A 53,576-nucleotide genomic window follows, 5' to 3' on the forward strand; every position below is an offset into this window, starting at 1 on the left:
GGCCCACCGCCGACCCGTACCGGATGCCCGGCACCACCGCCTCCACCAAGCCGCTCGCCGACAACGGGGGCGGCGCACGCGGCGGCGAGCCGGGCGAGGTCGGCGACGCCGAGCGAGGGGTCGGCCAGCAGCGGGAGGGCGGTGTCGCGGGCGGCCCAGCCTTTGATCATCGCGTGCCAGCGGGTGCGTTCGGCCGGGCTCGCGCTGCCGGCGAGGAGGGCGACGGCGGCGATGAGGGCGTGGCCGCGCTGGTGGTCGCTCTGCTGCCGGCCGGGGTCGGCGCTCTGCAGGCCGCGGCTGACGGCGCGGCCGGAGACGCTGTCCATGACGAGCCCGTCGTGCACCAGCGGCGCGTACGCCTTCTCGACGCTGTCGTAGACCGTCTGCCGGGCCGGGTCGGTGATCTCCCAGGGGGAGCCGCGGAGGAGGGCGAGGAGCCGGCCGAGTCCGTCGAGCAGCACCTGGCCGTAGGTGCCGGAGTAGGCGACGCGGGTGTGCTGGACGAAGGAGCCGTCGGCGTAGAGGCCGTCGCCGCGGGTCACGTAGGCGAAGACGGGCGAGAGGGCGTCGCGGGCGAGGGCGGTCTTGGCGGCGGAGGCACCCAGGATGCCGCGGAGGGCGACGACGCGGCACAGGTCGACGCGGTTGGCGCCGGTGCTGGTGCCGGTGTAGTCGCCGAGCATCGCGTCGGGGACGAAGTGGTCGACGGCGGCGAGGAAGGCGGTGCGCCGTGCGGCGCCGGCCTCGTCGTGGAGGAGGGTGAGGCCGTCGAGGAGGAGCCGGGGGCTGCCGATCTGCCACTCCCACCAGTTGCCGTAGCGGGTGGTGCCGGGGTGGTAGACGCGGGCGTGGACGTGGTCGAGCCCGGCGAGGGTGTCGGCGGCCAAGGCGGCGTCGCCGGTCAGCCCCGTGCCGGGCTGGGCGTAGGCCTGGGCCATGGTGTGCAGGCGGGCGTAGCTGCGGGTGATGCCGGAGGGCGGGTCGAAGGGGGCGTCGGGCCAGAGCGAGCCGGGTGCCGGGGCGAGGGCGGCCCGGTGGGTGCGGGCGAGTTCTCCGGTGCGGCGGAGCGCGGCGGCGTAGGGCTCGGCGGCGGGGTCGAAGCCGGTGCCGAGCACGAGGCCGCGCCAGCGGGCGCGGAGGGCGGCGAAGGCGGCCTCGTCGCCGGCGCGGGCGGGGACGGCGGTGAGGCCGAGGCCGCCGGCGACGGAGGCGGCGAGGAATCCCCTGCGGCTCCAGGCGGGCGGCAGGGGTGCGGCGGAACCGGACAGCACGGCGGGTCCTCCCCGGGGCGCGTGGTGCGGGACGGTGCGGACGGTGCCGGAGGCACCGTGGCACGGGGCGGGGGGCGTGGCAATGCCCCACGGGCGGCGCCGGCCGGAATTCACCCTCCCCGGGAGGCCCACGGAGTTAGATGTTGAATATTCAACCAGAGCGCGCTACGGTGTTTCCCGAGTCAAGTTGAACATTCAACAACATTCCTCACAGGAGCACACCATGGGCCTCTTCAGCCGCAAGCAGAGCACCGCCGCCCCCGCCGCCCCCGCCCCGCGCGCCGTCGATCCCGCGCTGGCCGCCCTGACCGGCGACTACACCATCGACCCCGCCCACAGCAGCATCGGCTTCACCGTCCGCCACGCCATGGTCACCAACGTCAAGGGCGCCTTCACCGACCACGAGGGCACCCTGAGCCTCGACGGCACCGACCCCTCCCGGTCCACGGCCACCCTCGACGTGCGGATCGCGAGCATCGACACCGGCATGAAGGACCGCGACGCGCACCTGCGCGGCGACGACTTCTTCGACGCCGAGCGCTTCCCGGTGATGCGCTTCCGCTCCACCGCCGCCGAGCAGCTCGGCGGCGACCGCTACCGCATCACCGGCGACCTCACCATCAAGGACGTCACCCGCCCGCTCGCCATCGACCTGGAATTCAACGGCTCGGCCACCGACGTCTACGGCAACGAGCGCGTCGGCTTCGAGGGCGGCGCCGAGATCCTGCGCTCCGACTGGGGCCTGACCTGGAACGCCGCCCTGGAGACCGGCGGGGTGATGGTCAGCGACAAGGTGAAGCTGACCTTCGACATCTCCGCGGTCAAGGCCGCCCCGCAGGCCTGACCCCGTGCGGTGTCACCGGCCGAGGCGCAGCAGACGGTCGACGACCTCGGCGCCTCGGTCCGCACCCGCGCTCAGCGCGATGTGGTTGTCGGGCCGTACGAGCACGAGCCCGTCGCCTTCGACCCCGTACGCACGGCGGGCGTGTCCGGCGGGGTCGTCCCCGTCCTCGACGAGGTGCGCGCGCAGCAGGCCCGCGCACTTCTCCTCCGCCTCCGCGAGGGCCGCCGCGCTCCCCCGGCCGAAGCCGAGCAGGGTGAAGTGCGGTCCGGCGAAGACGTCGAAGAGCCGGCCGTTGCGGCAGGGCGCATCGGGCGCCCGCCCGCCGGCGTTCGCCCCGCCCCATGCCAGCGAGCTCCAGCCGTAGCCGACGCCCAGGGTGGTGACGTCGTCCGTGATCACGGCCTCCGTGCCGACGCCCGCCTCCTTCACGCCCTCGACCACGGCGCGCAGCCGCTCGTCGGTGAGGTTCAGCGTCCAGGCGGCGACGGGCATCCGCTCCTCCTCGTACGTGTCCAGCAGACCCGGCGCGGCGCGGCCGAGCACCACGTGCGCGAGCTTCCAGCCGAGGTTGAAGGCGTCCTGGATGCCGGTGTTCATGCCCAGGCCGCCCGCGATGGAGTGGACGTGGGCCGCGTCCCCGGCGAGGAAGACCCGGCCGGCGCGGAAGCGGTCGGCCATCCGGACGTTGATGCGGTAGGTGGAGAACCAGGTGGGGTCGGACAGCCGGATGCCGGCGTCCCGGGAGCAGCGGTCGACGAGCCGCTGGAACGACTCCAGCGTGGGCGCGGCCAGCCGCCCGTCGGCATCGCGCTCGGAGATGCCCTGCAGCTGCCAGTGCGGGCTGCCGGGGAACGGGCAGAGCATGACCGCCGCGTCCTCGTCGAACCACTGGTGCCAGTAGGCGGGGTCGAGCCCGTCGACGCGGACGTCGCCGACCACCATGCACTCCTCGGCGTCGGTCGCGCCCTCGAAGCCCACGCCCAGCGCCTTGCGCACGGGGCTGTGGCCGCCGTCGCAGCCCACGAGGTAGGCGGCCTCAATGCGCCGCCCGTCGGCGAGCGTCGCGACGACGCCGTCCGCGCCCTGGGTGAACCGGGCCAGTTCGCAGCCTCGTTCCGGCACCACGCCGTATTCCGCCAGCTTGTCGCGCAGGATCTCCTCGGTGCGCCACTGGGGCATCAGCAGGCCGCTGGCGTACGGCATGGCGGGCGTGGGGGTGCGGTCCGCGAACGTGACGGTGTCGGCGATCGCGACGCCGTCGCGGTACTTGCGCAGGGTGATGTGCTCGGTGCCCGAGGCGGCCGCCTCGGCTTCCACGCCGAGGTCGTGGAAGAGCTCGCGGCTGCGCTGGTTGAGGCCCTTGCCGCGCGAGGCGCGGTGGAACTCCCGGGACTTGTCGATGATCCGCACCGCCGCTCCGGCACGGGCGAGGGTGCAGGCGAGGGTGAGTCCGGTGGGCCCGGCGCCCACGATCAGGACGTCGGTGGCCGTGGTCGTGGCAGGGGTCGTCGCGTCGGCGGCGCTGGTCGTCGTCATGTCTTCATGAAAGACCGCCGGAACAGAAAACGCAACCGAGTAACAAAAGATTCTTGGTAACGACTGTTCTGCTAGGGTGGCACCGTGACCGAGGAGACCGGGCTGCGGGAGCGCAAGAAGCAGCGCACGCGCCAGACACTGTCCGAGACCGCCATCGCGCTCTTCCTGGAGCGCGGCTTCGACCGCGTGTCGGTGGCCGAGGTGGCGGCGGCCGCGGAGGTGTCGAAACCGACGCTGTTCCGCTACTTCCCCGCCAAGGAGGACCTGGCCCTCCACCGCATCGCCGACCACCAGGGAGAGGCGGCGCGCGTCGTGCGCGACCGCGAGCCGGGGACGGCGCCGCTGGCGGCCCTGCGCGCCCACTTCCACGCGCGGCTCGACGACCGCGACCCCGTCACGGGGCTGTGCGACGTCCCCGCCGTGCTCGCCTTCCGGGACATGCTCTACTCGACGCAGAGCCTGCAGGCCCGCCTCGTGCACTACGTGGCCGAGGACGAACGGGCGCTGGCCGAGGCCCTGGCGGAGGCGGGGGCGGACGAGGTGACGGCGCGGCTGGCGGCGACGCAGGTGATCGCCGTCCACCACGTCCTCGCGCGGGACAACTGGGCGCGCCTTGCGGCCGGGAGCATCACCGATGCCGTGCTGGCCGCGGCCCACGCCGACGCCGAGCGGGCGTACGACCTGCTCGGCGCCGGGCTGGCACCTCAGGGGCTGTGACGCCCGTGGCGCCTGTGCGGCCTCGGCGGCCTTCTTCGACGGCTGCGGCGCGCCCCGGCTGCGCTCCGGGGCGCGCCGCCCGGCTCACTCCAGCGGCTCCACGCCCGCCCGCAGCAGCCCGTACGCGTAGGCGTCGTCGAGCGCCTGCCACGAGGCGGCGATGACGTTCTCCGCGACGCCCACCGTCGACCACTCGCCGCGCTCGTCGCTCGTGGAGACCAGGACGCGCGTGATCGACCCCGTGCCGCGGCCGCCCTCCAGGATGCGCACCTTGTAGTCGGTCAGCTTGAGCGCGGCCAGCTGCGGATAGATGCGCTCCAGCCCGACGCGCAGCGCACGGTCCAGGGCGTCGACCGGGCCGTTGCCCTCGGCCGTGGCGACGATGCGCTCGCCCTTGGCCCACAGCTTCACGGTGGCCTCGTTGGCGTGGATGCCGTCCGGCCGGTCCTCGACGATGGCCCGCCAGGACTCCACCCGGTAGTAGCGCCGGGCGCGCCCCTCGGCCTCCTCGCGCAGCAGCAGCTCGAACGAGGCGTCGGCCGCCTCGTAGGTGTAGCCCGCCAGCTCGCGCTCCTTGACGCGCTCCACGACGCGGCCGATCAGCTCCCGGTCGCCGCCGAGGTCGACCCCGAGCTCCTTGCCCTTGAGCTCGATGGAGGCGCGGCCGGCCATGTCGGACACCAGCATGCGCATGGTGTTGCCGACCCGCTCGGGGTCGATGTGCTGGTACAGGTCCGGGTCGACCTTGATCGCGGAGGCGTGCAGCCCCGCCTTGTGCGCGAACGCCGAGACGCCCACGTAGGGCTGGTGCGTGGACGGCGTGAGGTTGACGACCTCGGCGACGGCGTGCGAGATGCGCGTCATCTCGGCGAGGGCCCCGGCGGGCAGGACCCGGCGGCCGTACTTGAGCTCCAGGGCGGCGACGACGGGGAAGAGGTTGGCGTTGCCGACGCGCTCGCCGTAACCGTTGGCGGTGCACTGCACGTGCGTGGCGCCGGCGTCCACGGCGGCGAGGGTGTTGGCGACCGCGCAGCCGGTGTCGTCCTGCGCGTGGATGCCGAGGCGCGCCCCGGTCGCCTCGATGACCTCCCGCACGGTCGCGCCGATCTGGGCGGGGAGCATTCCGCCGTTGGTGTCGCACAGCACCACGACGTCGGCGCCCGCCTCGTGCGCGGCGCGGACGACCTGGAGGGCGTACGGGGCGTTGGCCCGGTGGCCGTCGAAGAAGTGCTCGCAGTCGACGAAGACGCGCCGGCCGTGCCCGCGCAGGTAGGAGACGGTGTCGCGCACCATGGCGAGGTTCTCGTCGAGCGTGGTGCGCAGGGCGAGTTCGACGTGGCGGTCGTGGGACTTGGCGACCAGGGTGATCACCGGGGCGCCGGAGTCGAGCAGGGCGGCGACCTGCGGGTCGTCCTCGGCCCGCACGCCGGCCTTGCGCGTCGCGCCGAAGGCGACGAGCTGCGCGTGACGGAAGGCGATCTCCTCCCGGGCGCGCTGGAAGAACTCGGTGTCCCGGGGGTTGGCGCCCGGCCAGCCGCCCTCGATGAAGCCGACGCCGAAGTCGTCCAGGTGCCGGGCGATGGTCAGCTTGTCCGCGACGGTGAGGTTGATGCCCTCGCGCTGCGCGCCGTCGCGCAGGGTGGTGTCGAAGACGTGAAAGCGATCGTCGGGGCCGTCGGTTGCGTCCGTCATGCTGCTCTGACTCCTGTGAGGATGTCGGTCTACCGGAATTACCCGTTCCACCGTCCCCATGCTTCACCCTCGCCCTGCGTCCTCCGGCGTGGGGTGGTCCGGAAAACGCAAAAACCTCTCGCGGGTGCGAGAGGTCTGCGCGCGGGTCTGGGACGACGGTGTCCGCTCCGTACGGGGTGGTACGGGGCGGTCACTGCGGACCGGCGCGCCTGCTGCCAATAATCATGGCGAACGGGAGCATAGGTGCATCCTGGCACACGCCGGGTCCGCGGTGCGGGCGGGTCTCAGGATGCGGGCACCTTGGCCGCCTCCGGCTCGCCCTGGGGCGCGCCGGCCCCCACCCGCTTGAGGTCGATGTCGCGCGTCTCGCGCATCGTCAGATAGACGACCAGCGACACCGCGGCGCAGCCCGCCACGTACCAGGAGAAGCCCGATTCGATGCCGCCCTTCTTGAACCACAGGGCCACGTACTCGGCCGTGCCGCCGAAGAGCGCGTTGGCGACGGCGTACGGCAGGGCGACGCCCAGCGACCGGATGCCCGTCGGGAACAGCTCGGCCTTCACGCACGCGTTGATCGAGGTGTAGCCGGTGACGACGACGAGGGCGAGCAGCGACAGGCCGAGGGCCGGCCAGAACGAGCCGGCGTGCTTGAGCATCGTCATGATCGGCACGGTGAGGAGGGTCGAGCCCACCGCGAAGGTGATCAGCAGGGGGCGGCGGCCGATGCGGTCGGAGAGGGCGCCCGCGAGGGGCTGCAGGCAGGCGAAGACGATCAGCGCGCAGAAGCTGACCAGGGTCGCGGTCTGCTTGGGCAGGCCCGCGCTGTTGGACAGGTACTTCGTCAGGTAGGTGGTGTACGTGTAGTACGCGACGGTGCCGCCCATGGTGAGGGCGATGACGAGGAAGGCCTCGCGCTTGTGCCGCATGAGGGCCCGCACAGTGCCGCGCTCGGCGGCCTGCTCGGGGCTCTCCCCGCCGCCCTCCGCCGTGGCCTCCGTGTACGCCTCCGTCTCCAGCATGTTGCGCCGCAGGTAGAAGATGACGGCCGCCCCGAGCGCGCCCACGACGAAGGGGATGCGCCAGCCCCAGCTGTGCAGCTCGCCGCTGGAGAGGGTGTGCTGCAGCACGATCTGCAGCCCCAGGCCGAGGATCTGCCCCGCCGTCATGGAGACGTACTGGAAGCTGGAGGCGAAGCCGCGGCGGCCCGGCGCGGAGGCCTCCGTCAGGTACGTGGCGCTCGCCGCGTACTCCCCTCCCACCGACAGGCCCTGCAGCAGCCGGGCGACGAGGAGGACGGCGACGCCTCCGTAGCCCGCGACCGCGTAGGTGGGGGCGACGGCGATCAGCACGGCGGAGGCGGACATCAGGCTGACGGTCAGGGTGAGCGCGGCCTTGCGGCCCTTGCGGTCACCGACCCGGCCGAGCAGCCAGCCGCCCACGGGGCGCATGAAGAAGCCGACGGCGAAGATGCCGGCGGTGTTCATCAGCTTCGCGGTGTCGTTGCCCGCGGGGAAGAAGGCGCCCGCGAAGTACGTCGCGAACGACGCGTAGACGAACCAGTCGAACCACTCGACCATGTTGCCGGCCGAGCCGACCCAGATCTTCTTCCAGTGCTGTCCCATGGTCGATCACGGTGGCGGAACGCACGGGGCCGGACAAGGGTCCGGGCGGCAACGATCATGCCTACTTGCGTGCGTTGCGTTCACGGCGGAGAGCCGGGCGGCGCGACCCGGCCCCGTGCGGACGTCCGTACGGGGCCGGGTCGGGGGCACGCGCGCGTGCGGTCGGCCTCAGCCCAGGCGGTGCATCCAGCCGTGGGTGTCCTCGGCGGCGCCGGTCTGGATGTCGAGGAGCGCCTTGCGGAGCTTCATCGTGACCTCGCCGGGCCGGCCGTCGGCGACCGTCCAGCCGTCACGGGCCGACTTCACGGTGCCGACCGGGGTGATGACGGCGGCGGTGCCGCAGGCAAAGACCTCGGTGAGGGTGCCGTCGGCGCAGCCGTTCTTCCAGTCGTCCACGGAGATGCGGCCCTCGGAGACCTCGTAGCCGAGGTCGGCGGCGATCGTCATCAGCGAGGCGCGGGTGATGCCGGGGAGGAGCGAGCCGGTGAGCTCGGGGGTGAGGATCTTGTCGCCGTACACGAAGTACAGGTTCATGCCGCCCATTTCCTCGATCCAGCGGCGCTCGATGGCGTCCAGCCAGACGACCTGGTCGCAGCCGTGCTCCATGGCCTGGGCCTGGGCGACGAGGGAGGCCGCGTAGTTGCCGCCGGCCTTGGCGGCGCCGGTGCCGCCGGGGCACGCGCGCACGTACTCCTCGCTCAGCCAGACCGAGACCGGCTTCACGCCGCCGGGGAAGTAGGCGCCGGCGGGGGAGGCGATGACCACGAACATGTACTCGTTGGCCGGGCGGACGCCCAGGCCCACCTCGGTCGCGAACATGAACGGGCGCAGGTACAGCGAGGCCTCGCCGGAGCCGGGCACCCACGCGTTGTCCTGCTTCACCAGGGCGTCGCACGCCTCGATGAAGGTCTCGACGGGCAGTTCGGGCATCGCCAGGCGGCGTGCGGAGGCCTGCAGGCGCTTGGCGTTCTCCTCGGGCCGGAAGATGGCCACGGAACCGTCGGGCTGGCGGTACGCCTTGGCGCCCTCGAAGATCGTCTGCGCGTAGTGCAGCGTCATGTTCGCCGGGTCGATCGACAGCGGCGCGTACGGAACGAGCTGGCCGTCGTGCCAGCCCCGGCCTTCCGTCCACTTGATCGTCACCATGTGGTCGGTGAAGTGGCGGCCGAAGCCGGGGTTGGCCAGGATCTGCTCCCGCTCCGCGTCCGACAGCGGGTGCGAAGAGGGCTTGAGCTCGATCGTGGGCGTCGTCATGAGTGCGTGTCCTTCACCTTTGTGTGTGGCGGACCGCGAGCTCGCCCCGTCCCTGACGGTGTCAGGGCATCCGAGCTTCCCCTCATGCCGCGGCCCCACGTTCGATTATCGCTCGTGGGGCCGTGGACGGAAAACGTGCGCGCGGCCCGGGTCGATGGTCGCACCCCACCGCGCGCTGAGTCAGCGGCTGGGGGCTAGCCGGCTACGCGCCGGGCGAGGGCGTCTCCGGTCTCGTCCGTCGAGCGCGGCGCGGAGCCGGCACGCTCGGCGAGGTCGTCGGCGACCGCCGCCTCGATGCGGGCGGCCTCGGCGTCGTACCCGAGGTGGCGCAGCAGCAGGGCGACGGAGAGCACGGTGGCCGTCGGATCGGCCTTGCCGGTGCCCGCGATGTCGGGCGCGGAGCCGTGCACGGGCTCGAACATGGACGGGAACGCGCCGTCGGGGTTGATGTTGCCCGAGGCGGCGAGGCCGATACCGCCGGTCACGGCCGCGGCGAGGTCGGTGAGGATGTCACCGAAGAGGTTGTCGGTGACGATCACGTCGAACTGCTCGGGGCGGGTGACCATGAAGATGGTCGCCGCGTCCACGTGCAGGTAGTCGGTGGTGACCTCGGGGTACTCCCGGCCGACCCGGTCGAAGGTGCTCTTCCACAGCTGTCCGGCGTAGACGAGGACGTTGTTCTTGTGGACGAGCGTCAGCTTCTTGCGGGGGCGGGACTGCGCCCGCTCGTAGGCGTCGCGTACGACGCGCTCCACGCCCAGGGCGGTGTTGACGCTGACCTCGGTGGCGACCTCGGCGGGGGTGCCGGTGCGCAGGGAGCCGCCGTTGCCGGTGTACGGGCCCTCGGTGCCCTCGCGGACGACCACGAAGTCGATGTCGGGGCGGCCGGCCAGCGGGGTGGCCGTGTGGGGGAAGAGCTTCGAGGGCCGCAGGTTGACGTAGTGGTCGAAGGCGAACCGCAGCTTGAGCAGCAGGCCGCGCTCCAGGACGCCGGCGGGCACGGAGGGGTCGCCGATCGCCCCGAGCAGGATCGCGTCGTGGCCCTTGAGGGAGTCGAGCACGGCGTCGGGCAGGATCTCGCCGGTCGCGTGGTAGCGCCGGGCACCGAGGTCGTACTCCTCGGTCTCCAGCTTCACGTCGGAGGGGAGGACCGCCGAGAGCACCTTGAGGCCCTGGGCCACGACTTCCCGGCCGATTCCGTCACCGGGGATCACTGCGAGGCGAATGCTGCGAGACATACCGGGACCGTACTCCCCCGTCCCGCTGGATGACACACTCCGTCCAGGATGCGGACAGATTGCGCTCCAGTCAGGTCACGTTCAACCAAAGCCCGCAACGAAGCCGGCGCTTCCTGGCACGTTGTCCGTCATGGACACACCACGCGTAGGCATCCCCGAGCACCTCGCGGACCGCATGACGATGGCCGAGCAGCACGCGTACCTGCGGGCCCGGCTGTCCCGGCCCCTCACCCGGCGCGGCGTCCTGCGCGCCGGCGCGGTCACGGCCGGGGCCGCGGCGGGCACGGGCGTCCTGGGCGGCGGCGTGCGGGCGTACGCCGGTCCGTCCCCCTCCCCGGCCCTGCTGGACTCCCCCGCCACCGCGCGGGTCGACGGCAGACACGTCGCGCCCTTCGGCCGGCACCTGGCGTTCGGCGCCGACCCGCGGACGCAGATGCGGATCTCATGGCAGGTTCCGTTCGCGGTGAAGCGGCCCTACGTGCGGGTGGGGCACGCGCCGTGGGACCTCGGCGTCAAGCTGCAGGCCGAGGTGCGCACCCTGCACACCCCGCCGCTGTCGAAGAAGCTCCCCGCCGTCGACCAGGTGTACCTGCACGCGGCGCTCGACAACCTGCGCCCCGGGCGGACGTACTACTACGGCGTCGGCCACGACGGCCACGACCCCGCCGACCCGCGCCACCTCGCCCGCATCGGCACCTTCCGCACCGCACCGGAGCGGCCCGAGAAGGGCGGCAAGGCGGAGAAGTTCACCTTCACCGCCTTCGGCGACCAGGGCGTCGGCTACCAGGCCCTCGCCAACGACCAGCTGATCCTCGGCCAGAACCCCGCCTTCCACCTGCATGCGGGCGACATCTGTTACGCCGACGACAGCGGGGCGGGCAAGCCCAGCGACGTCTACGACGCGCGCGTGTGGGACCAGTTCCTCGCCCAGACGGAGCCGGTGGCCGCGTCCGTGCCCTGGATGGTGACCACCGGCAACCACGACATGGAGGCCTGGTACTCCCCGAACGGCTACGGCGGCCAGAGCGCCCGCTGGTCCCTGCCGCGCAACGGCTTCGACCCCGCGCACGCCCCGGGCGTCTACTCCTTCCTCTACGGCAACGTGGGCGTCGTCGCCCTGGACGCCAACGACATCTCCTACGAGATCACCGCCAACACCGGCTACAGCGACGGCCGGCAGACCGCTTGGCTGGACCGCCGGCTGGGCGAACTGCGCCGCACGCGCGGCCTGGACTTCCTCGTCGTCTTCTTCCACCACTGCGCCTTCTCCACGACCAAGGCGCACGCCTCGGACGGCGCGGTGCGGGAGGCGTGGCTGCCGCTCTTCGAGAAGCACGGGGTCGACCTCGTCATCAACGGCCACAACCACGTCTACGAGCGCACCGACGCGCTCCGCGGCACGCGCGTGGGGCGGGAGGTCCCCATCGGCGGGACCGCCGACTCCACGCGCGACGGCATCGTCTACGTGACCGCCGGGGGCGCCGGGAAGGCGCTCTACGACTTCCCGGTGCCCGACAGCTACGAGGGCCACGTGCGGGACCTGGAGAGCGTGGAGAGCTACTTCTGGGAGGAGGGGCGGGTCAAGCACCCGGAGACGGTGGAGTGGTCGCGCGTGCGCTACACCGGCTTCTCGTTCCTCGCGGTCGAGGCCGAGCCGGCCGCACGGGGCCGCCGCCCGCGGCTGCGGGTGACCGCGCTGGCGGAGAACGGCGCGCGCATCGACCACTTCGACGTCGTCCGCCCCGCGCGGCTGCGCTGAGAGCGCGCCTGCCGGCCCCTCGGGAGCCGCGCGGGCCCTCAGTGGCCGGTCACGCCGCCGTTGTCCCGGCGGTCCAGCGCCCGCTGGAGTGCGGCGGCGGCGTTCATCCGGTCGATCGTGCGGTCGGTGCGGTCGGCCGTACGGGCGATGCGGCGGGTCCTGCGGACGGCGGTTCCGGCCATGGGAGTCACGTCTCCTCTGCTGCGTCTGCGGGAAAGGGGCACCGGCTGCGGGGCCCCGGGAACGGTGGGAAGAGCGCCGGAGGAAGGGGCGGGGGCCGGGGTGCCGCAGGGATCGCCTGCGCTCGCGCACGGGGCCGCAACCGCTTGTCGCTCGATGGAGCGCACGTTCGGCTTCTTCCACGCTAGGACAGCTGTACCGCGCTGTCTGCACCATTACTCGGGCTTCCTACTATCTGAGACGGCGGCGTGCACGGGGCGCCCCGGCAGCCACGCCCGTCGCGCCCGGCAGGGGCTGAGCAGAGGCTGAGCAGGGGTTCGCGTACCCCGCCTGTCCGGGGCCCCTCCCCGTGCGGCGAAAGTGGGGCCCATGAACACGCTGTACACGAGCGACGTCCTGCCCCGCGTCATACCCGTGGTCTCCGGGGTGCTCGCCGCGGGCGGCCTGGTGGTCGCCTGCCTCCCCGCGCGCGTGGCGATGCGCCGCGAGTTGCGGCGCCGCTGGCTGACCTGCGCCGTGGGAGGCTCCCTCTTCCTCGGGGCGATGTTCCTGCACGAGCTGGGGGCGACGGTCCTGGTCTGGCTGGCCGGGCTGGTCGCGGTCGGCGAGTACGCGCGGACGGCCCGCCTGGGGCGGGGCGAGCGGGCGGTGCTGCGCACGGCGGTGGTCCTCGTGCCGCTGGCGGCCCTGCTGGAGCGCTGGCGCCTCGCGGACTCCCTCGGCCTGCCGGCCTTCGCCCTGCTGACCGTCGCCGGCGTACTGCCCGCGGTGCTGTCGGACGACACCGCACGGGGCGGCGAACGCGCGGCCCGTACGGTCTTCGGCCTCCTGTGGATTCCCGTCGCCCTGACCGGACTTGTGGTCCTGGACGGCACGGCGGTCGCGGTCGCCGTGGCGGTGGCCTTCGGCGACGTGGGCGCGTGGTGCGCCGGCAAGCTCCTGCGGCCCCTCGGCGGCGCCCTCGCCCGCCCGCTGTCGCCCCACTCTCCCGCCAGGACGTGGGCGGGCGTGCTCGGCGCGGGCATGGCCGTGGCCGCGGGGCTGGAGGCCGCGGGGGCCTTCACCGTCACGCTGTGGGCCGCGGTCCTGGCCGGCGGCGTCCTCGGCGGCCTGCTCGGATCCCTGCTCAAGCGCGAGGCGGGCGTCGAGGAGACCGGCACCTGGCTGCTGCCGGGCTCCGGCGGCCTCCTCGACCGCATCGGCTCGCTGCTTGCGGCCCTGCTCCTGGCAATGGTGGTGACGCTGTGACAACGCACCCTGCCCCCGGCCGGCCGAGAGGCCGTCCGGGGGCAGGGTGCGGTGCGGGAACCGTCAGCCCATGTGCGGGTAGCGGTAGTCGGTCGGGGCGACCAGGGTCTCCTTGATGGAGCGGGTCGAGACCCAGCGCGTCAGGTTGGACGCGGCACCGGCCTTGTCGTTGGTGCCGGAGGCGCGGCCGCCGCCGAAGGGCTGCTGGCCGACCACGGCGCCGGTCGACTTGTCGTTGATGTAGAAGTTGCCGGCGGCGAAGCGCAGCTTGGCCATGGCGTCGGCGGCCGCGGCGCGGTCGTTGGCGATGACGGCGCCGGTCAGCGCGTAGGCCGAGACGGACTCCATCTGGGCGAGCATCGCGTCGAACTCGGCGTCCTCGTAGACGTGGACGGCCAGGATCGGGCCGAAGTACTCGGTCGTGAAGACCTCGTTCTCCGGGTCGGTGCACTCGATGACGGTCGGGCGGACGAAGTAGCCCACCGAGTCGTCGTAGGTGCCGCCGGCGACGATCGTGCAGGACGGGTCGGCCTTGGCGCGGTCGATCGCGGCCTTGTTCTTGGCGAAGGCGCGGTCGTCGATGACGGCGCCGATGAAGTTCGACAGGTCGGTGACGTCACCCATGGTGATGCCGTCGACCTCGGCCGCGAACTCCTCCTTGAAGCCGTCCTCCCAGATGGAGCGGGGGATGTAGGCCCGGGAGGAGGCCGAGCACTTCTGGCCCTGGAACTCGAAGGAGCCGCGGGTCAGGGCGGTCTTGAGGACGGCGCGGTCGGCGCTCGGGTGGGCGACGACGAAGTCCTTGCCGCCGGTCTCGCCGACCAGGCGCGGGTAGGACTTGTAGTTCTCGATGTTGTTGCCGACCGTCTTCCACAGGTGCTGGAAGGTCTTGGTCGAGCCGGTGAAGTGGATGCCCGCGAGCTCCGGGTGGTTCAGGGCCACCTCGGAGACGGCGATGCCGTCGCCGGTCACCAGGTTGATGACGCCCTTGGGCAGGCCGGCCTCCTCCAGGAGCTGCATGAGCAGCACGGCGGAGTGGGTCTGCGTCGGGGACGGCTTCCAGACGACGACGTTGCCCATGAGGGCGGGGGCGGTCGGCAGGTTGCCGGCGATGGCCGTGAAGTTGAACGGCGTGATCGCGTAGACGAAGCCCTCGAGCGGGCGGTGGTCGCTGCGGTTCCACACGCCGGTGGAGTTGGCGACCGGCTGCTCGGCGAGGATCTGGCGCGCGAAGTGCACGTTGAAGCGCCAGAAGTCGACGAGCTCGCAGGGGGTGTCGATCTCGGCCTGCTGGGCGGTCTTGGACTGGCCCAGCATGGTGGAGGCGGCCAGCGTCTCGCGCCAGGGGCCGGAGAGCAGCTCGGCGGCGCGCAGGATGATCGCGGCGCGGTCGTCGAAGGACATCGCGCGCCAGGCCGGGGCGGCGGCGAGGGCGGCGTCGATGGCGTCCTGCGCGTCGTCCTGAGTGGCGTTGTTGAAGGTGCCGAGGACGGCGGCGTGGTTGTGCGGCTGGACGACCTTGAACGGCTCGCCGCCGCCCATGCGCTTCTCGCCGCCGATGGTCATCGGCAGGTCGATCGGGTTGGCCGCCAGCTCCTTGAGCTTGGCCTCGAGGCGGGCGCGCTCGGGGCTGCCGGGGGCGTAGCCGTGGACCGGCTCGTTGACCGGGGCGGGGACCTGGGTCACAGCGTCCATGGGTTCCGTTTCTCCTTCGGGGCTCTGCGGGGGATGTCGGGGGTCAGCCCTTGGTGAGGATGGACCGGGCGAAGAACAGCAGGTTCGCGGGCTTCTCGGCGAGCCGGCGCATGAAGTAGCCGTACCAGTCGGTGCCGTACGCGGTGTACACGCGCATCCGGTGGCCCTCGGCGGCCAGGCGCACGTGCTCCTCGCTGCGGATTCCGTACAGCATCTGGAACTCGTACTCGTCGAGCTTGCGGCCCGCCTGCCGGGCCAGCTCCTGTGTGATGGCGATCAGACGCGGGTCGTGCGAGCCGATCATCGGATAGCCCTCGCCCGCCATGAGGATCTTGATGATCCGGACGAACGCCTTGTCGATCTCTGCCTTGTCCTGGTACGCGACGGAGGCGGGCTCCTTGTACGCACCCTTCACGATACGCACCCGGCTGCCGGCGGCGGCCAGGCGGCGGGCGTCGTCCTCGGTGCGGAAGAGGTACGCCTGGATGACGCAGCCGGTCTGCGGGAAGTCCTTCCGCAGCTCCTCGTGGATGGCGAACATCGAGTCGAGGGTCGTGTGGTCCTCCGCGTCCAGCGTAACCGTGGTGCCGATGGCGGCGGCGGCCTCGACGACGGGGCGGACGTTGGCGAGGGCGAGCTCATGGCCGCCCTCCAGGGCTTGGCCGAACATGGAGAGCTTGACCGACATCTCGGCCCTGGCGCCCAGGCCGAGCTCCTCGAGCCGGCCGATCAGCTGCAGGTAGGCGTCGCGGGCGGCGTGGGACTGCTCGACGGTGGTGATGTCCTCGCCCACGACGTCCAGGGTGACCTCGAGGCCCTTGGCCGCGGCGTCCTTGACGATCGGGATGACCTGGTCGACGGTCTCGCCCGCGATGAAGCGGTCGACGACCTGCTTGGTGCCCGGGGCAGCCGACACGAAACGGCGCATCTTGTCGCTGCGCGACGCAGCGAGGATCACGGGACCCAGCACGGGCACCTCCACGATGACGGCCGTCCCCACCTGGGGGGACGGCATAAGGAACTCATCGTGAAAACTAGAGATCACCCCGATCCTGGACCATCGACAGCTGTCACGCATCCGTGGCCCGGATCTCAGACAGATGGATGACAATGGTGACCTGTACATAGAACCTTGGGTCGAATTCGGGCCAAAATGACTCGCCGGCGGTGGGCCGGGCGGGCCGCACGAAGCGGGGGAAGGAGCGTGGCGGAGCCATGCGCGGCGACTATCAGCACCTCGTCGACGAGATATCGGCGGCGCTCGGCGCGCCCGCGACGCTCGAGGACCGCGACTTCGTCCTGATCGCCTTCGGCGCCCACGGCGGCGAGGACGACCTCGACGTGATGATGGACCCGGTGCGCACCCGCTCGATCCTGCAGCGGCGCTCCACGGCGGCCGTCCGGGCGTGGTTCGAGGCGTTCGGCATCGCGCGGGCCCAGGCGCCCCTGCGGATCCCGCCGGACCCGGCGGCGGGGGTCTTCAAGGGACGCATCTGCCTGCCGGTGCGCCACCGCGGGGTGGTGCACGGCTACGTGTGGCTGCTGGACGACGAGCACCTGGCCGGCCTGGACCTGAGCGTCCCCCACGCCGATCCGCGGCTCGCGCAGGCCATGGAGACGGCCGCCAGGATCGGCGAGCTGCTGGCTGCCGAGGCACGGGCCGGCGCGGAGCTGGGCGAGCTGCTGCGCGAGGTCCTCGCGGGGCGGCCCGCGGGGCGCGACGCGGCGGCCGCGGCGCTGCGCGAGGCGATGGGCCAGGCGGCCGACGGGCCGTTGGGGCTGGTCGCGGTGGCGCCCTGGGCGCTCGGCGAGGGCGAGCACGGCGAGGGCGAGGCGTCCGCGCCCGACGGCGTGGGGTCGGCGCTGGCGGGGCAGTCGGGGGTGGCCGCCCTGTGCACCGTGCCGGATCCGCTGCCCGACGGTTCGGCTGCGCTGGCCGCCCTGGTGCGGCTGCGCACCACGACGGCGATCGCCCCGGCCCGCCAGGCCGCCGAGCGGCTGCTGCGCTCCCCGCGCGCGGGGGCGGGCGCCGCCCGGCGCGGCACGGCCGGCCTGGGCGCCCCGCGCCGCGGTCTCGCTGAGCTGCCGGAGGCCTGGCGCGAGGCGCTGGCGGCGGCCCGGGCGGCGGCCGCGGAGCCGCGCCTGGGGCCGGTGGCGGAGTGGGGCGAGATCGGCCCGTACCGCGTGCTGGCCGCCCTGCCGGCCGGGGCCGCCGAGGACACCTCGGTCCGCCCCCTGCTGGCCCCCGCCCACGCGGAACTGGCCCGCACCGCCGAGGTCTTCCTCGACTGCGCGGGCCAGGCGGGCCGCACGGCCGCGGCCCTGGGCATCCACCGCCAGACGCTCTACTACCGCCTGGCGCGCGTGGAGCAGCTCACCGGCCTCGACCTGGACGAGGGCGAGGGGCGGCTGCTGCTCCACATGGCGCTGAAGGCCTCCCGCCTGTAGCGCCCGCCCCCGCGCACGTGCGGGCCCGCTAGTCCTCCTCCACGGTGATGGCCTGGACGGGACAGGCGCGCGCCGCCTCCTTGACGAGCGGGTCGCCCCCGCCGTCCTCGCGGCCCGTGCGGACGAGGCCGAAGCCGTCGTCGTCCTGGTCGAAGACGCTCGGTGCGGTCAGCACGCACTGGCCCGCGCCGATGCAGACGTCGGAGTCGATGGAGACGCGAAGAGAACTCATGGCGGATTCCGTTTCGACGGGCTCACCAGGCGACCGGGAGAGCGAAGAGACCTTGCAGGGTGTCGCCGGGCTTGACGGGCACCTCGCCGGGAGCAACGGCGAGGTGCAGGCCCGGGATACGGGTGAAGAGCGCGGACAGGGCGATCTCCATCTCGGCGCGGGCCAGGTTCTGCCCCAGACACTGGTGCACGCCGTAGCCGAACGCGACGTGGTGACGGGCCGAACGGCGTACGTCCAGGGCGTCGGGGTCGGCGTAGGCGCCGGCGTCGCGGTTGACCACGGACGTGCCGATCATGATGCCGTCGCCGGTGCGCACGGTCCGCCCGCCGATCTCGATGTCCTGCGTGGCGACCCGTATCAAGCCGTCGGCGATGGAGAGGAAGCGCAGCAGCTCCTCCACGGCGGCGGGCATCAGTTCGGGTTCGGCACGCAGGGCGGCGAGCTCGTCAGGGTGTTCGAGGAGGGTGTACACGCCGAGGGAGATCATGTTGGACGTGGTCTCGTGGCCGGCCACCAAAAGGAGCAGCGCCATCATGACCAGTTCGTCGCGGTCGAGCTGGCCGTCGGCGAGGCGGTCGGCAATGAGCTCGTCGAGGAGGCCGTCCCCGGGCGCGGACTTCTTGCGGTCGATGAGCCGGTGGAGGTAATCGCGCAGGTCGTCGCGTGCGGCGGTGGCCTCCTCGGCGGTCGGCGCCGCCAGCATCCGCCGGGAGCACGCCTCGAAGAAGTCGTGGTCGTCGTAGGGGACGCCGAGCAGGGTGCAGATCACCATGGACGGCACGGGCAGGGCGTACGCGGAGACGAGCTCCGCGCTGTTGCCCTTGGCGAGCATGGTGTCGATGAGGCCGTCGACGATGGTGCGGATGCGGGGCCGCATCGCGGCGGCCCGCTTGAGGCTGAAGCGGGGGATCAGCATGCGGCGCTGCCGGGCGTGCTCGGGGTCGTCCACACCGAGGAGCGGGATCACCACCGACGCCTGGTTCTCGGCCCGCGGGGCGAGCACGGGAAAGGCCGGATTCTGACGGTTGGACGAGACGCGGGGGTCCGTGAGCAGGGCGCGGGCCTCGGTGTGGCCCGTCACCAGCCACACCACGCGTCCGTCGTACAGGGTGACGCGCGTCAGCGGCCCGCGGGCGGCCAGGTCCTGGTGGCTCGCGGGCGGCTGATAGGGGCAGGTGCGGTCGCTGGGGAAGGAGGGTGCCGATGAGGTGGTGGGCTGGATCCCGGTGTCGGTCATGTGCTTCCTTCCAGGCGTTCGGACTGTTGTCCTCTACATCCGGTTCATCCAGTCCAAGCCTCTTTCGGGGAAGGGGCTACGAGCAATCCGGCCATATTGCGCACAACGTCTCACAAGCCCCCGCATTCGGGCCGTGGCCACACCTTTGCCGCCTTCGGGCCGCACGGCCCGCCCCGTGCGGCCCACCTCGCTCAGGCGGCCCCGAAGACTTCCAGCAGACGGGTGAAACCGCCGCGCCCGCGCTCCACGCCCCGCCGTGAGCCTTCCCGGACCGCCGGCGGCTTCCGTCAGCCTTCCGCTTCCTGCGGCGCGTCCAGGACCGTGCCCGCGAGCGCCCGGCGGGCGCCCTCGATGACCTCCCTGCCGCTCGGCGCCGCGGCGGGGTCGATCATCCACTGCATCCACAGCCCCACGAACAGGGCGTAGTAGAAGGCGCCCGCCGTGCGGGTCGCCTCCGGGCCGACCTCGCTGTCGTCGACGCCTTCGAAGAGCGCCACCATGCCCTCGCGCCCCGCGGGCTGCACGGCGGCGAACTTGGCCCTGAGTTCGGGGTTCTTCACCAGCTGACCGACCACTTCCAGCTGTGCCGACCAGAACTCGCGGTCCGTCGCGAAGCCCGCGATCACCCCGTCCAGCGTGGCGGCGAGGCGCTCCTCGCGCGGCGCCCCGGGGTCCGCCGCGGAGGCGATGCCGGGCGCCGCCCGGTCGACCCACTCCGCGGTCAGCTGCAGGAACGCCTCCGTCATCAGCGCGTCTTTCGACCCGTAGTGGTAGCCGATGGAGGCGAGGTTGGCCCCCGACGCGGCCACGATGTCGCGCGCGGTGGTGCGCGTCCAGCCCTTCTCGAGCAGACAGCGCTTGGCGCCTTCGAGCAGATCTTCCCGATGTCCCATGTCAGCAGCGTAGCCCGGCCTATACGGACGTCCCAGACGGACGTACCAGACGCTCGTCTTATACAAGCGTCATAGACAAGCGTTTAAGACGTGCGTATATTCGCTGCCCATGACGACCCCACCGGCGACTGCACCCGCCCGCCCTCTCGCGGGGCGCAAGGAATGGACGGCTTTCGTCGTCCTCCTGCTGCCCCTCCTCCTGGTCTCGATGGACGTCTCCGTCCTCTTCTTCGCCATGCCGGCCATCGGCCGGGAGCTGGAGCCGACCGGCACCCAGCAGCTGTGGATCTTCGACAGTTACGCCTTCGCGCTCGCCGGGCTGCTGATCACCATGGGTGCGCTCGGGGACCGGATCGGCCGGCGCAGGCTGCTGCTGGCCGGAGCGTGCGCCTTCGGCGGCGCGTCGGTCCTCGCCGCGTACGCGCAGAGCGCGGAGACGCTGATAGCCGCGCGCGCCGTGCTGGGGGTGGGCGGTGCGACCCTGATGCCCTCGACCATGGCGCTGGTGCGCAACATGTTCCACGACGACAGGCAGCGCAGTAAGGCGATCGGCATCTGGTCGGGCGCCATGGCGGGCGGCATCGCGCTCGGTTCGGTGCTCGGCGGGCTGCTGCTGGAGCACTTCTGGTGGGGTTCGGCGTTCCTCGTCAACGTCCCCGCGATGGTGCTGCTGCTGGTGCTCGCGCCGCTGCTCGTGCCCGAGTCCAAGGACCCCCGCCCCGGCCGGTTCGACCTGCTCAGCGTGCCGCTGTCGATCGGCGCCGTGATCCCCGTGATCTACGGGATCAAGGAGCTCGCCGCGGAGGGCTTCGCCGCGGCCCCCGCGGCGTGCGTGGTGGCGGGCCTGGCCGTGGGCGCCGTGTTCGTACGGCGCCAGCGCGGCCGCGACGACGCGTTGATCAGCAGGGAGCTGTTCCGTCACCGCGCCTTCGGGGCGGGCGTCGGGATCAACACGCTGGCCACGTTCGGCCTGATGGGCTCCGCCTACTTCACCACGCAGTACCTGCAGTCCGTGCTCGGCAAGGGCCCACTGGAGGCGGCCCTGTGGGGCGCCATCCCCTCCGTCGTGGTCGGCTGCGTCGCCCCGCTCGCGGCCGCGGCCGGACAACGGGCGCCCAAGTCCTCCGTCATGGCGGCCGGTTTCACCGTCGCGGCCGGGGGCTACGGGCTGCTCACGGGCGTGGGCACGGACTCCCTGGCCCTGACACTGGCCGGGTCGGCGGTCATCGCCGCCGGCATCGTCGTGGTCATGTCCCTGGTCAACGACATAGCGCTCGGCAGCGCCCCGCCGGAGAAGGCGGGCAGCGCGGCCTCCCTCCTGGAGACCGGCCAGGAACTGGGCGGGGCGCTGGGCATGGCGATCTTCGGCAGCGTGGGCGTGGCGGTCTACCGCCGCGACATGGCCGGCGAACTGTCCGCGGGCCTGCCGCACGGGGCGCCGGCTGCGGCCCGCGAGACGCTCGGCGGGGCGGCGGAGGTCGCGTCACACCTCCCGGGGCGGGCCGGCGAGACGGTTCTGGCCGCCTCGCGCGAGGCCTTCACCCACGGCATGAACGTGGCCGCGGTCGGCGGCACGGCCGTCCTGCTCGTGTCCGCGGCGATCACGGTGGCCGCGCTGCGGGGCGTACGGGCCTGACGCGGCGGCACGCGTGGGGCGCGCGCCCGGGCCGGTGCCCGGTCAGGGCGCATGGGCCGGGCGCCCCTCAGCATGCGAAGCAACTCCCCTTAGCGAACCGCCGTGTTTCACACCTCTGCGTCACGAACCGCCCCGCCGCTGTTCGACGTACACGCCCAGGCCGTCCAGCAGGCGGGCCAGGCCGAACTCGAACATCGCGTCCAGGTCGGCGTCGGCACCGCTTCGCGCCCGGCGGGCGGCGGCGCCGTCCTCCAGGTTCACGGCCACGCCGCGCACGTAGCCCGCGACCGTGACCCCGATGCGGGAGACCGCGCCGGCCTCCAGGCCCGGGCCGGGAGGCGGGGCCATCGCCCGTTCCATGAGGCCGGTGGCGCAGGCGGGGAGCCGGGGCCGGGGGACGGAGACCATGACGCGGGCCAGCCACGGATGCCGGCGGTAGAGCGCCCACTGGTGCCGGGCGGCCGCGCGCAGCCGGGCGCGCCAGTCGCCGGGGACGCTCCCGGGCGGGCCGCCGCACTCGCCGAAGACGGCGTCCGCCATCCGGGCGACGAGGTCGTCCTTGCCCGGCACGTGCCGGTACAACGCCATGGTGGGGACGCCGAGTTCGGCGGCGAGGGCGCGCATGGACAGGGCCGCGGCGCCGTGGGCGTCGGCCAGCGCGATCGCCGTCCGCACGATGCGCTCGCGGGTGAGTGCCCTCGGCGCGCCCGCCGCACGGGGCGGACGGCCGCCGGGCTCCCCGCGGGCCCCTTCGGCCACGACGGTGCCGACCCCGGGCACGGCGCGCACCACGCCCTCCTCGCGCAGGACCGACAGGACCTTGGCGGCGGTCGCCGTCGCGACGCCCCACTCCTGGGCGATCCGCCGCACGGAGGGCACCTTCTCCCCCGGGCGGATCTCGCCGGAGGCGATGCGGGCGCGGAGTTCGGCGGCGATCCGGCGGTACGGGGCGGACGCCGGCGCCGCGGGCTGTTCCAGTACACCCATGACGGGAAGGCTAGGAGAGCCGTGGGGGGCGGCGGAAGGCGCGCCCTTCGGCCGGTGGGCGCGCCGCGCCCGCGGACCGAACTCCCCCGCCCCGTGCCGGACTTCCCCGCTCAACGCGGACCCGCCCCGTACGGACGGCAGGCCCGGCCGCCCCGAGGGGCTGCCGGGCCTGCCGGGAAGCGCTTGCGTACGTCAGTCCGTCAGGTTCACCGCGCGGGCCGAGGCGGCGCCGATCTCCTCGGCGATCTCCGCGAGCACCGCCGGGGTGACCGACTCGTCGACCGTGAGGGCGACGAGCGCCTCGCCGCCCTCCGTGGCGCGGGAGACCTGCATGCCGGCGATGTTGATGCCGGCCTCGCCGAGGATGCGGCCCAGCGTGCCGACGACGCCGGGGCGGTCGGCGTAGCGGAAGAAGGCCATGTGGTCGGCGAGGGCGAGGTCCACGTCGTGGTCGCCCACCGCGACGATCTTCTGCAGGTTCTTCGGGCCGGCCAGGGTGCCGGAGATGGACACCTCGTCGCCCCCGGCGAGCGTGCCGCGCACGGTGACCACGTTGCGGTGCTCGGTCGACTCGGAGCTGGTGGTCAGCCGCACCTCGACGCCGCGCTCCTGCGCGAACAGCGGGGCGTTGACGTAGGAGACCGTCTCGTCGACGACGTCCTCGAAGACGCCCTTGAGGGCGGACAGCTCCAGGACCTTGACGTCGTACTGGGTGAGCTCGCCGTAGACCTCGACGTCGAGCCGGACGGCGACCTCGCCGGCCAGGGCCGTGAAGATCCGGCCGAGCTTCTCGGCCAGCGGCAGGGCGGGCTTGACGTCCTCGGCGATCACGCCGCCCTGGACGTTGACCGCGTCGGGGACCAGCTCGCCGGCGAGCGCGAGCCGCACCGACCGGGCGACGGCGATGCCGGCCTTCTCCTGCGCCTCGCCGGTGGAGGCGCCGAGGTGCGGGGTGGCCACCACGTTGTCGAACTCGAAGAGGGGGGAGTCGGTGCACGGCTCCGAGGCGTAGACGTCGAGGCCGGCGCCGGCGACGCGGCCCTCCTTGAGCGCCGAGGCGAGCGCCGTCTCGTCCACGATGCCGCCGCGCGCGGCGTTGACGATGCGGACGCTGGGCTTGACCTTGTGCAGGGCCTCGTCGCCGATGAGACCGAGCGTCTCGGGCGTCTTGGGCAGGTGCACCGTGATGAAGTCGGCAACCTCCAGCAGCTCGTCGAGCGTCACCAGCTTGACGCCCATCTGGGCGGCGCGGGCGGGCTGGACGTAGGGGTCGTAGGCGACGACCTTCATCCCGAAGGCGGACATCCGCTGGGCGACGAGGACGCCGATCCGGCCGAGGCCGACGACGCCGAGGGTCTTCTCGGACAGCTCGACGCCGGTGTACTTGGAGCGCTTCCACTCGCCGTTCTTCAGCGCGGAGTTGGCCTGCGGGATGTTGCGCGCGGTGGCGATGAGCAGGCCGCAGGCGAGCTCGGCGGCGGTGACGATGTTGGAGGTCGGGGCGTTCACGACCATCACGCCGGCCTTGGTGGCGGCGGAGACGTCGACGTTGTCCAGGCCGACGCCGGCGCGGGCGACGACCCGCAGCTTCTTCGCGGCGGCGATGGCCTCCGCGTCGACCTTCGTGGCGCTGCGCACGAGCACGGCGTCGACGTCGGCGATGGCGGGCAGCAGCTCCGCGCGGTCGGCGCCGTTGCAGTGGCGGATCTCGAAGTCGGGGCCGAGCGCGTCGACGGTGGCCGGGGAGAGCTCCTCGGCGATCAGCACGACGGGCTTGCGGGGCGAAACAGTGCTCACGGAGTCCTCAGTCCTCACTGGTCCTTGGCGGACGGCCGTCCCGACGGCCGAAGGCGGTGAAGGGGGCAGGCAGCCGCGTGGAAGACGCACGACGCTGTGAGCCTGGTACGCGCTTGTTGCTGTGCAGTGTATCGGCGGTTGCCGCGCCCGGGAGACGGCGGAGCGCGCCCGGTTCCCGGGCGTGCGCTCCTCGCCGCCTACTCCTTGTCGTCCACCCAGCTCATCAGCTTGCGCAGCTTCTTGCCGGTGGTCTCCAGCAGGTGGTCCTCGTCGGCCTTCTTGTACTCGTTGTACTTGGGCAGGCCCTCCTGGTACTCCTTCATCCAGTTGTTGGCGAAGGTGCCGTCCTGGATCTCGCCGAGGACCTTCTTCATCTCGGCCTTGGTGCCCTCGTTGACGATGCGCGGGCCGGTGACGTAGTCGCCCCACTCGGCGGTCTCGGAGACCGACCAGCGCATCTTCTCCAGGCCGCCCTCGTACATCAGGTCCACGATCAGCTTGAGCTCGTGGAGGCACTCGAAGTACGCGATCTCCGGCTGGTAGCCGGCCTCGACCAGGGTCTCGAAGCCCGCCTTGACCAGCGCGGAGGCGCCGCCGCAGAGGACCGCCTGCTCGCCGAAGAGGTCGGTCTCGGTCTCCTCGGTGAAGGTCGTCTTGATGACGCCGGCGCGGGTGCCGCCGATGGCCTTGGCGTAGGAGAGCGCCAGCGCGAAGGCGTTGCCGGAGGCGTCCTGCTCGACGGCGGCGATGCACGGCACGCCGCGGCCCTCCTCGTACTGGCGGCGGACGAGGTGGCCCGGGCCCTTGGGGGCGACCATGCAGACGTCGACGCCGGCCGGGGGCTTGATGAAGCCGAAGCGGATGTTGAAGCCGTGGCCGAAGAAGAGCGCGTCGCCGTCCTTGAGGTGCTCCTTGACGGACTCCTCGTAGACCTTGGCCTGGATCGGGTCCGGGACGAGGATCATGATGACGTCGGCCTCGGCGGCCGCCTCGGCCGGGGTGACGACGCGCAGGCCCTGCTCCTCGGCCTTCTGCCTGGACTTGGAGCCCTCGTGCAGGCCCACGCGGACGTCGACGCCCGAGTCGCGCAGGGACAGCGCGTGGGCGTGGCCCTGGCTGCCGTAGCCGAGGACCGCGACCTTGCGGCCCTGGATGATGGACAGGTCGGCGTCGTTGTCGTAGAAGAGCTCGGCAGCCACGTTGGGGATTCTCCTTGTTTCCGGTTTTCCGGTTGTGCGTCCCACCGTATGACGGGCGGGCGGACGGAAGTTTTCGGGTCTCGGTATGCGGATCCACAAAATCCGGGGGATCCGGGGAGCCGCGGGAATGCGGGGGCCCGCGAGGGTGTCGGGCCCCTGCCGGGGTGCGGGGCCGGCCTCAGGCCGAGCGGTCGAGGGCGCGCAGGCTGCGGTCCGTGATGGACCGGGCGCCGCGCCCTATGGCGATCGTCCCGGACTGCACCAGCTCCTTGATGCCGAACGGCTCCAGCATCTTGAGCATGGCGCCGAGCTTGTCGCTGCCGCCGGTCGCCTCGATGGTGACGGCCTCCGGGGAGACGTCGACGGTCTTGGCGCGGAAGAGCTGGACGATCTCGACGATCTGGGAGCGGGTCTCGTTGTCGGCGCGGACCTTCACCAGGACGAGTTCGCGGTGGATGGCCGCGCTGTCCTCCAGCTCGACGATCTTCAGCACGTTGACGAGCTTGTTGAGCTGCTTGGTCACCTGCTCCAGCGGCAGCGACTCGACGTTGACGACGATCGTGATGCGGGAGATGTCCGGGTGTTCGGTGACCCCGACGGCGAGGGAGTCGATGTTGAAGCCGCGCCGGGCGAACAGGGCGGCGATCCGGGTCAGGATGCCGGGGGTGTTCTCCACCAGGACGGAGAGCGTGTGCTTGGTCATCAGGTTCTCTTCCTCGTCAGGCCTCTGTCGCCTCGGTCATCTGTCGTCGGTGGTCCGTCAGTCGTCCTCGACGTCGCCGAAGTCCGGGCGGACTCCGCGCGCGGCGAGGATCTCGTCGTTGGAGGTGCCTGCGGCGACCATCGGCCAGACCATGGCGTCCTGGTGGACGATGAAGTCGATCACGACGGGCCGGTCGTTGATGGCGTTGGCCTTCTCGATGACGGCGTCGAGCTGGTCCGGGCGCTCGCAGCGGATGCCGACGCAGCCCATGGCCTCGGCGAGCTTGACGAAGTCCGGGACGCGGGTGCCGGCGCAGGGCTCGGTCCCGGCGCCCGTGGCGGAGCCGCCGTTGGAGACGGCCGGGCCCGCGTGGAGCACCGTGTTGGAGTAGCGCTGGTTGTAGAAGAGGGTCTGCCACTGGCGGACCATGCCGAGGGCGCCGTTGTTGATGATGGCGACCTTGACCGGGATGTCGTTGAGCGCGCAGGTGACCAGTTCCTGATTGGTCATCTGGAAGCAGCCGTCGCCGTCGACGGCCCAGACGGTGCGGTCGGGCATGCCGGCCTTGGCGCCCATCGCGGCGGGCACGGCGTAGCCCATCGTCCCGGCGCCGCCGGAGTTGAGCCAGGTGGCGGGCTGCTCGTAGTCGATGAAGTGCGCGGCCCACATCTGGTGCTGGCCGACGCCCGCGGCGAAGATGGTGTCCTTCGGGGCGAGCTGCCCGATGCGCTGGATGACCTGCTGCGGGGAGAGGCTGCCGTCGTCGGGCTGGTCGTAGCCGAGGGGGTACGTGTCGCGCCAGCGGTTGAGGTCCTGCCACCAGGCCGCGTAGCGCGTCCCGGCGGCCTCGCCCGTGCGGCCCTCGGCGTGCTCGGCCTGGAGCGCGACGATCAGGTCGGCGATGACCTCGCGGGCGTCTCCGACGATCGGCACGTCGGCGGCGCGGTTCTTGCCGATCTCGGCGGGGTCGATGTCGGCGTGGACGATCTTGGCGTACGGGGCGAAGGAGTCCAGCTTGCCCGTGACGCGGTCGTCGAAGCGGGCGCCGAGGGCGATGATCAGGTCGGACTTCTGCAGGGCGGTGACGGCGGCGACCGAGCCGTGCATGCCGGGCATGCCCAGGTGTTGCGGGTGGCTGTCGGGGAACGCGCCGAGCGCCATCAGCGTGGTGGTGACGGGTGCGCCGGTCAGCTCGGCGAGCACCTTCAGCTCGGCGGTCGCGCGGGCCTTCAGGACGCCGCCGCCGACGTAGAGCACGGGGCGGGCGGCCTGGCTGATCAGCTTGGCGGCCTCACGGATCTGCTTGGAGTGCGGCTTGGTGACCGGGCGGTAGCCGGGCAGGTCGGTGTGCGGGGGCCAGCTGAAGGTCGTCTGTGCCTGCAGGGCGTCCTTGGCGATGTCGACGAGCACGGGACCGGGGCGGCCGGTGGAGGCGACGTGGAAGGCCTCGGCGATGGTGCGGGGGATCTCGGCGGGGTCGGTCACCAGCCAGTTGTGCTTGGTGATCGGCATGGTGATGCCGCAGATGTCCGCTTCCTGGAAGGCATCGGTGCCGATCGCCTTGGAGGCGACCTGGCCGGTGATGGCGACCAGCGGGACGGAGTCCATGTGGGCGTCGGCGATCGGCGTGACGAGGTTGGTGGCACCGGGTCCGGAGGTGGCCATGCAGACGCCGACCTTGCCCGTGGCCTGGGCGTATCCGGTCGCGGCGTGACCGGCGCCCTGCTCGTGGCGGACCAGGACGTGGCGGACCTTCGAGGAGTCCATCATCGGGTCGTACGCGGGGAGGATCGCTCCGCCCGGGATCCCGAACACGATCTCGGCACCGACCTCCTCCAGCGAACGGATGAGGGACTGCGCGCCCGTGACGTGCTCGACGGTGGCGGGCTGGTGCGCCGCGCCGTTACGGGCCCGCGGCTGCGGATGGTGGGCCCCGGTGGCCTGCTCGGTCATCGACATTCTCTTCTCGAAGGATTTCGACGGGTTCGATCGACGGGTTCGACTGATGGAGCGGAGGTCGGTTTGGGTGGGTCTGTCACGTTCTAGTGCAACAAAAAACCCCTCGTGCCGTGAGGCAAGCGAGGGGAGCGCGCCGGTGTGGTCAGCAGGGCTTGTGAAGGGGCCTGCTTCAGCCGACGCGCTTTCCAAGTACGAGAATTCGGGTGCGCATGGAACCGACCCTCCACCCGCCACCTGGGAAGTGTCAAGTGGGTGGGACGGGCGTCTCATTATTTGAGCGCAATGGAGCATGGGCGAGTGATCCGGCGCCCCCCGCGGACCCGGATCGTGTAGCGGACGGTACTGCTCCTGCGGGCAGGGCGGGGCCTCCGACCCACGCTTTTGCGCCATCCCCCGGCGCGCCGGGGACGGGGTAGGCCCCGAGGTTCAGCGCGTGGCGCAGGCGGTGTTCGTCGAGCGGGCCGGCGAAGGCGGCGCCCAGGGCGTGGGTGCAGCCCATGGCGCGCAGGGCGAGCGCCTGCTCGGGCACGTCGACGCCGTCGGCGACGGACTGCATGCCCAGGTCGGTGGCGATCCTCAGCAGCCCGGCGGTGATCTTGTGCAGCCGGGCGGACTCCACCACGCCGTCGACCAGCCCCCGGTCGAGCTTGAGGGTGTCGATGGGCAGCCGGCGCAGGGCGCTGATGGCGGCGTAGCCGCTGCCGAAGCCGTCGAGGGCGATGCGCACCCCCATCCGGCGCAGGGCGGCCAGGCGCCGCTCCAGCTCGTCCAGCGGGACCCGGGGGTCGCTTCCGGACAGCTCCAGGACGAGGGCGCCGGAGGGCAGCCCGTGCCGGATCAGCAGCCCCTCCAGGTTCTTGGCGGGCAACGAGCGGTCCATCAGCCGGGCGGCGGACAGCCGGACGTACACGGGCACGGGGTGGCCCGCGCGGCAGCGCTGGGCGGCCTGCTCGACGGCCTTCTCCACCGTCCACCGGCCCAGTTCGGCGATGCGGGCGGCCTCGTCGCCCCGGTCGTTCTCGGCCACGCGGAGGTACTCCGCAGGGGTGAACAGTATGCCCTGGGCGGAGCGCCAGCGGGGCTGCGCGGCGACCGCGGTGACCTCGCCGGTGCCGAGGTCGACGACGGGCTGGTGCAGCAGGGCGAACTCGCCCTCGTGCAGGGCGGTGCGCAGGCGCGTGGCGAGCTCGGCGCGGCGGACCACGTCGGCCTGCATCTGCGGGGCGTAGAGCTCGACGCGGCCCTTGCCGGCCTGCTTGGCGCGGTACATCGCGAGGTCGGCGTTGCGCATCAGCTCACCGGGGGTGATGCCGGGCTCGGCGAAGGCCACGCCGATGCTGGCGGCCACGCGGACCTCGGTGCCTCCTTCCACGCGGTAGGGCTGGGAGAGGGTGACCCGCAGCCGGTCGGCGATCTCGTGGATGCGGTACTCGCGGGCGGCGGGATCGCGGGTGCCGTCGCCGATGATGAGCGCCGCGAACTCGTCGCCTCCGAAGCGGGCCGTGGAGTCCCCCGCGCGGACGGAGTCCTGCAGGCGACGGGCCGCCTGGACGAGCAGCTCGTCGCCGGCTTGGTGGCCGACGCTGTCGTTCACCGCCTTGAAGCCGTCGAGGTCGATGAAGAGCACGGCGGTGCCCGCGTCGGTCGCTCTGCGGCCGGTGAGGGCCTGCTGGACGCGCTTGGTGAACAGGGCGCGGTTGGGCAGGTCGGTGAGCGGGTCGTGCTCGGCCGTGTGCTGGAGCTGGGCCTGGAGGCGGACGCGCTCGGTGACGTCGCGGCTGTTGAAGATCAGGCCGCCGTGGTGGCGGTTGACGGTGGACTCGACGTTGAGCCACTCGCCGCCGCCGGAGCGGAAGCGGCACTCGATGCGGGTCGTGGGCTCCTCGGCGGGCGGTGCCGCGAGGAAGCGGCGCACCTCGTGGACGACTCTGCCCAGGTCCTCCGGGTGGATCAGCGAGGCCAGCTCGGAGCCGACGAGGTCTTCGGCCTCGCGCCCGTAGACCCCGGCGGCGGCCGGGCTGACGTAGCGCAGTATGCCCGTGGGCGCGGCGATCATGATCACGTCGCTGGAGCCCTGGACGAGGGAGCGGAAGTGGTTCTCCTTCTGGGCCAGTTCCTGCGTGAGGGAGATGTTGTCCAGCAGCATGATGCCCTGGCGGATCACCAGGGCCAGGACGACCGTGCAGCCGGTGAACAGGACGACTTTGTCGACCTGGTGGCCGTCCAGGACGTTGTAGAGGATGCCCAGGGTGCACACCGCGGCGGCCAGGTACGGCGTGAGGGCCGCGAGGGAGCCGGCGATGGGGCGGCTGGGGTGGTGCGGGTGCTGGGCCGAGCGGACCGGGGCGGTCTCCTCACCGCCCTCGCGGGCGACCCAGGGGGCGTACGCCATGAGCATGTAGCCCGCGAACCAGCCGGCGTCGAGGATCTGGCCCGAGCGGTAGTGCGAGCGCAGCAGCGGCGAGGTGAACAGGGCGTCGCACAGGACCGTCAGGGCGAGGGCCGCGATGGCGGTGTTGATCGCGGAGCGGTTGGCGGTCGAGCGCCGGAAGTGCAGGGCCAGCACCATGGACACCAGGGCGATGTCCAGCAGCGGATAGGCCAGGGAGAGCGCGGCGTGGGCGACGCTCTCGCCCTCGAAGTGGGCGGTGTGCGCGAGCGCCAGGCTCCAGGAGAGCGTGAGCAGCGAGCCGCCGGTGAGCCAGGCGTCGAGGGCCAGGCACACCCAGCCGGCCCGGGTGACGGGGCGGCGGGCGAGGACCAGCAGGCCGATGATGGCCGGCGGCGCGAAGAGCAGGAAGCAGAAGTCGGCCACCGACGGCGTCGGGACGCGGGCGTCGAGGACGACCTCGTACCAGCCCCAGACAACGTTGCCGAGGCCGGCCATGGCCGAGGACGCGGCGAAGAGGAACCACGCGAGCCGGAAGCGCGTGCGGTGCGTGCGCCCGTACCAGAAGCAGGAGACGGCGGCGAGGACGGCCGCGCCGCCGAGGCCGAAGTCGCCCATGGCGGAGGCGAGCTCGCTCGATCCCCAGCCGAAGGCCGCGCCGGTGGCATAGCCCCCGCAGACGAGGGCCAGCAGCAGCTGCGAGACCGGGCCCGAGCCGCCGGACGGGCGGGTCAGGGCCGCCCCCGGGGCGCTCACCGCGCCGCCGTCCGCAGCAGCGGGATCCATGGGAGCCACAGGAGCAGTGTCGCCACGCAGTGCGGTCGCGGTGCACAGTGCGGTCGTGGTCGGTGCGTGAGCCGCGTCGGGTTGATCGTCCATTGGCCGTGCATCGCCCGTCGCCCCCCTCGAGTTCCGGTCCTCGCTGCGGCCGTTCCTGTGCACGCCGCAGCCCCCGTCCGGACGATACACCAGACTCGTCACTCAGGGACATAGCTCATATACATAGCGTAATCAGCCACGGGGTTATGGACACTGAGTGCAGTCGAACGGTACCTCTACGTGGTAACTAGCGGGCGACGACTACGACATTTTGCAGTGGCGCGTCCAGAGCGAATCTGGCCAGCTGATCACGCAGCAGCCGCTCGGCACGCGGCATGAAGGCCGAGGAGGGGCCACCCACATGGGGGGTGATCAGCACCCCCGGGGCACTCCACAGGGGGTGCCCGGGCGGCAGCGGCTCGGGGTCCGTCACGTCCAGTGCGGCACGCAGCCGACCTGCGTCCAGCTCGGCCAGGAGGGCCTTGGTGTCGACGACGGCACCGCGCGCGACATTCACCAGCAGCGCCCCGTCCTTCATCCGCGCCAGGAAACCGGTGTTGACGAGCCCCCGGGTCTCCTCGGTGAGCGGGGTCGCGAGAATCACGACGTCGGCGTCGGGCAGCAAGCCGGGCAGGGCGGCGATCGGGTGCACGGGACCGCGCGCGCTGTCCCGCGCGGAGCGTGCGACGCGTGTGACCCGCGCGCACTCGAAGGGCACGAGCCGGTCCTCAATGGCGCTGCCGATCGAACCGTAACCCACAATGAGCACCGACTTGTCGGCCAGCGCCGGCCGGAAGCCCTGCCGCCACTCCCCCGCGTCCTGCGCGCGCACGAAGCCCGGGATGTCGCGCAGCGAGGCGAGGGTGAGGGCCAGCGCGAGCTCGGCGGTGCTCGCGTCGTGCAGCCCGCGGGCGTTGCACAGCACGGCGCCCTTCGGCAGCCCCGCCACGGCGGGCAGCAGGTGCTCCACGCCCGCGGTGAGCGCCTGCACGACCCGTACGCGCGTCATGGCGGCCAGGGGGCGCAGGCACGGCTCGGGGTCGGTGACGTACGGGACCGCGTAGAAGTCGCAGCGGGCGGGGTCGGTCGGGTAGTCCGGTCCGCCGTCCCAGAAGGCGTAGTCGAGGGCCTTCGGGAGCCCCTCGATCCGCTCGGGCGGGAAGGGCAGCCAGACCAGGGGACGGGCGGAGCCGCTGTCATCTGCACTCATGCCTGGAGGCTATGCGATCCGGCCACCGCGGCAGAGGTTAGTTTGGGGGCGAGGAACGGGAGGGGTACGGCCGGTGGAGCGCAGGAATATCGGTGCGGCGGCGCTCGAAGTGGGCGCGATCGGCCTCGGGTGCATGCCCATGCACTGGGGATACACCGCCTCCCAGCGGAGCGGGCAGGGCGCGCTGCGCACGGTGCACGCCGCGCTCGACGCGGGCACGACCCTGCTGGACACCGCGGACATGTACGGGCCGTTCACCAATGAGCTGCTGGTGGGCCGGGTGATGAAGGAAAGGCGCTCCGAGGCGTTCGTGTCGACCAAGTGCGGGCTGCTGGTGGGTGACAGCCACATCGTCGCCAACGGCCGTCCGGGCTACGTGAAGCGGGCCTGCGACGCCTCGCTGCGCCGGCTGCAGACCGACGTGATCGACGTCTACCAGCTGCACCGCCCCGACCCCGAGGTCCCGGTCGAGGAGACCTGGGGGGCGATGGCGGAGCTGGTCTCCGCGGGCAAGGTGCGGGCGCTGGGCTGGTGCGCGATCGGCGCGCGCAAGCACCGCCGGTCGCGCGCGGGGCTCTACGACGCGACGATCCGGCAGCTGGAACGGGTGCAGCAGGTGTTCCCGGTGAGCTGTGTGCAGGTGGAGCTGTCGGTGTGGTCCCGGGAGGCGCTCGACGCGCTGGTGCCCTGGTGCGCCTCCCGGGGCGTCGGCCTGCTGGCCGCCATGCCCCTGGGGAATGGTTTCCTCAGTGGCACGCTCACACCGGGGCAGGGCTTCGAGCCGGAGGACCTCCGGGCGCGCCACCCGCGCTTCACCGCCGAGATGATGGCCGCCAACCAGCCGATCGTGGCGGGCCTGCGCCGGGTCGCGCTGCGCCACGACGCGACGGCCGCGCAGGTCGCCCTGGCGTGGGTGCTGGCGCAGGGCCGGCACGTGATACCCGTACCGGGCACGAAGAAGCCGGTGTGGGCGGTGCAGAACGCCGCGGCGGCGCGACTGCGGCTCACCGAGGAGGACTTGGCGGAGATAGCGGCGCTGCCGCGGGCGATGGGGTCCTGGGACTAGGTTCCGGACCGGCGTCGCGCCTGCGCGCGGATACCGGCGCGTCCTGTGGGACAGTGCCGGTGAGGAAGACCGCCCCCGGCTCGGACCGCCCCGGCGAGAGGAACCGCACCGTGCGACGACGTCGTGCCCGTACCGCCGCCGCCCTGGCCGCCGCGCTGCTCGCCGTCGCGGGCTGTTCGAGCGAGGACGGCTTCCCCGGCGAGGGCCCGCGGCAGGGCACGCCGGCCAAGTCGCCCGGCACGGAGGCGTCTTCGAGTGCTCCCCCGGCCTCCCCGGCGCCCGCCGAGGGCTCGGTCAAGGTCGTGCGGACGCTCACCGCGAAGCTCGGCTCGCCCTGGGGCGTCGCGGCGCTGCCCGGCGGCGACCTGCTGGTGGGTTCCCGCGACACCGGGAAGATCGTGCGCGTGGCGGTCAAGGACGGCGCGCAGAGCGAGGTCGGCGAGGTGCCGGGCGTCGTCAAGGCCGGCGAGGGCGGCCTGCTGGGCCTGGCGGTCTCGCCCGGCTTCGCCACCGACCGCCTGGTGTACGCGTACTTCACCACCGATTCGGACAACCGCATCGCCCGCCTGCGCTACGACGAGCGCAAGCCCGCGGGGCAGCGGCTGGGGGCGCCCGACACGGTGCTCCGGGGCATCCCCAAGGGCACGGTCCACAACGGCGGCCGCATCGCCTTCGGCCCCGACCGGATGCTGTACGCCGGGACGGGCGAGAGCGGGCAGCGCGGCCTGGCGCAGGACAAGGAGTCGCTCGGCGGGAAGATCCTCCGCATGACCCCGGACGGGCGGCCCGCCTACGGCAACCCCGAGGAGAACTCGGTGGTCTATTCGTACGGCCACCGCAACGTGCAGGGACTGGCGTGGGACGCGGGCAAGCGGCTGTGGGCGGCGGAGTTCGGCCAGGACACCTGGGACGAGGTCAACCTGATCCGGCCCGGTGGCAATTTCGGCTGGCCCGCCGTCGAGGGCAAGGCGGGCCGGTCCGGCTACACCGACCCCGTCGAGCAGTGGAAGACCTCCGACGCCTCCCCCAGCGGCCTCGCGTACGCCAAGGGGTCGCTGTGGCTGGCGGGCCTGCGCGGCGAGCGCCTGTGGCGGATCCCGCTGGACGGAACGCGGCCGGTGGCCGCCCCGCAGGCGTTCCTGCAGGGGGAGTACGGGCGGCTGCGCACGGTCGTGGCCACCGATGACGGCGGGCTGTGGCTGACGACGAGCAATACCGACGGGCGCGGGAAGCCGGGCGGCGAGGACGACCGCATCCTGCGGCTCGAAGTGAGCTGACGCCTCCCGGCGCACGAATTCACCGGGACCGTACACGCGTCCGCCTAGACTGGACGGACAGTGCGGCGACGGGAGTTGAGATGTTCAACGTGTTCGAGGAAGTGTTCGCACCGGGCCGGAAACATGCTCACGAGGAGCAGAAGCGCCTCGAACTCACCCGTGAGGACACCGGGGACGCGGATCCGGCCCGCGGCCCCGTCAACCTCGACTCCGGCCGCGTGGTCATACGCCCGCCCCGGCAAGGCTCCTCTCGCGACTGACGGCGAGGGGTTCCACCACCACGTCTCCCGGCTCGGGGACGTCGTCCGGCTCCGGCGGCTCGATGCTGATGCGGGGCAGTCGGCGGTCCAGCCAGGCCGGCAGCCACCAGTTGGCGCCGCCCAGCATGTGCATGAGGGCCGGGACGAGCAGCGTGCGCAGCACGAAGGCGTCCAGGGCGACGGCCGCGGCCAGGCCGATGCCGAACATCGCGATGACGCGGTCCCCGCTGAGGACGAAGGCGAGGAAGACCGAGATCATGATCAGCGCCGCGGAGTTGATGACGCGGCTGGTCTCGGCGAGGCCGACGCGCACGGCCCGGGTGTTGTCGCGGGTGGCGAGCCACTCCTCGTACATCCTGCTGACCAGGAAGACCTGGTAGTCCATGGACAGTCCGAAGAGGACGGAGACCATGACCACGGGCAGGAAGGGCTCTATCGGCCCGGCGCCGCCCAGGCCGAGGAAGCCGGCGCCCCAGCCCCACTGGAAGATCGCGACGACGATGCCGAAGGACGAGGCCACGGCGGCGACGTTCATCAGCGCGGCCTTCAGCGGGATGCCGATGCTGCGGAAGGCCAGCAGGAGCAGCACGCAGCCCAGGCCGACGACGGTGCCGACGAACAGCGGCAGCTTGCCGAGGATGACGCCGGCGAAGTCGTCGTAGCTCGCGGTCATGCCGCCCACCTGCACGTCCACGCCGGTGCCGGCGGTCGCCTTCGGCAGCACGGTGCCACGCAGCCGGTCCACGAGGTCGCTGGTGTCGCGCGACTGCGGGGAGGTGGTGGGGATGACGCTGATGACGCCCGTGTCGCCGCTGGGGTTCACCTGGGCGGGCGAGGCGGAGGCGACGCCCTCGGTGTGCCGCAGGGCGTCCGGGAGCTTGGTGAAGGCCAGCCGGTCGGCGGCGCTGTCCAGGTCGGCCACGAGGGTCAGGGGCCCGTTGACGCCGGGGCCGAAGCCGCGGCCGAGCATGTCGTACGCCTGCCGCGTGGTGGACGAGGCCGGGTTGGTGCCCTGGTCGGAGGTGCCCAGGTGGAGGGAGAAGGTGGGCAGCGCGAGCACGATCATGACGGCGGCGGCCACGGCGCCCAGCAGCTTCGGGTGACGCTCCACGAAGGCGGCCCAGCGGGCGGCCGGACCGGTGGGCAGCTCCGGGCGGGGGCCGTCGTCCGCGAGCCGGCGGCGCTCGCGGCGGCTGAGGGCGCGCTCGCCGATGACGCCGAGGAGCGCGGGCAGGAGCGTCACCGAGGCGGCGACGGTGAGGACGACGGTGAGCGAGGCGGCGAGGGCGACCCCGTTGAGGAAGCTCAGCCGCAGGATGAGCATGCCCAGCAGCGCGACGCACACGGTGCCGCCCGCGAAGACGACGGCCCGCCCGGTGGTGGCGACGGCCCGCTCGGCCGCGACGGCCACGGGCAGGCCCGCCCGCAGGCCCTTGCGGTGCCGGGTGACGATGAACAGGGCGTAGTCGATGCCCACGCCGAGTCCGATGAGGGTGCCGAGCATGGGCGCGAAGTCGGCGACGTTCATGACGTGGCCGAGCAGCTGGGTGCCCATGGAGGCGGTGCCCACGCTCACCAGGGCCGTGGCGATGGGCAGCAGGCTCGCGGCCAGCGAGCCGAAGACGACGAGGAGCACGACGGCGGCGACGGCGATGCCGATGATCTCGCTGAGGTGGCCGCCCTTGCTCTCCGCGCCGGCGATGCCGGTGCCGCCCAGGGCGACCTCGAGGTTGTCGTCCGCCGCCGAGCGGGCGGTGTCGACGACCTTCTTGGCGAGGCCCTTGCCGGGGACGGCGTCCGTGAAGGTGACGGAGGCGTACGCGGTGTGCCCGTCGGGGCTGGTCCTGGCGGCGGCGTCGGGGCCGCTGTACGGACCGCTGACGGACTCGACGCCGGGCAGTGCCGCGACGTCGCGCAGGGTCTCGGTCATGCGCTGCTCGACGGCGGCGGCGCGCACGGTGCCCCGGTCGGTGTGCCAGACGATGGTGTCGTCGCCGCCCTGGCCGGGGAAGCCCGCTTCCAGGAGCGCGCCCGCGCGGGCGGCCTCGGTTCCGGAGACGGCGTAGTCGTTGGAGTACGCCGGGCCGGTCAGGGTCGCGGCGGCGGCGGTGCCCGCGAGGGCCACGAGCCACAGCACGATCACGGCGAAACGACGGCGCAGGCACCATCGGGCGAGTGAGGTCATTCGGGCTGCTTCCCGGTCGTCGCGTCGATCCCGCCGGGAGACTGCCCCGTGCATTTCCGAGCGCATGAGCTGCTGGGCCTGGGACCCCGCAGCGCGAGAGGCGCGGTGGGGGCCCCTTGCCGAACCACTGTGACAGCGGAAAAAGATCCTTTGTCCGCTTTGTGGCCCACCCCACACACGGGCCGCCGGGGCCTCGCGGCAGCGGCCCGCAGCCCGCGGGCCGCTCGCCCGGCGCGGGGGCTACCAGGTGTGGGCGACGTCCACGACGATGCGGTTGCGCTCCTGGAAGACCCGGAAGGGCAGCCGCCCGCGGACGCCGAGGCCGATCAGGGTGTCGCCCTCGAAGCTGCTGGCGAAGCGGGTGTCCTGGAAGGTGCGGAAGCCGGTCAGGTCCACACCGGTCAGCGGCTGTCCGGCGTGGCCGGGGTAGCGCGGCTCGCCGGTGGAAGGGTCGTAGCTCGGGGCGGCCACGCGGACCGCCAGGATCGCGCCGCCGCCGACGGGGATCACGTCCCCCGATCCGTCCTGGCGCAGCTGGTCCACGTACTCCACGCGGTAGCTGATCGGGCGGTCGCCGATGCCCTGGACGTCGAAGACCAGCCGGTCGTAGCACTCGTGCCGGCCGGCGCGGATGTCCAGCAGCGGGCGGTACGCCGTCTCCGTGCCGGCCTTGGGCAGGCTCCCCCAGCCGGCCTCGCACTTCACCGTGGGCGCCCCTTCCGTCGCCGCGCCCGCCGGGACCGTCGTGACCAGCAGGCCCGCGCCCGCCAGCGTGAGCGCAGCCAGCGCCCTGCTCAACCGTCTCATGTGCCAACCCCCAGACATCGGATGCGGGCACACGGTGGGCCCGCAGTCGGGATCATGCCGGACGGGGCATACGAAGGCCATAGAGCACAGGAAACCAGCCATTCCCTGGCCTTTTCCGGACAGACAATGGCCGCCCCTCCGAAAAGGGGCGGCCATCAGATGTCGCAGAACGCTGCCGATCAGCAGATGATCAGCCTTCGACGCCGAGGCGCTCCAGGATCAGCTCACGGACCCGGGCCGCGTCGGCCTGGCCGCGCGTGGCCTTCATGACCGCGCCGACCAGCGCACCGGCCGCGGCGACCTTGCCCGCGCGGATCTTGTCCGCGATGGCGCCGTTGGCCGCGATGGCCTCGTCCACGGCAGCGCCCAGGGCACTGTCGTCGGAGACGACCTTCAGGCCGCGCTTGTCGACGACCGCGTCCGGGTCGCCCTCGCCCGCGAGCACGCCCTCGATGACCTGGCGGGCCAGCTTGTCGTTGAGCGAGCCCTCGGCGACCAGCGCCGCGACCCGGGCGACCTGCGCCGGAGTGATCGGCAGCGCCGCGAGGTCCGTACCGGACTCGTTGGCGCTGCGGGCCAGCTCGCCCATCCACCACTTGCGGGCGGCGGCCGAGTCGGCACCGGCCTCGACGGTGGCGACGATCAGGTCGACCGCGCCCGCGTTGAGGATCGACTGCATGTCGTGCTCGGTGACGCCCCACTCCTCGCGCAGCCGGTTGCGGCGCACGCGCGGCAGCTCGGGCAGGGTGCTCCGGAGCTCCTCGACCCACTCCCGGGAGGGGGCCACGGGCACCAGGTCCGGCTCGGGGAAGTAGCGGTAGTCCTCGGCCTCTTCCTTGATGCGGCCGGACGTGGTCGACCCGTCCTCCTCGTGGAAGTGGCGGGTCTCCTGCACGATCGTGCCGCCGGCCGTGAGGACGGAGGCGTGCCGCTGGACCTCGAAGCGCACCGCGCGCTCGACGGAGCGCAGCGAGTTGACGTTCTTGGTCTCGGAGCGGGTGCCGAACTTCTCCCGGCCGTGCGGGCGCAGCGACAGGTTCACGTCGCAGCGCATCTGGCCCATCTCCATCCGGGCCTCGGAGACGCCCAGCGCCTTGATGAGCTCGCGGAGCTCGGCGACGTACGCCTTGGCGACCTCGGGGGCCCGCTCGCCCGCGCCCTCGATCGGCTTGGTGACGATCTCGATCAGCGGGATGCCGGCGCGGTTGTAGTCCAGCAGGGAGTGCTGGGCGCCGTGGATGCGGCCGGTGGCACCGCCCACGTGGGTGGACTTGCCGGTGTCCTCCTCCATGTGGGCGCGCTCGATCTCCACGCGGAAGACCTCGCCGTCCTCCAGCTGCACGTCGAGGTAGCCGTTGAAGGCGATCGGCTCGTCGTACTGGGAGGTCTGGAAGTTCTTCGGCATGTCCGGATAGAAGTAGTTCTTCCGGGCGAAGCGGCACCACTCGGCGATCTCGCAGTGCAGCGCGAGACCGATCTTGATGGCGGACTCGACGCCGGTGGCGTTGACCACGGGCAGGGCGCCGGGCATGCCGAGGCAGACCGGGCAGGTCTGGGTGTTGGGGTCCGCGCCCAGCTCCGTGGAGCAGCCGCAGAACATCTTCGTCTTGGTGCCGAGCTCGACATGGACCTCCAGGCCCATGACGGGGTCGTAGGAAGCCAGCGCGTCCTCGTACGACACCAGTTCAGTGACGGTCACGGAAAACTAACCTCTCAGGTCCTGGCTCAGTCCGCGAGGACGTCGTCGCTGTTCATCCGGCGCAGCTCGCGCACCAGCAGCGCGACGCCGGTGGCGATGGCGGCGGCGGAGACGATCGCGTCGACCAGCTGGAGCGTGTCCTGCTCGCCGCGCGCCTTCTTCGCCTGCTTGATCACGCTGACCGCGCCGAACAGCGTGGTGCCGATCGACAGATACGTGCCGGGCTTGGACTTCTTGAAGCCCTTGGCCTTCTTCAGAGCGCTCGCCTTGCTCACTTCTGCACTCACAGCGACGGTGCCTCCTCGAGCAGGTGGTGGCCCCAGCGGGCGGTGAACGCGGCCTCGACCGCGGCACCGACCTTGTAGAGCCGGTCGTCCTTCAGGGCGGGAGCGATGATCTGCAGACCGACCGGCAGGTTGTCCTCCGGCGCCAGGCCGCACGGCAGCGACATGGCGGCGTTGCCGGCCAGGTTGGTCGGGATGGTGCACAGGTCCGCGAGGTACATCGCCATCGGGTCGTCGGCGCGCTCGCCGATCGCGAAGGCGGTGGTCGGGGTGGTCGGCGAGACGATCACGTCGACCTGCTCGAAGGCCTTCTCGAAGTCGCGCGTGATCAGCGTGCGGACCTTCTGCGCCGAGCCGTAGTAGGCGTCGTAGTAGCCCGAGCTCAGGGCGTACGTGCCGAGCATGACGCGGCGCTTGACCTCGGGGCCGAAGCCGGCCTCGCGGGTGAGGGCGGTGACGTCCTCGGCCGAGCGGGTGCCGTCGTCGCCGGCCCGCAGGCCGTAGCGCAGGCCGTCGAAGCGGGCCAGGTTCGAGGAGCACTCGGACGGCGCGATCAGGTAGTACGCGGCCAGGGCCAGGTCGAAGGACGGGCAGTCCAGCTCGACGATCTCGGCGCCCAGCTCCTTGAGCAGCTCGACCGACTCGTCGAAGCGCTGCACGACGCCGGCCTGGTAGCCCTCGCCGCGGAACTGCTTGACGACGCCGACGCGCATGCCGGCGACGGAGCCGTTGCGCGCGGCTTCGACGACCGGTGGGACCGGGGCGTCGATGGACGTGGAGTCCATCGGGTCGTGGCCCGCGATCACCTCATGCAGCAGGGCCGCGTCCAGGACCGTGCGGGCGCAGGGGCCGCCCTGGTCGAGGGAGGAGGAGAAGGCCACCATGCCGTAGCGCGAGACCGAGCCGTAGGTCGGCTTGACGCCGACGGTGCCGGTCACGGCGGCGGGCTGGCGGATCGAGCCGCCGGTGTCCGTGCCGATGGCCAGGGGGGCCTCGTACGCGGCGAGCGCCGCGCTGGAGCCGCCGCCGGAGCCGCCGGGGATCTTGGTCAGGTCCCAGGGGTTGCCGGTGGGGCCGTAGGCGCTGTTCTCCGTGGAGGAGCCCATCGCGAACTCGTCCATGTTGGTCTTGCCGAGGATGACGACGTCCGCGTCCTTCAGGCGCTTGGTGAGCGTCGCGTCGTACGGCGGGATCCAGCCTTCGAGGATCTTCGAGCCGACCGTGGTCGGGATCCCCTTGGTGGTGAAGATGTCCTTGAGCGCGAGGGGGACGCCGGCCAGCGGGCCGAGCTTCTCGCCGCGCTCGCGCTTGGCGTCGACCTCGCGGGCCTGGGCGAGGGCGCCCTCGCGGTCCACGTGGAGGAAGGCGTGCACCTTCTCGTCCACGGCCTCGATGCGGGCCAGGTGGGCCTCGGTGACCTGAACGGCGGTGAGCTCGCCGGAGGCGATCTTCTCCGCGATCTGGGCAGCGGTGAGCTTAATGATGTCCGTCATAGCGGTTTAGTCCTCCCCCAGGATCTGCGGCACCTTGAAACGCTGCTGCTCCTGGGCGGGGGCGCCGGAGAGCGCCTCCTGCGGGGTCAGCGACGGACGGACCTCGTCCGGGCGCATGACGTTGGTCAGCGGCAGCGGGTGGGACGTCGGGGGGACGTCCTGCTCGGCGACCTCGGAGACGCGGGCGACCGCGCCGATGATGTCGTCGAGCTGGCCGGCGAAGTGCTCGAGCTCTTCGTCCTTGAGCTCCAGACGTGCCAGCCGGGCGAGGTGGGCTACCTCCTCGCGCGTGATGCCAGGCATGCGGCGATCCTCAGGGGTTGTGACGGATTCTGGGCGGGTTGTGCGCCCAATCCTATGGCTCCGGGAGCCGTGCCTGCTAAACGCTTTCCCCGTGGCTGCGGCCCGGGGCGCTCCGGTGCCGCCGGGCCCCCGGACGGGCGGGAGAGATGGCCGGGCAGGCGGGGGTTCGCTCCGCCGCCGCGGCGCGCAGCGCCCACCGGGGAATCCGGCGGTGCCCGACCGGCCCCGGCCCCTACGTGACGGCGTCCTCCTCCGCCGCGGCGGACGCCGTGGCCGCCACGCGGTCCACCTCCCGGTGCCAGCCGGATTCGTTGCGCAGGCGGAGCCAGGCCGTCGTCTCGTCCGGCGGCATGGCCGCGGCGACGAGCCAGCCCTGGACCGCATCGCACCCCAGGTCCCGCAGACGCTCCCACGTCTCGTCGTCCTCGACGCCCTCGGCGACGACGAGCAGGCCGAGGGAGTGGGCGAGGTCGAGCGTGCAGCGGACGATCTCGGCGTCCTCGTTGTCGATGGCGAGGCGGGCGACGAACGAGCGGTCGATCTTCAGCTCGCTGACCGGGAGCCGGCGGAGGTGGACCAGGGACGAATACCCCGTGCCGAAGTCGTCCAGCGACATCTTCACCCCGTGCCCGGTCAGCCCCGCCAGGGTGTCCGCGGCCCGCTGCGGGTCCTCCAGCAGGACGTGCTCGGTTATCTCCAGCTGCAGCGCCCCCGCGGGGACCCCGTGCCGGGCCAGCCGCGCCGCGACCGAGCCCGCGAACCCGGGAGTGTGAACGTCGCGCGGGGAGACGTTGACGGCGACCGGCACCTCCAGGCCCATGGCCCGCCACTTCGCCACCTGGCCGAGGGCGGTCTCCAGGACGTATTCGGTGAGCCGCGGCATCAGGCCGGAGGACTCGGCGATGGCGATGAACTCGTCCGGCGAGACGCGCCCGCGCTCGGGGTGGACCCAGCGCACCAGCGCTTCGAGGCCCTCGACGTGCCCGTCGAAGCCGACCTTGGGCTGGTAGTGCAGCTCGACGTCGCCCGCGTCGAGGGCGCGCCGCAGGTCGCCGAGGAGTCCGAGCCGGTCGGGGGTGTTGCCGTCGCGGCGGGCCTCGTAGACCTCGACGCCGCTGCGGTCGCGCTTGGCCTGGTACATGGCGACGTCGGCCCGGCGCAGCAGCCCCTCGGCGTCGAGGGCGTGGTCGGGGTAGACGGCGACGCCGGCGCTGGCCTCCAGCACGAGGGTGAGCCCGTCGAGGTCGAGCGGCGAGCCGAGCGCGGCCACCAGCGAACGGGCCACGCGCTGGGCGCTGGTGAGGGAGTCGGCGGTGGGCAGCAGCACCGCGAACTCGTCGCCCCCGAGCCGTGCCGCCTCCGCGTCGCGGGGCAGGGCCAGCCGCAGCCGCTCGGCTATCTGCAGCAGCAGCCGGTCTCCCGCGAGGTGGCCGAGGGTGTCGTTGACGGAGCGGAAGCGGTCGAGGTCGATGAGGACGAGGGCGGAGCGGGTGCCGGCGCGCTCGGCCTCGTCGAGCGCGCTCCAGGTGCGCTCCAGCAGCCACTGGCGGTTGGGCAGCCCGGTGAGCGGGTCGCGCAGCTGCTCCTCGGCGCGGGCGCGGGCGATCCACAGCGTGGAGTCGAGGGCGATGAGGGGGACGGCGAACAGCGGCAGCAGCAGCGGCGCGTGGTCGGCGACGACGGCGATGAGCGGGGCGATGCCGAGGAGGGCGCCGCCGACGAGGGCCTGCCGGACGAGGGCGGTGCGGGCGATGGTGCTGAGCCCGGCGCGGGGGGCCATGGAGTACCACAGCAGGGCGCGGGTGACCGCGAGGTACATGAAGGCGGCGAGGGCCACCTTGGGGATGGCGGTCAGCGGCCACTCGTCGGGCAGCCAGGGGCGCTCGACGGTGGAGACGACGCCGCACACGGCGAGGGCGAGCCCGGCGGCGCCGATGCCGAGGATGTCGACGGCACCGTGGAGTAAGGCCTGGCGCCAGCGGTGGCGGCGCGCGGTGGCGACGAGGAGGACGACGGCGATGCTGATCAGGACGGCGGGCAGCCAGCCGTAGAGGAGGAGGACGGCGAGGGTGAGGGCGGCCCCGGAGCCGGTGCCGCCCCACCAGCGGTCGCGCCCGAGGGCGACGAGGTGGGCGACGATGAGGCCGGTGAGGACGGCCAGCGACCAGCCGACGGTGTGTCCGGGGAAGACGGAGTGGCCCGCGCCGAGCACCCGGCAGATTCCCGCGGCCAGCGCGAGGACCGCCACGGTGACACAGACCGTCGGCAGCGCGGGCGGAGGAACCCGGCGCAGCCGGGATGCCGGTTCGGCGCTGTCGGTGGGTTTCATGCCCGTCCCTCTCACAGCCGGCGGTGCCCGCGCCACGGCAGGCGCACATCTCAACAGTAGGCCGCAGAAGGCTACGGCGGGCAGCGATCGGCAGCGGTTGCCCGATTGGGATCCGGCCTCTTGTAGCCATCTGGTATGCGCTGTAGGGGTAATGCCCACTGACTATGCGGGCATTACTCCGCTGGGGTGGCGACCGGTGTGCGAACCTGCCTTCCGGGTGGCGGCGCCGCTTTGCGTGGGGCGCGTGACGGCGTGGGTGGCGGGGGGTGCGGAGGGGCTACCCGCACCCCCTGCCCGCTACGCCTTGCCGTGGTCGCTCTCGTCCTCGCCCGCGCCCCCGCCCGCTCCCGCGCCCTCTTGCGGGACGGCCGCTTCCCGCGCAGCATCGGGCCCTTCGGCGAGGAGCACGGCGAAGCCGTCCTCCTCCAGGACGGGGACCTTCAGCTGCATGGCCTTGTCGTACTTGGACCCGGGGTTGTCGCCGACGACCACGAAGTCCGTCTTCTTCGACACCGAGCCGGTGACCTTGGCGCCCTGCTGCTGCAGCGCCTCCTTGGCCGCGTCGCGGGTGTACGAGGAGAGGGTGCCGGTCACCACCACCGTCAGGCCGGCCAGGGGGCGCGGGCCTTCGTCCTCCCCGGCCTCCTCCTCCATCCGGACGCCGGCGGCGCGCCACTTCTCGATGATCTCGCGGTGCCAGTCCTCGGCGAACCATTCCTTGACGGCGGCGGCGACGATCGGGCCGACGCCTTCGACGGCGGCCAGCTCCTCCTCGCTCGCCTCGGCGATGCGGTCGACGGAGCGGAACTCACGGGCGAGAACCGCGGCCGAGACCGGGCCGACGTGGCGGATGGACAGCCCGTTGATGACGCGGGCCAGGGGCCGCTGCCTGGCCGCCTGGATGTTCTCCAGCATGGCCAGGGCGTTCTTCTTCGGCTCGCCCTTCTGGTTGGCGAAGAAGGTGACGACCTTCTCCTCGCCCGTCTTCGGATCGCGCTTGGGCAGGCCGGAGTCCGGGTCCACGACGTAGGACTTGATGGGCAGCAGCTGTTCGATGGTCATGCCGAACAGGTCGCCCTCGTCCCGCAGGGGCGGCTCGGCGGGCTCCAGCGGCTGGGTGAGCGCCGTGGAGGCCACGTACCCGAGGTTCTCGATGTCGAGGCACTGACGGCCGGCGAGGTAGAAGAGGCGCTCGCGGATCTGGGCGGGGCAGGCGCGGGCGTTGGGGCAGCGGAGGTCGATGTCGCCCTCCTTCATGGGCCGCAGCGGCGTGCGGCACTCGGGGCACTCCGCGGGCATCACGAACTCCCGCTCGGTGCCGTCCCGCAGGTCCACCACCGGGCCGAGGATCTCGGGGATGACGTCGCCCGCCTTGCGCAGCACGACGGTGTCGCCGATGAGGACGCCCTTGGCCTTGACGACGTCCTGGTTGTGCAGGGTGGCGAACTCGACCTCGGAGCCCGCGACCGTGATCGGCTCGACCACGGCGTAGGGCGTGACCCGGCCCGTGCGGCCGACGCCCACCCGGATGTCGACCAGCTTGGTGTTGACCTCCTCCGGGGCGTACTTCCACGCGATGGCCCAGCGGGGGGCGCGTGCGGTGGAGCCGAGCCGCCCCTGCAGGGGGATCTCGTCGAGCTTGACGACGACGCCGTCGATCTCGTGCTCCATCGAATGGCGCACGTCGGGGTTGCCGTAGTGGGCGATGAACTTCCGTACGGCCGTCAGGTCGCCCACGACCTCCGCGTGCGCCGCGGTCGGCAGGCCCCACTCGCGCAGCAGTCCGTAGGCCTGCGACTGGCGGTCGATGTCGAAGCCCTCGCGGGCGCCGATGCCGTGGACGACCATGTGCAGGGGACGGGTGGCGGTGACGCGCGGGTCCTTCTGGCGCAGCGAGCCGGCGGCCGCGTTCCTGGGGTTGGCGAAGGGGGGCTTGCCGGCCTCCACCAGGGCGGCGTTGAGCTCCTCGAACTTCTCCATCGGGAAGTAGACCTCGCCGCGGACCTCGACGAGGGCCGGGATGCGGTCGCCCTTGAGGCGGTCGGGGATCTCGGCGATGGTGCGGACGTTGGGCGTGATGTCCTCGCCGGTGCGGCCGTCGCCGCGGGTGGCGGCGCGGGTGAGGCGGCCGTGCTCGTAGGTGAGGTTGACGGCGAGGCCGTCGACCTTGAGCTCGCACAGGAAGTGGTACGGCGTGCCGCCGCCGATGTCCTTGGCGATGCGCTCGGCCCAGGCGGCGAGCTCTTCGTCGTCGAAGGCGTTGTCGAGGGAGAGCATGCGCTCGCGGTGCTCGACGGCCGAGAACGCCGTGAAAGCAGCCTCGTACGCCCCGGCGACCTTCTGGGTGGGCGAGTCCGGCGTGCGCAGCTCCGGGTGCTCCTCCTCCAGGGCCTCCAGCGAGCGCAGCAGCTTGTCGAACGCGGCGTCGCTGATGACGGGGGCGTCCTTGACGTAGTACCGGAAGCGGTGTTCCTCGATCTGCTCGGCCAGCAGTGCGTGCTTCTCCCGCGCCTCGGCGGGCACGGCGGAGCCCGCCGCGAGCTCTTCGTCCTGCCGTCCGCCCTGCTGTTCGACAGCCACCGTCTCGTCCTCCCGTTGATCCATGAGCGCCGTCACTCAGGGTTGTCTGCGAGTGATTTCGCCGCCCGGACGCAGTGGTCGAGGGCCGCGCGGGCATATGCGGGCGAAGCGCCCGCGAGCCCGCACGAGGGCGTGACGACCACGGACTCCGCGAGGGTCCCCGGTGCCAGCCCCAGCCTGCGCCACAGCGTCCTGACACCCATGACGCTACCGGCAGGGTCTGACAATGGGCCGTCCGTGCCCGGCACCACGCCCACGAACAGCGCGGTACCCGCCTCCACCGCCTCTCCCACCGCTTCTTCCTCACGCTCGGTGAAGAGCGAGAAATCGAACGAGATGCCTTGGAAGCCGGCCCGGCGCAGCAGCGCGAAGGGCACGCCGGGGGCGCACGAGTGGACGACGGGCGCCTCGCCGGTGGCCTCGCGGGCGACGGTCACCAGGTCGCGCAGGGCGCCCTCGACGACGGCCCGGTCGACGGCGCGGTAGGTGCGGTAGCCGCTGGCGGTGCGCACGTGCCCGGTGAGGACGGCGGTCAGGGAGGGCTCGTCCAGCTGCAGCACGACACGGGCGCCGGGCACCCGCCGCCGCACGTCGGCCAGGTGGCCCCGCAAGCCCTCGGCCAGCGAGGCGGTGAGGTCGCGGCAGGCGCCGGCGTCGCCGAGGGCGGCCTCGCCGCCGCGCAGTTCGAGGGCGGCGGCGAGGGTCCACGGGCCGACGGCGGAGACCTTGAGCGCTCCCTCGTAGCCCTGGGTGTACTCCTCCAGTGCGTCCAGGTCCTCGCCCAGCCAGGAGCGGGCGCGCTTGGTGTCGCGGCCCGGGCGGTCGCTGACGCGCCATCCGCTGGGTTCCACGTGCGCGTAGACGTCCACCAGCAGGCCGGTGGTGCGCCCGATCATGTCGGCGCCGGGGCCTCGGGAGGGCAGCTCCGGCAGGTACGGAAGGGCCTCCAGGGACCCGGTGACGGTCTTCGCGGCCTCGCGGGCGTCGCCGCCGGGCATCGACCCGACGCCGGTGGCCGCACCGGCGCCCCAGATCTTCCCCGCTCCCGGCGGACGGCCACCGGACCCCTGGTCGTTGTTGCTCTTGTCGCTCACGCAGGAAGACTACGGGGCGCGCGGCGGCCGGTGCGCAGGCCGAGCCAGGCGAGGAGCCCGGCCGCCGCGTAGGCGCCCGCGGTCAGCCCGAAGGAGGCCGCCGCGCCCGGGTACCAGCCGTCCGTCGCGGCGAGCACGGCGCTGACGGCGGCGACGCCGACGAGGGAGCCGATCTGGCGGTTGGCGTTGAGCGCGGCGCCCGCGATGCCGGAGTGCTCGGTGCCGGCGGACTCCATGGTGGCGCCGGTCATCGCCGGGGAGGCCATGCCGATGCCGGTGTTGAGGGTGGCGAGGACGGTGGCGAGGACCCAGTACGGCATGCCGGGCGAGACGGTCAGGGCCAGGACGAGGGTGCCGGCGGCGGAGACGGTGAGGGTGACCGCGAGGATCACGCGGTTGCCGATGCGGGGGCCGGCCTTCGCGTAGAGGACGTTGCCGAGGAGCCAGACGGCCTGGACGGGAAGCATCTGCAGGCCGGCCTGCACGGGGCTCGCGCCGCGCGCGTTCTGCAGGAAGAGGCCCAGCATGAACAGTCCGCCGAAGAGGCCGAAGTTGAAGAGGAAGCCGATGGCGTTGGCGGCCGGGAAGCGGGCGTCGGAGAAGAGCGCGCGGGGCAGGACGCGGGCCGCCGCGCGGCGCTCGCGGACGACGAAGGCGGCGCCGGCCAGGGCCGCGACGGCGAGCGGCACCAGCACGCGCGGCGCGGCCCAGCCCAGGTCCGGGCCCTCGATGAGGCCGTAGCTGAGGGCGGCCAGGGCGAGCAGGCCGAGCGCGTGGCCGGCGGCGGCGAGCGGGCCGGGCCTGCCCGGCAGGGGGGCGGTGACGCGGCGGGCGAGCACGAGGCCGAGCAGGCCCAGCGGCAGGTTGACGAGGAAGACGGAGCGCCAGCCGAACGCGCCGACGAGGAGGCCGCCGACGGCCGGGCCGAGCCCCGCGGCCACGGAGACGATCGCGGACCACAGGCCGAGGACGCGGGCCCGCTCCCGTCCGCCGGGGAAGGCGGCGAGGAGCAGGGTCAGCGAGCTGGGCATGAACAGCGCCGCGCCCGCGCCCTGCAGGATCCGCCCCGCGATGAGGACCCCCGCCCCGGGTGCGAGCGCGGCCAGCAGCGAGGCCGCGGTGAAGAGCGCGAGGCCGGCGAGGTAGGTGCGGCGCGCGCCGTAGCGGCCGGCGAGGGAGCCGGCCAGGAGCAGGAGGGCGGCGAAGGCGAGGACGTAACCGCTGACGACCCACGTCAGGCCGGACAGCGAGAGCCCCAGGCCCGCACGGAGCGAGGGGCCGGCGACGTTGATGATCGTGACGTCCAGCGAGGCCATCACGAAACCGAGCGCGAGGGTGAAGATGCCGAGCCCCGGCCGGGCGGGAGGGGACGGCGGGGCCGGGGCGGTGGTGGTGGCGGCCGCGGGGGAACCGGTCTGAGCGATCATGAGAATAGTTAAAGCTGTATCGATTACTCAGACAATCATTACAGCTATAACTTTACGAGAGCTATACGAAAGCCCCCGGGACATCCGCCCCGGGGGCTTCCCCGTGCCCGCGACTCGCGGTCTAGACGCCTTCCAGCGCCCTCGCCAGCTGATCCCGCAAAGCCGCCCGCTCCTCGTGCGACAGGTGGTCCAGCGGCGAATCGCGCCCGATGCGCCGCAGCAGCTCCAGGCGCAACTCCCGCCCCGCGTCGGTCAGGACGAGCCGCTTGGCCCGTCTGTCCTGCGGGTGCGGCTCGCGCACGAGCAGGCCGCGCTTCTCCAGCTTGTCCACCACGTAGGTGACGTTCGGCGGCTCGCAGCTCAGGATCGCCGCCAGCTCGCGCGCCGTCCGCGGCCGCCCGAGCTCCTCCAGGGCCTTCGCCTGGGTCGGCGTGAGGTCGAACTCGGCGCTGCGGCCGCGCTGGTGCGCGTCCATGCGCTTGTTCAGCTCGACGACCAGGGACCGTATCTCCTTGACCGAGCACCCGACGGCCGCCGTGTCCCGCACTGCGCTGCTGCTCATGCCGCCAGCGTACGCCGCCGCGTCAGCGACCGGGCCGGACGGACAGGTCGTTGATCTCCGCGTCGCGCGGGAGGTCGATCGCGAGCAGGATCGTCGACGCGACCGACTCGGGGTCGATCCACTGCGACGGGTCGTACTCCTTGCCCTCCTGCTGGTGCACCTTCGCCTGCATGGGGGTCGCGGTGCGGCCCGGGTAGACGCTGGTGACGCGCACGCCGGCCGCGTGCTCCTCCGCCCGCAGCGAGTCCGCGAGCGCCTTCAGGCCGTGCTTGCTCGCGGCGTACGCGCTCCAGCCGGCGTGGGCGTGCAGCCCCGCGCCGGAGTTGACGAAGACGACGTGCCCCTTCGTCACGCGCAGCTGCGGCAGGAACAGCCGCGTCAGCTCGGCCGGGGAGACCAGGTTGGCGGCGAGCGTGGCGTTCCACGTCTTCGGCGTCAGCTCGCCGACGCCGCCGAGGTCGACGACGCCCGCGACGTGCAGCAGCGTGTCGACCCGGTCGGGCAGCGACTGCTTGTCGAGGGCCCAGGAGAGCCGGTCCGGGGTGGACAGGTCGGCCACGAGCGTGTGGGCGCCGGGGAAGGCGGCGGCCAGCTCCCTGGCCCGGCCGGCGTCCCGCGCGAAGAGGTGGACCTCGTCGCCCCGGTCGAGGAGACGGCGCGCGACCGCCTCCCCGATGCCCGAGCCGGCCCCGGTGATCAGATGTGTTGCCATGGGAGCCAGCTTGCCCTACGGCGCGCGCTACTGCAGACCCGCCGACTCCTCCAGGTACGCCATCGCCCCGAGGCCGTCCTCGGCGAAGAACACCAGCTCGGCCAGGGGGACCGGGAGGAAGCCCTCGTCCTCCATCCGCTGGAACTGCGCCTTGAGGCCGTCGTAGAAGCCGGCCGCGTTGAGCAGGACGACGGGCTTGTCGTGGAGCCCGTGCTTCTTCAGCTCCAGGATCTCCGTCGCCTCGTCGAGCGTGCCGGTGCCGCCCACCATGATGACGACGGCGTCGGCGCGCGCCAGCAACTGCGCCTTGCGCTCGGCCAGATCGCGGGTGACGAGCATCTCGTCGGCGCCGCGCCGGGCCCGCGCGGCGAGGAACTCCACCGTCACGCCCACCAGCCGGCCGCCGCTCTCCTGCACGCCGTCGGCCATGACCTTCATCAGGCCGGACTCCGAGCCTCCCCACACCAGCGTGTGACCGCCCCTGCCGATCAGCTCGGCGAATTCGCGCGCGGGGACGGTGTAGCGGGCGTCGAGGTCGGCGGCGGAACAGAAGACGGCGATATTCATGGACGCCACCGTACGCGGCCGCGGCGGCCCGGCCGCTCTGGGCTGTTTTCGGACCGTTCCTGTCCTCGTTACGGCCCCGTTCGGTTGCGGGTTCGTCACAGGAAGCTGCTTGGTTTGGCGGCTTGTAAGAGCGCTGTTAGCGTGACGTGCACTCGTCAGCCGGGCGTCAACAGGCGCTGTTTCCAGCCAATTATCGGGGGAAGTACCAGTGAAGCTTCGTCATGTCCGCGCGGCCGCGGTCTTCGGAATTGCCGTCGTCGCTCTGACCGGAGCCCGGGGCCACCACGGCGGCGGCTGCAGCGGCGGCAGCTCCAGCCACCACAGCAGCAGCTCGACCTCCGGTGGTACGACCACCACGGGCGGCACGACCGGCGACTCCACCAGCGGCGGACTGACCTCCGGTGGCACGACGTCCGGCGGTACGAGCACGGACGGCGGCCTCACCACGGGCGGGTCCACCACCAGCGGCTCGTCCACGAGCGGGCTCACCTCCGGCGGCACCGGCCGCAGCGGCAGCGCCTCGCGCGACCTCAAGATCCTCAGCTGCGACTACAGCGACGCCCGCGGCATCACCGCGAAGATCTCCGTCACCAACCCCAGCCTGACGGACAACTACACCTACACGTTCTCGGTGAAGTTCACCGACTCGAACGGCACCCTCATCGGCACCCGCAACCGGACCATCCCCTTCGTCGGCCCCGGCAAGACCGACACGCAGGACGTCTCGCAGGTGTACGTGCCGAAGGCGGGCACCAGCGTCAGCGGCAAGTGCGCGGTCGAGAACGTGACCCGCACCAAGTCGTAACGGCACCTCCCCGCGCGCCCGGCGGGGGGGGGGGGGGGGGGGGGGGGGGGGGGCGCGGGTCAGGCGCTCTGCGCCGCCCGCGCCGCCGCGCGCTCGGTGGTCGCGATCGTCGCCGAGCCGACGACGCGCGTGCCGTCGTACAGCACGATCGCCTGGCCCGGGGCCACGCCGCGGACCGGCTCGGTGAAGGCCACCCGCAGCTCGTCGCCGACGAGCTCGGCCGTCACCTCGGTCTCGCCGCCGTGGGCGCGCAGCTGGGCGGTGTACGTGCCGGAGCCCTCCGGGGCCGTGCCGCACCAGCGGGGGCGGATGGCGGTCAGGGCGATGACGTCGAGCGCCTCCACCGGGCCGACCGTCACCGTGTTGTTCACCGGCGAGATGTCCAGGACGTAGCGCGGCTTGCCGTCCGCGGCCGGGTGGCCGATGCGCAGGCCCTTGCGCTGGCCGATCGTGAAACCGTACGCGCCCTCGTGCGTGCCGACCTTCGCGCCCGTCTCGTCGACGATGTCGCCCTCGGCCTTGCCCAGGCGCTTCGCCAGGAAGCCGCGGGTGTCGCCGTCGGCGATGAAGCAGATGTCGTGGCTGTCGGGCTTCTTCGCCACGGCCAGGCCGCGGCGCTCCGCCTCCGCGCGGATCTCGTCCTTCGTGGTGACCGTGTCGCCCAGCGGGAACATCGCGTGGGCCAGCTGCCGGTCGTCGAGCACGCCGAGGACGTAGGACTGGTCCTTCGCCATGTCGCTGGCGCGGTGCAGCTCGCGCGTGCCGTCCTCGTTGAGCACGACCGTCGCGTAATGACCCGTGCACACGGCGTCGAAGCCCAGCGCGAGCGCCTTGTCCAGCAGCGCCGCGAACTTGATCTTCTCGTTGCAGCGCAGGCAGGGGTTGGGCGTGCGGCCCGCCTCGTACTCGGCGACGAAGTCCTCGACGACGTCCTCCCGGAAGCGCTCCGCCAGATCCCAGCAGTAGAAGGGGATGCCGATCACGTCCGCGGCGCGGCGGGCGTCGCGGGAGTCCTCGATCGTGCAGCAGCCGCGCGCGCCCGTACGGAAGGACTGCGGGTTCGCGGACAGCGCGAGGTGCACGCCCGTCACGTCGTGGCCCGCCTCGACGGCCCGGGCCGCGGCGACGGCGGAGTCGACGCCGCCGGACATGGCGGCGAGCACGCGGAGCCCCTTGCGGGGGGCCTGGGGGTCGGGAGCACCGGGGAAGTCAGTCATAACCCCTCCAGAGTACGGGGACGGCTCGCGCCGCGGCTCCCAGGTTTCCCCGGGGCACCCGCCACGGCGGCCTCCGTCCTCGCCGGACCCGGCACGCCCCTTCCGCCGCGACGCCGGCCACCACGACAGTTTCATCCCGCCGCGACGGCGGACCACCACGACGATCGTGACCGGCGGTGCCGGACCCACCCGAAGCCGCTCGGCACCGCCGGGGCGCGCCGCTTCGGTTTCTCGCCGCTGCGGCGGAAGGAGCCTGCCGAGCCGGCGCTCCTCGCCCGCCGCGGCGGAAAGACCGTGCCGGCCCGGCCTCTTTCCCCCCGCCGCGACGGCGGACCACCACGACG

At 72.6% G+C, this 53,576-nt stretch carries 42 protein-coding genes and 1 pseudogene; 10 read left to right on the forward strand and 33 right to left on the reverse strand.

All coding sequences use genetic code 11. From position 1 onward, the window contains the following. Positions 1 to 1,271: pseudogene (locus ACSNOG_RS08410) on the reverse strand (lyase); the annotation flags it as partial. A 223-nt stretch (positions 1,272 to 1,494) separates the two neighbouring features. Between ACSNOG_RS08410 and ACSNOG_RS08415 the strand changes: the two are divergent. Next, entirely contained in the window at positions 1,495 to 2,115 is a 621-nt protein-coding gene (locus ACSNOG_RS08415) for a YceI family protein (protein ID WP_436751926.1), read from the forward strand. A gap of 12 nt (positions 2,116 to 2,127) precedes the next feature. Here ACSNOG_RS08415 and ACSNOG_RS08420 read toward each other — a convergent pair whose 3' ends face one another. After that, positions 2,128 to 3,651, reverse strand: a complete 1,524-nt coding sequence (locus ACSNOG_RS08420) for an FAD-dependent monooxygenase (protein ID WP_436751927.1) — start codon at positions 3,649 to 3,651, stop codon at positions 2,128 to 2,130. Between the two features lie 84 nt (positions 3,652 to 3,735). On the opposite strand from ACSNOG_RS08420, the gene ACSNOG_RS08425 reads away from it, so the two are divergent. Continuing rightward, positions 3,736 to 4,368 carry a TetR/AcrR family transcriptional regulator gene (locus ACSNOG_RS08425; protein ID WP_436751928.1) on the forward strand — a complete coding sequence of 211 codons (633 nt, stop codon included), beginning with the start codon at positions 3,736 to 3,738 and terminating at the stop codon, positions 4,366 to 4,368. Positions 4,369 to 4,452: 84 nt separating this feature from the next. On the opposite strand, the gene cimA is transcribed toward ACSNOG_RS08425, so the two are convergent. The 4 genes from cimA to ACSNOG_RS08445 form a co-directional block, all read right to left on the reverse strand. Continuing rightward, positions 4,453 to 6,060 carry a citramalate synthase gene (gene cimA, locus ACSNOG_RS08430; RefSeq protein WP_436751929.1) on the reverse strand — a complete coding sequence of 536 codons (1,608 nt, stop codon included), beginning with the start codon at positions 6,058 to 6,060 and terminating at the stop codon, positions 4,453 to 4,455. A 284-nt stretch (positions 6,061 to 6,344) separates the two neighbouring features. Next, a complete protein-coding gene (locus ACSNOG_RS08435) occupies positions 6,345 to 7,682 on the reverse strand; it encodes an MFS transporter (protein ID WP_436751930.1) in 1,338 nt (445 codons plus the stop codon). A 168-nt stretch (positions 7,683 to 7,850) separates the two neighbouring features. Then, positions 7,851 to 8,936, reverse strand: a complete 1,086-nt coding sequence (locus tag ACSNOG_RS08440; protein ID WP_436751931.1) for a branched-chain amino acid aminotransferase — start codon at positions 8,934 to 8,936, stop codon at positions 7,851 to 7,853. A 194-nt stretch (positions 8,937 to 9,130) separates the two neighbouring features. Then, entirely contained in the window at positions 9,131 to 10,174 is a 1,044-nt protein-coding gene (locus ACSNOG_RS08445) for a 3-isopropylmalate dehydrogenase (protein ID WP_436751932.1), read from the reverse strand. Between the two features lie 130 nt (positions 10,175 to 10,304). Here ACSNOG_RS08445 and ACSNOG_RS08450 point away from each other — a divergent pair, with 130 nt between their 5' ends. Then, positions 10,305 to 11,933 (forward strand): purple acid phosphatase family protein, encoded by a 1,629-nt coding sequence (locus ACSNOG_RS08450; protein WP_436751933.1) that lies wholly within the window; start codon positions 10,305 to 10,307, stop codon positions 11,931 to 11,933. Positions 11,934 to 11,971: 38 nt separating this feature from the next. Here ACSNOG_RS08450 and ACSNOG_RS08455 read toward each other — a convergent pair whose 3' ends face one another. After that, a complete protein-coding gene (locus tag ACSNOG_RS08455) occupies positions 11,972 to 12,115 on the reverse strand; it encodes a hypothetical protein (RefSeq protein WP_336014055.1) in 144 nt (47 codons plus the stop codon). 367 nt (positions 12,116 to 12,482) lie between these two features. Here ACSNOG_RS08455 and ACSNOG_RS08460 point away from each other — a divergent pair, with 367 nt between their 5' ends. Further along, a complete protein-coding gene (locus ACSNOG_RS08460) occupies positions 12,483 to 13,361 on the forward strand; it encodes a phosphatidate cytidylyltransferase (protein ID WP_436751934.1) in 879 nt (292 codons plus the stop codon). Positions 13,362 to 13,424: 63 nt separating this feature from the next. On the opposite strand, the gene pruA is transcribed toward ACSNOG_RS08460, so the two are convergent. Further along, positions 13,425 to 15,056, reverse strand: a complete 1,632-nt coding sequence (pruA, locus tag ACSNOG_RS08465) for an L-glutamate gamma-semialdehyde dehydrogenase (protein ID WP_436751935.1) — start codon at positions 15,054 to 15,056, stop codon at positions 13,425 to 13,427. A 43-nt stretch (positions 15,057 to 15,099) separates the two neighbouring features. Further along, positions 15,100 to 16,026: a proline dehydrogenase family protein gene (locus tag ACSNOG_RS08470; protein ID WP_436751961.1), complete on the reverse strand. Its 927-nt coding sequence runs from the start codon at positions 16,024 to 16,026 to the stop codon at positions 15,100 to 15,102. 245 nt (positions 16,027 to 16,271) lie between these two features. Here ACSNOG_RS08470 and ACSNOG_RS08475 point away from each other — a divergent pair, with 245 nt between their 5' ends. Further along, on the forward strand, positions 16,272 to 17,504 hold the full coding sequence (locus ACSNOG_RS08475; RefSeq protein ID WP_436751936.1) for a PucR family transcriptional regulator: 1,233 nt from the start codon (positions 16,272 to 16,274) through the stop codon (positions 17,502 to 17,504). A gap of 28 nt (positions 17,505 to 17,532) precedes the next feature. Here the strand turns inward: ACSNOG_RS08475 and ACSNOG_RS08480 are convergent, their stop codons facing one another. The 3 genes from ACSNOG_RS08480 to ACSNOG_RS08490 form a co-directional block, all read right to left on the reverse strand. Then, positions 17,533 to 17,736, reverse strand: coding sequence for a ferredoxin (locus tag ACSNOG_RS08480; RefSeq protein WP_436751937.1), 204 nt, complete (start codon positions 17,734 to 17,736; stop codon positions 17,533 to 17,535). A 22-nt stretch (positions 17,737 to 17,758) separates the two neighbouring features. Next, positions 17,759 to 18,973 carry a cytochrome P450 gene (locus tag ACSNOG_RS08485; protein ID WP_436751938.1) on the reverse strand — a complete coding sequence of 405 codons (1,215 nt, stop codon included), beginning with the start codon at positions 18,971 to 18,973 and terminating at the stop codon, positions 17,759 to 17,761. A 287-nt stretch (positions 18,974 to 19,260) separates the two neighbouring features. Then, positions 19,261 to 19,866, reverse strand: coding sequence for a TetR/AcrR family transcriptional regulator (locus ACSNOG_RS08490; RefSeq protein WP_436751939.1), 606 nt, complete (start codon positions 19,864 to 19,866; stop codon positions 19,261 to 19,263). Between the two features lie 109 nt (positions 19,867 to 19,975). Between ACSNOG_RS08490 and ACSNOG_RS08495 the strand changes: the two genes are divergently transcribed. Next, the gene (locus ACSNOG_RS08495) at positions 19,976 to 21,502 is read left to right on the forward strand and encodes an MFS transporter (protein ID WP_436751940.1); all 1,527 of its coding nucleotides are present in this window, start codon (positions 19,976 to 19,978) and stop codon (positions 21,500 to 21,502) included. Between the two features lie 120 nt (positions 21,503 to 21,622). Here ACSNOG_RS08495 and ACSNOG_RS08500 read toward each other — a convergent pair whose 3' ends face one another. The 7 genes from ACSNOG_RS08500 to ACSNOG_RS08530 form a co-directional block, all read right to left on the reverse strand. Then, positions 21,623 to 22,489 carry a GntR family transcriptional regulator gene (locus ACSNOG_RS08500; protein ID WP_436751941.1) on the reverse strand — a complete coding sequence of 289 codons (867 nt, stop codon included), beginning with the start codon at positions 22,487 to 22,489 and terminating at the stop codon, positions 21,623 to 21,625. A 192-nt stretch (positions 22,490 to 22,681) separates the two neighbouring features. After that, on the reverse strand, positions 22,682 to 24,286 hold the full coding sequence (serA, locus tag ACSNOG_RS08505; RefSeq protein WP_436751942.1) for a phosphoglycerate dehydrogenase: 1,605 nt from the start codon (positions 24,284 to 24,286) through the stop codon (positions 22,682 to 22,684). Between the two features lie 197 nt (positions 24,287 to 24,483). Then, positions 24,484 to 25,485, reverse strand: coding sequence for a ketol-acid reductoisomerase (ilvC, locus tag ACSNOG_RS08510; protein WP_436751943.1), 1,002 nt, complete (start codon positions 25,483 to 25,485; stop codon positions 24,484 to 24,486). Between the two features lie 178 nt (positions 25,486 to 25,663). Beyond that, positions 25,664 to 26,188 carry an acetolactate synthase small subunit gene (ilvN, locus tag ACSNOG_RS08515; protein WP_058046407.1) on the reverse strand — a complete coding sequence of 175 codons (525 nt, stop codon included), beginning with the start codon at positions 26,186 to 26,188 and terminating at the stop codon, positions 25,664 to 25,666. Between the two features lie 57 nt (positions 26,189 to 26,245). Further along, positions 26,246 to 28,141 (reverse strand): acetolactate synthase large subunit, encoded by a 1,896-nt coding sequence (locus ACSNOG_RS08520; protein ID WP_436751944.1) that lies wholly within the window; start codon positions 28,139 to 28,141, stop codon positions 26,246 to 26,248. A gap of 250 nt (positions 28,142 to 28,391) precedes the next feature. Then, positions 28,392 to 31,322, reverse strand: a complete 2,931-nt coding sequence (locus ACSNOG_RS08525; RefSeq protein ID WP_436751945.1) for a putative bifunctional diguanylate cyclase/phosphodiesterase — start codon at positions 31,320 to 31,322, stop codon at positions 28,392 to 28,394. Between the two features lie 280 nt (positions 31,323 to 31,602). After that, positions 31,603 to 32,565, reverse strand: a complete 963-nt coding sequence (locus tag ACSNOG_RS08530; protein ID WP_436751946.1) for a 2-hydroxyacid dehydrogenase — start codon at positions 32,563 to 32,565, stop codon at positions 31,603 to 31,605. Between the two features lie 73 nt (positions 32,566 to 32,638). Between ACSNOG_RS08530 and ACSNOG_RS08535 the strand changes: the two genes are divergently transcribed. The 3 genes from ACSNOG_RS08535 to ACSNOG_RS08545 all read left to right on the forward strand — a co-directional run bounded on the left by ACSNOG_RS08535 (position 32,639) and on the right by ACSNOG_RS08545 (position 35,168). Continuing rightward, positions 32,639 to 33,631: an aldo/keto reductase gene (locus tag ACSNOG_RS08535; protein WP_436751947.1), complete on the forward strand. Its 993-nt coding sequence runs from the start codon at positions 32,639 to 32,641 to the stop codon at positions 33,629 to 33,631. Positions 33,632 to 33,741: 110 nt separating this feature from the next. Continuing rightward, positions 33,742 to 34,908 carry a PQQ-dependent sugar dehydrogenase gene (locus ACSNOG_RS08540; protein ID WP_436751948.1) on the forward strand — a complete coding sequence of 389 codons (1,167 nt, stop codon included), beginning with the start codon at positions 33,742 to 33,744 and terminating at the stop codon, positions 34,906 to 34,908. 80 nt (positions 34,909 to 34,988) lie between these two features. Beyond that, positions 34,989 to 35,168, forward strand: a complete 180-nt coding sequence (locus tag ACSNOG_RS08545) for a DUF6191 domain-containing protein (RefSeq protein WP_436751949.1) — start codon at positions 34,989 to 34,991, stop codon at positions 35,166 to 35,168. On the opposite strand, the gene ACSNOG_RS08550 is transcribed toward ACSNOG_RS08545, so the two are convergent. From ACSNOG_RS08550 to ACSNOG_RS08610, 13 genes are all read right to left on the reverse strand, one after another. Beyond that, positions 35,131 to 37,353 (reverse strand): MMPL family transporter, encoded by a 2,223-nt coding sequence (locus ACSNOG_RS08550; RefSeq protein WP_436751950.1) that lies wholly within the window; start codon positions 37,351 to 37,353, stop codon positions 35,131 to 35,133. The two genes, ACSNOG_RS08545 and ACSNOG_RS08550, sit on opposite strands and share 38 nt — an antisense overlap. A gap of 240 nt (positions 37,354 to 37,593) precedes the next feature. Continuing rightward, positions 37,594 to 38,160 (reverse strand): AMIN-like domain-containing (lipo)protein, encoded by a 567-nt coding sequence (locus tag ACSNOG_RS08555; protein WP_436751951.1) that lies wholly within the window; start codon positions 38,158 to 38,160, stop codon positions 37,594 to 37,596. Between the two features lie 190 nt (positions 38,161 to 38,350). Next, on the reverse strand, positions 38,351 to 39,859 hold the full coding sequence (gene gatB, locus ACSNOG_RS08560; RefSeq protein ID WP_436751952.1) for an Asp-tRNA(Asn)/Glu-tRNA(Gln) amidotransferase subunit GatB: 1,509 nt from the start codon (positions 39,857 to 39,859) through the stop codon (positions 38,351 to 38,353). Positions 39,860 to 39,885: 26 nt separating this feature from the next. Next, entirely contained in the window at positions 39,886 to 40,146 is a 261-nt protein-coding gene (locus ACSNOG_RS08565) for a hypothetical protein (protein ID WP_246430511.1), read from the reverse strand. Beyond that, the gene (gatA, locus tag ACSNOG_RS08570) at positions 40,143 to 41,636 is read right to left on the reverse strand and encodes an Asp-tRNA(Asn)/Glu-tRNA(Gln) amidotransferase subunit GatA (protein ID WP_436751953.1); all 1,494 of its coding nucleotides are present in this window, start codon (positions 41,634 to 41,636) and stop codon (positions 40,143 to 40,145) included. The genes ACSNOG_RS08565 and gatA overlap by 4 nt, the downstream gene beginning before the upstream one ends. Positions 41,637 to 41,642: 6 nt before the next feature. Continuing rightward, a complete protein-coding gene (gene gatC / locus ACSNOG_RS08575; protein ID WP_030368121.1) occupies positions 41,643 to 41,939 on the reverse strand; it encodes an Asp-tRNA(Asn)/Glu-tRNA(Gln) amidotransferase subunit GatC in 297 nt (98 codons plus the stop codon). Between the two features lie 232 nt (positions 41,940 to 42,171). Beyond that, the gene (locus ACSNOG_RS08580) at positions 42,172 to 44,268 is read right to left on the reverse strand and encodes a putative bifunctional diguanylate cyclase/phosphodiesterase (RefSeq protein ID WP_436751954.1); all 2,097 of its coding nucleotides are present in this window, start codon (positions 44,266 to 44,268) and stop codon (positions 42,172 to 42,174) included. A gap of 297 nt (positions 44,269 to 44,565) precedes the next feature. After that, positions 44,566 to 46,872, reverse strand: a complete 2,307-nt coding sequence (ligA, locus tag ACSNOG_RS08585) for an NAD-dependent DNA ligase LigA (RefSeq protein WP_436751955.1) — start codon at positions 46,870 to 46,872, stop codon at positions 44,566 to 44,568. Positions 46,873 to 46,880: 8 nt separating this feature from the next. Further along, the gene (locus tag ACSNOG_RS08590) at positions 46,881 to 47,882 is read right to left on the reverse strand and encodes a methionine synthase (protein ID WP_436751962.1); all 1,002 of its coding nucleotides are present in this window, start codon (positions 47,880 to 47,882) and stop codon (positions 46,881 to 46,883) included. A gap of 56 nt (positions 47,883 to 47,938) precedes the next feature. After that, positions 47,939 to 49,369 carry an MFS transporter gene (locus tag ACSNOG_RS08595; RefSeq protein WP_436751956.1) on the reverse strand — a complete coding sequence of 477 codons (1,431 nt, stop codon included), beginning with the start codon at positions 49,367 to 49,369 and terminating at the stop codon, positions 47,939 to 47,941. Positions 49,370 to 49,490: 121 nt separating this feature from the next. Beyond that, positions 49,491 to 49,931 carry a MarR family winged helix-turn-helix transcriptional regulator gene (locus ACSNOG_RS08600; RefSeq protein ID WP_436751957.1) on the reverse strand — a complete coding sequence of 147 codons (441 nt, stop codon included), beginning with the start codon at positions 49,929 to 49,931 and terminating at the stop codon, positions 49,491 to 49,493. Positions 49,932 to 49,953: 22 nt separating this feature from the next. Beyond that, on the reverse strand, positions 49,954 to 50,652 hold the full coding sequence (locus ACSNOG_RS08605) for an SDR family oxidoreductase (RefSeq protein WP_436751963.1): 699 nt from the start codon (positions 50,650 to 50,652) through the stop codon (positions 49,954 to 49,956). An 18-nt stretch (positions 50,653 to 50,670) separates the two neighbouring features. Next, complete coding sequence (locus ACSNOG_RS08610; RefSeq protein WP_436751958.1) at positions 50,671 to 51,210, reverse strand: TIGR00730 family Rossman fold protein; 540 nt, start codon at positions 51,208 to 51,210, stop codon at positions 50,671 to 50,673. A gap of 208 nt (positions 51,211 to 51,418) precedes the next feature. Here ACSNOG_RS08610 and ACSNOG_RS08615 point away from each other — a divergent pair, with 208 nt between their 5' ends. Then, the gene (locus ACSNOG_RS08615) at positions 51,419 to 52,015 is read left to right on the forward strand and encodes a hypothetical protein (protein WP_436751959.1); all 597 of its coding nucleotides are present in this window, start codon (positions 51,419 to 51,421) and stop codon (positions 52,013 to 52,015) included. Positions 52,016 to 52,074: 59 nt separating this feature from the next. On the opposite strand, the gene mnmA is transcribed toward ACSNOG_RS08615, so the two are convergent. Continuing rightward, a complete protein-coding gene (gene mnmA / locus ACSNOG_RS08620) occupies positions 52,075 to 53,232 on the reverse strand; it encodes a tRNA 2-thiouridine(34) synthase MnmA (RefSeq protein WP_436751960.1) in 1,158 nt (385 codons plus the stop codon). Between the last annotated feature and the right edge of the window lie 344 nt (positions 53,233 to 53,576).

The organism is Streptomyces sp. URMC 124 (assembly GCF_051386455.1).
Taxonomy (GTDB): domain Bacteria; phylum Actinomycetota; class Actinomycetes; order Streptomycetales; family Streptomycetaceae; genus Streptomyces.

Coding starts and splice junctions, on each gene's coding strand:
- ACSNOG_RS08415 (WP_436751926.1), top strand. CDS start 1,495: ATGGGCCTCTTCAGCCGCAAGCAGAGCACCGCCGCCCCCGCCGCCCCC.
- ACSNOG_RS08420 (WP_436751927.1), bottom strand. CDS start 3,651: ATGACGACGACCAGCGCCGCCGACGCGACGACCCCTGCCACGACCACG.
- cimA (WP_436751929.1), bottom strand. CDS start 6,060: ATGACGGACGCAACCGACGGCCCCGACGATCGCTTTCACGTCTTCGAC.
- ACSNOG_RS08435 (WP_436751930.1), bottom strand. CDS start 7,682: ATGGGACAGCACTGGAAGAAGATCTGGGTCGGCTCGGCCGGCAACATG.
- ACSNOG_RS08440 (WP_436751931.1), bottom strand. CDS start 8,936: ATGACGACGCCCACGATCGAGCTCAAGCCCTCTTCGCACCCGCTGTCG.
- ACSNOG_RS08445 (WP_436751932.1), bottom strand. CDS start 10,174: ATGTCTCGCAGCATTCGCCTCGCAGTGATCCCCGGTGACGGAATCGGC.
- ACSNOG_RS08450 (WP_436751933.1), top strand. CDS start 10,305: ATGGACACACCACGCGTAGGCATCCCCGAGCACCTCGCGGACCGCATG.
- ACSNOG_RS08455 (WP_336014055.1), bottom strand. CDS start 12,115: ATGGCCGGAACCGCCGTCCGCAGGACCCGCCGCATCGCCCGTACGGCC.
- ACSNOG_RS08460 (WP_436751934.1), top strand. CDS start 12,483: ATGAACACGCTGTACACGAGCGACGTCCTGCCCCGCGTCATACCCGTG.
- pruA (WP_436751935.1), bottom strand. CDS start 15,056: ATGGACGCTGTGACCCAGGTCCCCGCCCCGGTCAACGAGCCGGTCCAC.
- ACSNOG_RS08475 (WP_436751936.1), top strand. CDS start 16,272: ATGCGCGGCGACTATCAGCACCTCGTCGACGAGATATCGGCGGCGCTC.
- ACSNOG_RS08480 (WP_436751937.1), bottom strand. CDS start 17,736: ATGAGTTCTCTTCGCGTCTCCATCGACTCCGACGTCTGCATCGGCGCG.
- ACSNOG_RS08485 (WP_436751938.1), bottom strand. CDS start 18,973: ATGACCGACACCGGGATCCAGCCCACCACCTCATCGGCACCCTCCTTC.
- ACSNOG_RS08490 (WP_436751939.1), bottom strand. CDS start 19,866: ATGGGACATCGGGAAGATCTGCTCGAAGGCGCCAAGCGCTGTCTGCTC.
- ACSNOG_RS08495 (WP_436751940.1), top strand. CDS start 19,976: ATGACGACCCCACCGGCGACTGCACCCGCCCGCCCTCTCGCGGGGCGC.
- ACSNOG_RS08500 (WP_436751941.1), bottom strand. CDS start 22,489: ATGGGTGTACTGGAACAGCCCGCGGCGCCGGCGTCCGCCCCGTACCGC.
- ilvN (WP_058046407.1), bottom strand. CDS start 26,188: ATGACCAAGCACACGCTCTCCGTCCTGGTGGAGAACACCCCCGGCATC.
- ACSNOG_RS08520 (WP_436751944.1), bottom strand. CDS start 28,141: ATGACCGAGCAGGCCACCGGGGCCCACCATCCGCAGCCGCGGGCCCGT.
- ACSNOG_RS08525 (WP_436751945.1), bottom strand. CDS start 31,322: ATGGATCCCGCTGCTGCGGACGGCGGCGCGGTGAGCGCCCCGGGGGCG.
- ACSNOG_RS08530 (WP_436751946.1), bottom strand. CDS start 32,565: ATGAGTGCAGATGACAGCGGCTCCGCCCGTCCCCTGGTCTGGCTGCCC.
- ACSNOG_RS08545 (WP_436751949.1), top strand. CDS start 34,989: ATGTTCAACGTGTTCGAGGAAGTGTTCGCACCGGGCCGGAAACATGCT.
- ACSNOG_RS08550 (WP_436751950.1), bottom strand. CDS start 37,353: ATGACCTCACTCGCCCGATGGTGCCTGCGCCGTCGTTTCGCCGTGATC.
- ACSNOG_RS08555 (WP_436751951.1), bottom strand. CDS start 38,160: ATGAGACGGTTGAGCAGGGCGCTGGCTGCGCTCACGCTGGCGGGCGCG.
- gatA (WP_436751953.1), bottom strand. CDS start 41,636: ATGACGGACATCATTAAGCTCACCGCTGCCCAGATCGCGGAGAAGATC.
- gatC (WP_030368121.1), bottom strand. CDS start 41,939: ATGCCTGGCATCACGCGCGAGGAGGTAGCCCACCTCGCCCGGCTGGCA.
- ACSNOG_RS08580 (WP_436751954.1), bottom strand. CDS start 44,268: ATGAAACCCACCGACAGCGCCGAACCGGCATCCCGGCTGCGCCGGGTT.
- ligA (WP_436751955.1), bottom strand. CDS start 46,872: ATGGATCAACGGGAGGACGAGACGGTGGCTGTCGAACAGCAGGGCGGA.
- ACSNOG_RS08595 (WP_436751956.1), bottom strand. CDS start 49,369: ATGATCGCTCAGACCGGTTCCCCCGCGGCCGCCACCACCACCGCCCCG.
- ACSNOG_RS08600 (WP_436751957.1), bottom strand. CDS start 49,931: ATGAGCAGCAGCGCAGTGCGGGACACGGCGGCCGTCGGGTGCTCGGTC.
- ACSNOG_RS08610 (WP_436751958.1), bottom strand. CDS start 51,210: ATGAATATCGCCGTCTTCTGTTCCGCCGCCGACCTCGACGCCCGCTAC.
- mnmA (WP_436751960.1), bottom strand. CDS start 53,232: ATGACTGACTTCCCCGGTGCTCCCGACCCCCAGGCCCCCCGCAAGGGG.